The organism is Mesorhizobium sp. LMG 17147, from assembly GCF_024297145.1.
Classification (GTDB): Bacteria; Pseudomonadota; Alphaproteobacteria; order Rhizobiales; family Rhizobiaceae; genus Mesorhizobium.
The window spans coordinates 281,386-337,026 of the sequence record NZ_JANCTC010000006.1; the positions used below are offsets into that span (position 1 = coordinate 281,386).

At 61.7% G+C, this 55,641-nt stretch carries 57 protein-coding genes and 2 tRNA genes (2 of these 59 cut by a window edge); 35 read left to right on the forward strand and 24 right to left on the reverse strand.

All coding sequences use genetic code 11. From position 1 onward, the window contains the following. The 11 genes from NMG46_RS14460 to NMG46_RS14510 all read left to right on the forward strand — a co-directional run. Positions 1–29, forward strand: the final stretch of a protein-coding gene (locus NMG46_RS14460; protein WP_254818317.1) for an SPOR domain-containing protein. The gene continues 3,604 nt to the left of window position 1, outside the view; the window shows 29 of its 3,633 coding nt (coding positions 3,605–3,633); the start codon falls outside the window, past its left edge; the stop codon is at positions 27–29. Between the two features lie 118 nt (positions 30–147). Beyond that, positions 148–1,167: a beta-N-acetylhexosaminidase gene (gene nagZ / locus NMG46_RS14465; protein ID WP_254818318.1), complete on the forward strand. Its 1,020-nt coding sequence runs from the start codon at positions 148–150 to the stop codon at positions 1,165–1,167. A gap of 58 nt (positions 1,168–1,225) precedes the next feature. Then, positions 1,226–2,026, forward strand: coding sequence for a ScpA family protein (locus tag NMG46_RS14470; protein WP_254818393.1), 801 nt, complete (start codon positions 1,226–1,228; stop codon positions 2,024–2,026). Continuing rightward, entirely contained in the window at positions 2,023–2,802 is a 780-nt protein-coding gene (gene scpB, locus NMG46_RS14475) for an SMC-Scp complex subunit ScpB (protein WP_254818319.1), read from the forward strand. Before NMG46_RS14470 ends, scpB begins: the two co-directional genes overlap by 4 nt. A gap of 178 nt (positions 2,803–2,980) precedes the next feature. Beyond that, a complete protein-coding gene (locus NMG46_RS14480; RefSeq protein WP_254818320.1) occupies positions 2,981–3,202 on the forward strand; it encodes a twin-arginine translocase TatA/TatE family subunit in 222 nt (73 codons plus the stop codon). A 28-nt stretch (positions 3,203–3,230) separates the two neighbouring features. Next, positions 3,231–3,917, forward strand: coding sequence for a Sec-independent protein translocase protein TatB (gene tatB, locus NMG46_RS14485; RefSeq protein ID WP_254818321.1), 687 nt, complete (start codon positions 3,231–3,233; stop codon positions 3,915–3,917). Continuing rightward, positions 3,914–4,777, forward strand: coding sequence for a twin-arginine translocase subunit TatC (gene tatC / locus NMG46_RS14490; RefSeq protein WP_254818322.1), 864 nt, complete (start codon positions 3,914–3,916; stop codon positions 4,775–4,777). Before tatB ends, tatC begins: the two co-directional genes overlap by 4 nt. Before the next feature lie 413 nt (positions 4,778–5,190). After that, entirely contained in the window at positions 5,191–6,495 is a 1,305-nt protein-coding gene (serS, locus tag NMG46_RS14495) for a serine--tRNA ligase (protein ID WP_254818323.1), read from the forward strand. After that, positions 6,495–7,253, forward strand: coding sequence for a 5'/3'-nucleotidase SurE (gene surE / locus NMG46_RS14500; RefSeq protein ID WP_254818324.1), 759 nt, complete (start codon positions 6,495–6,497; stop codon positions 7,251–7,253). The genes serS and surE overlap by 1 nt, the downstream gene beginning before the upstream one ends. Then, a complete protein-coding gene (locus NMG46_RS14505; protein ID WP_254818325.1) occupies positions 7,250–7,915 on the forward strand; it encodes a protein-L-isoaspartate(D-aspartate) O-methyltransferase in 666 nt (221 codons plus the stop codon). The genes surE and NMG46_RS14505 overlap by 4 nt, the downstream gene beginning before the upstream one ends. Positions 7,916–8,178: 263 nt before the next feature. Further along, positions 8,179–9,711, forward strand: coding sequence for a peptidoglycan DD-metalloendopeptidase family protein (locus NMG46_RS14510; protein ID WP_254818326.1), 1,533 nt, complete (start codon positions 8,179–8,181; stop codon positions 9,709–9,711). A 97-nt stretch (positions 9,712–9,808) separates the two neighbouring features. Here NMG46_RS14510 and NMG46_RS14515 read toward each other — a convergent pair whose 3' ends face one another. Together NMG46_RS14515 and NMG46_RS14520 are read right to left on the reverse strand one after the other, a co-directional pair. Continuing rightward, complete coding sequence (locus tag NMG46_RS14515; protein WP_254818327.1) at positions 9,809–10,684, reverse strand: ATP-binding protein; 876 nt, start codon at positions 10,682–10,684, stop codon at positions 9,809–9,811. 148 nt (positions 10,685–10,832) lie between these two features. Then, the gene (locus NMG46_RS14520; protein ID WP_254818400.1) at positions 10,833–11,069 is read right to left on the reverse strand and encodes a hypothetical protein; all 237 of its coding nucleotides are present in this window, start codon (positions 11,067–11,069) and stop codon (positions 10,833–10,835) included. On the opposite strand from NMG46_RS14520, the gene yajC reads away from it, so the two are divergent. The 5 genes from yajC (at position 10,975) to NMG46_RS14545 (ending at position 16,338) form a co-directional block, all read left to right on the forward strand. Beyond that, positions 10,975–11,316: a preprotein translocase subunit YajC gene (gene yajC / locus NMG46_RS14525; RefSeq protein WP_254818328.1), complete on the forward strand. Its 342-nt coding sequence runs from the start codon at positions 10,975–10,977 to the stop codon at positions 11,314–11,316. The genes NMG46_RS14520 and yajC overlap by 95 nt on opposite strands. A 76-nt stretch (positions 11,317–11,392) precedes the next feature. After that, complete coding sequence (locus NMG46_RS14530; RefSeq protein ID WP_254818329.1) at positions 11,393–12,439, forward strand: hypothetical protein; 1,047 nt, start codon at positions 11,393–11,395, stop codon at positions 12,437–12,439. Positions 12,440–12,527: 88 nt separating this feature from the next. Then, the gene (gene secDF, locus NMG46_RS14535) at positions 12,528–15,080 is read left to right on the forward strand and encodes a protein translocase subunit SecDF (RefSeq protein ID WP_254818330.1); all 2,553 of its coding nucleotides are present in this window, start codon (positions 12,528–12,530) and stop codon (positions 15,078–15,080) included. A gap of 15 nt (positions 15,081–15,095) precedes the next feature. Continuing rightward, positions 15,096–15,485, forward strand: coding sequence for an Mth938-like domain-containing protein (locus NMG46_RS14540; RefSeq protein WP_254818331.1), 390 nt, complete (start codon positions 15,096–15,098; stop codon positions 15,483–15,485). Position 15,486: 1 nt separating this feature from the next. Next, positions 15,487–16,338 (forward strand): phytoene/squalene synthase family protein, encoded by an 852-nt coding sequence (locus NMG46_RS14545; RefSeq protein WP_254818332.1) that lies wholly within the window; start codon positions 15,487–15,489, stop codon positions 16,336–16,338. A gap of 27 nt (positions 16,339–16,365) precedes the next feature. Here NMG46_RS14545 and trmFO read toward each other — a convergent pair whose 3' ends face one another. The 3 genes from trmFO to NMG46_RS14560 all read right to left on the reverse strand — a co-directional run bounded on the left by trmFO (position 16,366) and on the right by NMG46_RS14560 (position 18,477). Beyond that, complete coding sequence (gene trmFO, locus NMG46_RS14550; RefSeq protein WP_254818333.1) at positions 16,366–17,775, reverse strand: methylenetetrahydrofolate--tRNA-(uracil(54)-C(5))-methyltransferase (FADH(2)-oxidizing) TrmFO; 1,410 nt, start codon at positions 17,773–17,775, stop codon at positions 16,366–16,368. A 372-nt stretch (positions 17,776–18,147) separates the two neighbouring features. After that, on the reverse strand, positions 18,148–18,288 hold the full coding sequence (locus NMG46_RS14555; protein ID WP_254818334.1) for a DUF1127 domain-containing protein: 141 nt from the start codon (positions 18,286–18,288) through the stop codon (positions 18,148–18,150). A 48-nt stretch (positions 18,289–18,336) separates the two neighbouring features. Beyond that, positions 18,337–18,477, reverse strand: a complete 141-nt coding sequence (locus NMG46_RS14560) for a DUF1127 domain-containing protein (RefSeq protein ID WP_254818335.1) — start codon at positions 18,475–18,477, stop codon at positions 18,337–18,339. A 222-nt stretch (positions 18,478–18,699) separates the two neighbouring features. On the opposite strand from NMG46_RS14560, the gene NMG46_RS14565 reads away from it, so the two are divergent. Both NMG46_RS14565 and NMG46_RS14570 read left to right on the forward strand, forming a co-directional pair. Continuing rightward, positions 18,700–19,818, forward strand: coding sequence for a DUF2157 domain-containing protein (locus NMG46_RS14565; protein WP_254818336.1), 1,119 nt, complete (start codon positions 18,700–18,702; stop codon positions 19,816–19,818). Next, on the forward strand, positions 19,815–20,399 hold the full coding sequence (locus tag NMG46_RS14570) for a GDYXXLXY domain-containing protein (protein WP_254818337.1): 585 nt from the start codon (positions 19,815–19,817) through the stop codon (positions 20,397–20,399). The genes NMG46_RS14565 and NMG46_RS14570 overlap by 4 nt, the downstream gene beginning before the upstream one ends. Positions 20,400–20,491: 92 nt before the next feature. Here NMG46_RS14570 and NMG46_RS14575 read toward each other — a convergent pair. Next, positions 20,492–20,576: transfer RNA gene (locus tag NMG46_RS14575), tRNA-Leu, on the reverse strand. Between the two features lie 342 nt (positions 20,577–20,918). Between NMG46_RS14575 and tig the strand changes: the two genes are divergently transcribed. The 5 genes from tig (at position 20,919) to NMG46_RS14600 (ending at position 25,853) form a co-directional block, all read left to right on the forward strand. Then, positions 20,919–22,394, forward strand: coding sequence for a trigger factor (tig, locus tag NMG46_RS14580; RefSeq protein WP_254818394.1), 1,476 nt, complete (start codon positions 20,919–20,921; stop codon positions 22,392–22,394). Between the two features lie 161 nt (positions 22,395–22,555). Continuing rightward, positions 22,556–23,077: a hypothetical protein gene (locus NMG46_RS14585; protein WP_254818338.1), complete on the forward strand. Its 522-nt coding sequence runs from the start codon at positions 22,556–22,558 to the stop codon at positions 23,075–23,077. Positions 23,078–23,262: 185 nt separating this feature from the next. After that, complete coding sequence (locus NMG46_RS14590; protein WP_254818339.1) at positions 23,263–23,643, forward strand: cytochrome c family protein; 381 nt, start codon at positions 23,263–23,265, stop codon at positions 23,641–23,643. A 147-nt stretch (positions 23,644–23,790) separates the two neighbouring features. Next, entirely contained in the window at positions 23,791–24,723 is a 933-nt protein-coding gene (locus NMG46_RS14595) for a heme o synthase (RefSeq protein WP_254818340.1), read from the forward strand. A gap of 317 nt (positions 24,724–25,040) precedes the next feature. Beyond that, complete coding sequence (locus NMG46_RS14600; protein WP_254818341.1) at positions 25,041–25,853, forward strand: DUF2189 domain-containing protein; 813 nt, start codon at positions 25,041–25,043, stop codon at positions 25,851–25,853. A gap of 65 nt (positions 25,854–25,918) precedes the next feature. On the opposite strand, the gene NMG46_RS14605 is transcribed toward NMG46_RS14600, so the two are convergent. From NMG46_RS14605 to NMG46_RS14645, 9 genes are all read right to left on the reverse strand, one after another. Further along, positions 25,919–26,392 (reverse strand): aminoacyl-tRNA deacylase, encoded by a 474-nt coding sequence (locus NMG46_RS14605; protein WP_254818342.1) that lies wholly within the window; start codon positions 26,390–26,392, stop codon positions 25,919–25,921. A gap of 144 nt (positions 26,393–26,536) precedes the next feature. Beyond that, complete coding sequence (locus tag NMG46_RS14610) at positions 26,537–26,941, reverse strand: cytochrome C oxidase subunit IV family protein (RefSeq protein ID WP_254818343.1); 405 nt, start codon at positions 26,939–26,941, stop codon at positions 26,537–26,539. A gap of 10 nt (positions 26,942–26,951) precedes the next feature. Continuing rightward, positions 26,952–27,674 carry a heme-copper oxidase subunit III family protein gene (locus NMG46_RS14615; protein WP_254818344.1) on the reverse strand — a complete coding sequence of 241 codons (723 nt, stop codon included), beginning with the start codon at positions 27,672–27,674 and terminating at the stop codon, positions 26,952–26,954. 13 nt (positions 27,675–27,687) lie between these two features. Beyond that, the gene (locus NMG46_RS14620; RefSeq protein ID WP_254818345.1) at positions 27,688–28,392 is read right to left on the reverse strand and encodes a cytochrome c oxidase subunit 3; all 705 of its coding nucleotides are present in this window, start codon (positions 28,390–28,392) and stop codon (positions 27,688–27,690) included. Next, entirely contained in the window at positions 28,389–30,158 is a 1,770-nt protein-coding gene (gene ctaD / locus NMG46_RS14625) for a cytochrome c oxidase subunit I (protein ID WP_254818346.1), read from the reverse strand. Before ctaD ends, NMG46_RS14620 begins: the two co-directional genes overlap by 4 nt. A 90-nt stretch (positions 30,159–30,248) precedes the next feature. Beyond that, on the reverse strand, positions 30,249–31,064 hold the full coding sequence (gene coxB, locus NMG46_RS14630) for a cytochrome c oxidase subunit II (RefSeq protein WP_254818347.1): 816 nt from the start codon (positions 31,062–31,064) through the stop codon (positions 30,249–30,251). A 340-nt stretch (positions 31,065–31,404) separates the two neighbouring features. Next, positions 31,405–32,751, reverse strand: a complete 1,347-nt coding sequence (locus NMG46_RS14635) for a sorbosone dehydrogenase family protein (protein WP_254818348.1) — start codon at positions 32,749–32,751, stop codon at positions 31,405–31,407. Then, entirely contained in the window at positions 32,751–33,200 is a 450-nt protein-coding gene (locus tag NMG46_RS14640; RefSeq protein ID WP_254818349.1) for a DUF2231 domain-containing protein, read from the reverse strand. Before NMG46_RS14640 ends, NMG46_RS14635 begins: the two co-directional genes overlap by 1 nt. Positions 33,201–33,328: 128 nt before the next feature. Beyond that, positions 33,329–33,685 (reverse strand): SPW repeat protein, encoded by a 357-nt coding sequence (locus NMG46_RS14645; protein ID WP_254818350.1) that lies wholly within the window; start codon positions 33,683–33,685, stop codon positions 33,329–33,331. A 493-nt stretch (positions 33,686–34,178) separates the two neighbouring features. Between NMG46_RS14645 and NMG46_RS14650 the strand changes: the two genes are divergently transcribed. The 3 genes from NMG46_RS14650 to NMG46_RS14660 all read left to right on the forward strand — a co-directional run bounded on the left by NMG46_RS14650 (position 34,179) and on the right by NMG46_RS14660 (position 39,317). Beyond that, positions 34,179–35,273: a glycosyltransferase family 4 protein gene (locus NMG46_RS14650; RefSeq protein ID WP_254818351.1), complete on the forward strand. Its 1,095-nt coding sequence runs from the start codon at positions 34,179–34,181 to the stop codon at positions 35,271–35,273. Positions 35,274–35,511: 238 nt separating this feature from the next. Then, positions 35,512–36,378, forward strand: coding sequence for a bifunctional 2-polyprenyl-6-hydroxyphenol methylase/3-demethylubiquinol 3-O-methyltransferase UbiG (locus NMG46_RS14655; RefSeq protein WP_254818352.1), 867 nt, complete (start codon positions 35,512–35,514; stop codon positions 36,376–36,378). A 359-nt stretch (positions 36,379–36,737) separates the two neighbouring features. Beyond that, positions 36,738–39,317, forward strand: a complete 2,580-nt coding sequence (locus tag NMG46_RS14660; RefSeq protein ID WP_254818395.1) for an EAL domain-containing protein — start codon at positions 36,738–36,740, stop codon at positions 39,315–39,317. An 88-nt stretch (positions 39,318–39,405) separates the two neighbouring features. Here the strand turns inward: NMG46_RS14660 and radC are convergent, their stop codons facing one another. Next, positions 39,406–40,152, reverse strand: coding sequence for a DNA repair protein RadC (gene radC / locus NMG46_RS14665; protein ID WP_254818353.1), 747 nt, complete (start codon positions 40,150–40,152; stop codon positions 39,406–39,408). Positions 40,153–40,203: 51 nt separating this feature from the next. Further along, entirely contained in the window at positions 40,204–41,031 is an 828-nt protein-coding gene (map, locus tag NMG46_RS14670; RefSeq protein ID WP_254818354.1) for a type I methionyl aminopeptidase, read from the reverse strand. A 302-nt stretch (positions 41,032–41,333) separates the two neighbouring features. Here map and NMG46_RS14675 point away from each other — a divergent pair, with 302 nt between their 5' ends. Further along, positions 41,334–41,633 (forward strand): DUF982 domain-containing protein, encoded by a 300-nt coding sequence (locus tag NMG46_RS14675; RefSeq protein ID WP_254818355.1) that lies wholly within the window; start codon positions 41,334–41,336, stop codon positions 41,631–41,633. 123 nt (positions 41,634–41,756) lie between these two features. Here the strand turns inward: NMG46_RS14675 and NMG46_RS14680 are convergent. The 3 genes from NMG46_RS14680 to phaC all read right to left on the reverse strand — a co-directional run bounded on the left by NMG46_RS14680 (position 41,757) and on the right by phaC (position 45,280). Next, positions 41,757–41,831 (reverse strand) — tRNA-Glu (locus NMG46_RS14680). Positions 41,832–42,004: 173 nt separating this feature from the next. After that, positions 42,005–43,117, reverse strand: coding sequence for a YcbK family protein (locus NMG46_RS14685; protein WP_254818396.1), 1,113 nt, complete (start codon positions 43,115–43,117; stop codon positions 42,005–42,007). A 327-nt stretch (positions 43,118–43,444) separates the two neighbouring features. Then, complete coding sequence (phaC, locus tag NMG46_RS14690) at positions 43,445–45,280, reverse strand: class I poly(R)-hydroxyalkanoic acid synthase (protein WP_254818356.1); 1,836 nt, start codon at positions 45,278–45,280, stop codon at positions 43,445–43,447. 97 nt (positions 45,281–45,377) lie between these two features. On the opposite strand from phaC, the gene NMG46_RS14695 reads away from it, so the two are divergent. The 5 genes from NMG46_RS14695 to recJ all read left to right on the forward strand — a co-directional run bounded on the left by NMG46_RS14695 (position 45,378) and on the right by recJ (position 51,407). After that, a complete protein-coding gene (locus NMG46_RS14695) occupies positions 45,378–45,764 on the forward strand; it encodes a hypothetical protein (RefSeq protein WP_254818357.1) in 387 nt (128 codons plus the stop codon). A gap of 40 nt (positions 45,765–45,804) precedes the next feature. After that, complete coding sequence (locus tag NMG46_RS14700; protein WP_254818358.1) at positions 45,805–47,022, forward strand: LL-diaminopimelate aminotransferase; 1,218 nt, start codon at positions 45,805–45,807, stop codon at positions 47,020–47,022. Between the two features lie 42 nt (positions 47,023–47,064). Further along, entirely contained in the window at positions 47,065–48,378 is a 1,314-nt protein-coding gene (locus NMG46_RS14705) for a homoserine dehydrogenase (protein WP_254818359.1), read from the forward strand. Positions 48,379–48,578: 200 nt separating this feature from the next. Further along, a complete protein-coding gene (gene glpX, locus NMG46_RS14710) occupies positions 48,579–49,562 on the forward strand; it encodes a class II fructose-bisphosphatase (protein ID WP_254818360.1) in 984 nt (327 codons plus the stop codon). Between the two features lie 60 nt (positions 49,563–49,622). Further along, a complete protein-coding gene (gene recJ, locus NMG46_RS14715; protein WP_254818361.1) occupies positions 49,623–51,407 on the forward strand; it encodes a single-stranded-DNA-specific exonuclease RecJ in 1,785 nt (594 codons plus the stop codon). A 20-nt stretch (positions 51,408–51,427) separates the two neighbouring features. Here the strand turns inward: recJ and NMG46_RS14720 are convergent, their stop codons facing one another. The 3 genes from NMG46_RS14720 to folE all read right to left on the reverse strand — a co-directional run bounded on the left by NMG46_RS14720 (position 51,428) and on the right by folE (position 53,627). Next, the gene (locus NMG46_RS14720) at positions 51,428–52,399 is read right to left on the reverse strand and encodes a patatin family protein (protein WP_254818362.1); all 972 of its coding nucleotides are present in this window, start codon (positions 52,397–52,399) and stop codon (positions 51,428–51,430) included. Between the two features lie 84 nt (positions 52,400–52,483). Continuing rightward, a complete protein-coding gene (gene hisI, locus NMG46_RS14725; RefSeq protein WP_254818363.1) occupies positions 52,484–52,954 on the reverse strand; it encodes a phosphoribosyl-AMP cyclohydrolase in 471 nt (156 codons plus the stop codon). A gap of 10 nt (positions 52,955–52,964) precedes the next feature. After that, positions 52,965–53,627: a GTP cyclohydrolase I FolE gene (folE, locus tag NMG46_RS14730; RefSeq protein ID WP_254818364.1), complete on the reverse strand. Its 663-nt coding sequence runs from the start codon at positions 53,625–53,627 to the stop codon at positions 52,965–52,967. 240 nt (positions 53,628–53,867) lie between these two features. Between folE and NMG46_RS14735 the strand changes: the two genes are divergently transcribed. Next, entirely contained in the window at positions 53,868–54,314 is a 447-nt protein-coding gene (locus tag NMG46_RS14735; RefSeq protein WP_254818365.1) for an iron-sulfur cluster assembly scaffold protein, read from the forward strand. Here NMG46_RS14735 and NMG46_RS14740 read toward each other — a convergent pair. Then, positions 54,311–55,231 carry a LysR substrate-binding domain-containing protein gene (locus NMG46_RS14740; RefSeq protein WP_254818366.1) on the reverse strand — a complete coding sequence of 307 codons (921 nt, stop codon included), beginning with the start codon at positions 55,229–55,231 and terminating at the stop codon, positions 54,311–54,313. The two genes, NMG46_RS14735 and NMG46_RS14740, sit on opposite strands and share 4 nt — an antisense overlap. Before the next feature lie 84 nt (positions 55,232–55,315). Here NMG46_RS14740 and NMG46_RS14745 point away from each other — a divergent pair, with 84 nt between their 5' ends. Together NMG46_RS14745 and yidD are read left to right on the forward strand one after the other, a co-directional pair. Beyond that, complete coding sequence (locus tag NMG46_RS14745) at positions 55,316–55,483, forward strand: hypothetical protein (protein WP_254818367.1); 168 nt, start codon at positions 55,316–55,318, stop codon at positions 55,481–55,483. A gap of 79 nt (positions 55,484–55,562) precedes the next feature. Further along, positions 55,563–55,641, forward strand: partial view of a membrane protein insertion efficiency factor YidD gene (gene yidD, locus NMG46_RS14750; protein WP_254818397.1) — the 5' end (the start) only. Its footprint extends 296 nt past the window's final position; only the first 79 of its 375 coding nucleotides appear in the window; the start codon lies at positions 55,563–55,565; its stop codon lies off the right edge, out of view.

Here is a 55,641-nt window from a genome sequence, read left to right on the forward strand (position 1 = left end):
CCGGCGGCAATTGCTTCGTGTCCCACTAGCGGCACCGAAGCCCCTCGAAAAGCCGGCGCCCGCGCCGGCTTTTTTGCGTGAACGGAAACTTTTGGAGGCAATTGCGGGCGATTCCCTTTGTCGTCGCGAAGCTCTAAACTGTTCCGCATGACCGAATCAAAATCCATGATCCTCGGCTGCGCCGGGAAATCACTGACCCGCGACGAGATCCGTTTCTACCGCAACGAATGCCCGTGGGGCTTCATCCTGTTTGCGCGCAATATCGGCGAGACCGAGCAGATCCGCGATCTGGTCGCCGCCATGCGCGACTGCGTCGGGCGTGCGGACGCGCCGGTATTCATCGACCAGGAGGGCGGCCGCGTGCAGCGCCTGCGGCCGCCGCTTGCGCCGAACTATCCGGCTGCCGGTGCACTCGGCGCCTTGTGGCGCGACGACCATGACGCCGGCACCCGTGCCGCATGGTTGATGGCGCGGCTGCATGCCTTCGACCTGCTGCGCTACGGCATCACGGCGGATTGCCTGCCGGTGCTCGACGTGCCGATCGAGGGCGCCAGCGACGTCATCGGTGCGCGCGCCTATGGCAAGGAGCCGCGCGCCGTCATCGAATTGGGTCGCGCCGCGGCGGAAGGCCTGATGGCGGGCGGCGTGCTGCCCGTGATGAAGCATATTCCCGGTCATGGAAGGGCCTTCGCCGATACGCATTTCGAACTGCCGACCGTCGACGCCTCGATCGGCGACCTGCAGCGGCATGATTTTGCGCCATTCAGGGAGCTCAACCATTTACCGATGGCGATGACGGCGCATGTCGTCTATAGCGCGATCGACCCGAAGAACCCGGCCACCACATCCGGCAAGGTCATCGAAAAGATCATCCGCGGCGAAATCGGCTTCGACGGTCTGTTGATGAGCGACGACACTTCGATGAAGGCACTTTCTGGGGATTTCCCGTCAAAGGCGGCCGCTATCCTTGCGGCGGGCTGCGATCTGGTCCTTCACTGCAACGGCGTGTTCGAGGAGATGGCCGGCATTGCATCGCGAACGACCGGGCTTGAAGGCAAGTCGTTTGAGCGCGCGGAGCGGGCGCTGACCTATATCAGGAACCGTGACGTTGCGGACGAGACCGAGATTCGGGCCGAATTTGCGAGTTATTTCGACGCGGTAGCCTAGCATCAAAGGAAGCGAAGTGGCGGAAGCATTGGACCTGAAGGCCGGCAAGGCCGCACCGATGGACCGCTTGTGGGCCGAGAATGACGATTCCCGGCTGACCGGCGATCCGGCGTTGGTCGTCGATGTGGCCGGTTTCGAAGGTCCGCTCGATCTTCTGCTGCATCTTGCCCGCAATCAGAAGGTCGACCTGTCGCGCATCTCGATCCTGGCGCTGGCCGAACAGTATCTGGCGTTCGTCGAGAAGGTGAGGGCGCTGAGGCTGGAGCTTGCCGCCGACTATCTGGTGATGGCAGCGTGGTTGGCGTTTCTCAAGTCGAAGCTCCTGATCCCCAAGCAGCCCGGCGACGAAGGCGAAAGCGGCGAGGAACTGGCGGCGGTGCTGCAGTTCCGGCTGAAGCGGCTGGAGGCCATGCGCGACGCGGCGGCACGGCTGGTCAACCGCAACCGGCTCGGACGCGACGTCTTTGCACGCGGCATGCCGGAGATGGTGATCGTCGAGAAGCGCAATGCCTATTCGGCCTCGCTCTATGACCTGTTGACCGCCTATGCCCAGCAACGCCAGAAGCAGGCGATCACCAATGTGACGATTGCCAGGCGCGGCGTGTGGTCGCTCAAGGATGCGCGCGACGTGCTGACCAGGCTGATCGGGTCGCTGCGCGACTGGACGGCGCTCGACAGTTTCCTGGTCGAATATCTGGCCGGCCCGGAAGAGCGGCGCACCGCGGTTGCCAGCTCGTTTGCGGCGACGCTGGAACTGGTGCGCGAAGGCAAGATGGAAATGCGGCAGGACCAGGTTTTCGCGCCGCTTTATCTGCGCGGCCGCGCCCAGGCCATCAAGATAGTCGAGGGGACATCATGAGCGAACGCGCCAACGCTTCGGTCATTCCGTTCAAGGTCGAGGACGACGCCGAGCAAGGCGCGGTCGCCGAGAACCCGGCACAAAATCAGGGGCAGAATTTGTCGCGGAATCCTGGCGAGCGGCTGCATATGGCGGAGGCCGTACGGATGGCCGAGGCGATCGTATTCGCCAGCGCCGAGCCGGTCAGCGAAAAACAGCTCACTTCGCGGCTGCCCGACGGCATCAACATTGCCGCGGCAATGGCCGAACTGCAGCAGATCTATGCGCGGCGCGGCGTCAATCTGGTGCGCGTCGGCGATGCCTGGGCGTTTCGCACCGCCGGCGACCTAGCCTTCCTGATGAGCCGTGACACGGTGCAGCAGCGCAAACTGTCCCGCGCTGCCCTCGAAGTGCTGGCGATCATCGCCTACCACCAGCCGGTAACGCGCGCCGAGATCGAGGACATCCGCGGCGTCGAAACGTCAAAGGGGACGCTCGACACGCTGATGGAGACCGAATGGGTGAGGATGCGCGGCCGGCGCCGCACGCCCGGCCGTCCCGTCACCTATGGCACGACCGATATTTTCCTCGACCATTTCGCACTGGAGGAGATACGCGATCTCCCCGGGATGGAGGAATTGAAGGGTGCGGGGCTGCTGTCCGGCCGTATGCCGTCGAATTTCTCGGTGCCGCTGCCGCCGGCCGACCCCGATGCGCTCACCGATGACGAGGATCCGCTGACCGATATCGACCTCGAGGAACTCGGTCTTTTGACGCCGCGCGTCACGGAAGATTGAGCCGAGCGCCATCTTAAAGCCACAGGCAGGATGGAACTGCGCCGATTGGTAGCGGGCCGCCGTGCCGAAAGTGCGTGACTTCGGCGACTCATTCATGAACTCTGTCGCAGTTCTGTTTGAATCCGAACCCGAAAGCGCATAGATCAGCGTCTGGGAAACCGTTCGAGAGAGATTTGCTATGGGTTCATTTTCGATTTGGCACTGGATGATCGTTCTGGTGATCGTGCTGCTGGTCTTCGGCCGCGGCAAGATCCCCGAGCTGATGGGCGACATGGCCAAAGGCATCAAGAGCTTCAAAAAGGGCATGGCGGACGACGAGACTGCTGAGGACAAGCGCACCGTCGAACACCGTGCCGACGAAACCGTTTCGGTACCGAAGGAAAAGGCCAGCAAAGGCTGAGCCCAAACTTTAGTCGGAACGTATAGCCATGTTCGAAGTCGGCTGGACCGAGATGCTGGTGATCGCGATCGTCATGATCGTGGTCGTCGGGCCCAAGGATTTGCCCAACATGCTGCGCACCTTCGGTCGCACGACGGCGAAGCTGCGCGCCATGGCTTCCGATTTCCAGCGGCAGTTCAACGACGCGTTGAAGGAAGCCGAACTCGACGACGTCAAGAAGTCGGTCGATTCGCTGAGAAGTCTCAATCCGGCAGCCGAGATCAGGAAGCAGCTCAATCCATTCGAACAGGCCGCCGCCGACGTCCGTTCCGGCGTCGATGCCGTGATGAAACCCAAGCCGGCCGTCGATGCCGCCGCTTCGACGGAGCAGGCAGCCGAGCCGCTGAACAACGGCGCAACGACGATGCCGGGCGTCAGCCCGCCGGAGCCGACGCCGGCCACGCCGATCTTTCCGGCGATGACGGACGAGTCCGTCGTGGCGCCGGCCGTGCAGGCGCAAACGGCTGCGGCGGCAGTGCCGCAAAAAGCATCTGCGGCAAGGAAGAAGCCGGCGCCCGCGAAAGCCGCGACCGCCGCGCCGGCCAAGCCGGCAAAGACCGCTGCGCCAAAGGCCGCCGCAAAAGCTGAGCCGAAACCGCAGTCGTCAGCAGCGAAGAAGCCGGCGTCAGCAGCGAAGAAGCCGGCCGCCAGGAAAACGGCGGGAGCCGCCAAGTGAGCGTTTCGGACAAGGAAAAGGACGAGATCGAAAAATCGTCGGCTCCGCTGATGGAGCACCTGATCGAGCTGCGCCGGCGGTTGATCTGGTCGATCGGCGGTTTTTTCGTCGCCTTCCTGGTCTGCTTCTTTTTCGCCAAGCGGCTGTTCAACCTTCTGGTCATTCCGTTCAAATGGGCCACGCAATGGGCCGGGCTCGACCCGCACAAGGTCGAGCTGATCTATACGGCGCCACAGGAATTCTTCTTTACCCAGGTCAAGCTCGCCATGTTCGGCGGCATGGTCATAGCCTTTCCGCTGATCGCCACGCAGATCTACAAATTCATCGCGCCCGGCCTCTACAAGAACGAACGCAATGCCTTCCTGCCGTTCCTGATCGCCTCGCCGATCCTGTTCCTGATGGGCGCGTCGCTGGTCTATTTCTTCTTCACGCCGATGGTGATGTGGTTCTTCCTCGCCATGCAGCAGACCGGCACCAATGACCAGGTGCAGATTTCGCTGCTGCCGAAAGTGTCCGAATATCTCAGTCTGATCATGACGCTGATCTTCTCCTTCGGCCTGGTGTTCCAGCTGCCGGTAGTGACAAGCCTGATGACACGGGTCGGCATGCTGTCGTCCACGGCCCTTGCCGAGAAGCGCAAATGGGCCATCGTCATCGCCTTCGTCGTGGCGGCGGTGCTGACGCCGCCCGACCCGATGAGCCAGATCGGCCTCGCTATTCCGACGATCCTGCTCTACGAGGTCTCGATCTGGTCGGCCCGGCTGATCGAGCGCAGCAAGGAGCGCGACCGTGTGGCTCGCGAAAAACAGGACGCCACGGAAGAGGTGGCCGACAAGCCGGCGGACGCGTCATCGACGTAGGTTCGGTTGAAGCGGACAGCATCTTTCTTCCGGCCGCTGCAACTTTGTTCTTGCTTTGTGCCGGCAGCTATGCTACTAATTTGGCTATGGTGCCAATTGGCTCCAAAAACCCGCCCACTCAGGGCGGGTTTTTTTGTTTCTTCCTTTTGAAGTTCCGGTGTTGCCGCCTGAGGTCGGCGGGACAGCGCCCCCCTCTGTCCTGCCGGACATCTCCCCCACTTGGGGGAGATTGGCAACTTCGCCGATGGCTTGCTTTTTCAGCGCCGGAGATTGGCGAAAGCCGCAGTGATGGCCGATCTCCCCACCCGTGGGCAAATGTCCGGCAGGACAGAGGGGGGCGCGAAGGAACTCTGCCTTGACGCCTTGCATCAATGCGGTTTACCCCCTCTGGCCTACTCAAGGACGAACAGACCATGCTTGACATCAAATGGATTCGCGACAACCCGAAGGCCCTTGTCGAAGCGCTCCAGAAGCGCTCGTGGTCGGCTGAGGATGCGCGGTCCACGATCGACGACCTGATCGCGGCGGATGAGGCGCGGCGCGAGCATCTGACCGAGCTGCAGGCCAGACAAGAACGCCGCAACGCCGCCTCGAAGGAGATCGGCAATGCCATGCGCTCGGGCGACGCCGCTCTTGCCGAAAGGCTGAAGGCCGAGGTCGGCGAGATCAAGGCCTTCATCCAGAATGGCGAGGCGCGCGAGCGCGAGCTCGACAAGGCGCTGAACGATGTGTTGGCAGTGCTGCCAAACGTGCCGTTCGACGACGTGCCGGTCGGCAAGGACGAGCACGACAACGTCGTCAAGCGCGTCGTTGGCGAGGTGCTGACGCGGCCGAACTGGGTGAAGGAGCATTTCGAGATCGGCGAAGCGCTCGGCATGATGGATTTCGAGCGGGCAGCACGGCTTTCCGGCTCGCGCTTTACCGTGCTCAAAAGCGGCCTGGCGCGGATGGAACGCGCGCTCGGCCAGTTCATGCTGGATCTGCACACCACCGAGCACGGCTATGTAGAGATCCAGCCGCCGTTGATGGTGCGCGACGAGGTGCTTTTCGGGACCGGGCAACTGCCGAAATTCGAGGCGGATTTATTCTTCGTTCGGCACGGGGACGGCAGGCTTGGCCTGATCCCAACCGCCGAAGTGCCGCTCACCAATCTCGTTCGCGACGAGATCACGCCGCACGAAAAACTGCCGCTGCGCTATACGGCGCTGACGCCGTGCTTCCGCTCCGAGGCGGGCTCGGCCGGGCGCGACACGCGCGGCATGCTGCGCCAGCACCAGTTCTACAAGGTCGAACTGGTGTCGATCACCGACCAGGAGACTTCGGTTGCCGAGCATGAGCGCATGACCGAATGCGCCGAGGAGGTGCTGAAGCGGCTCGGCCTGCCGTTCCGCACCGTGACGCTGTGCACCGGAGACATGGGCTTTGGCGCGCGCAAGACCTACGACATCGAGGTCTGGCTGCCCGGCCAGAATGCCTATCGCGAGATATCGTCGTGCTCGGTATGCGGCGATTTCCAGGCGCGGCGCATGGACGCCCGCTACAAAGACAAGGACGGCAAGGGCAACCGCTTCGTCCACACGCTGAACGGTTCTGGCACCGCCGTCGGCCGCGCTCTCATTGCCGTCATCGAGAATTACCAGAACGAGGACGGCAGCGTAACCATTCCTGAAGCGCTTCGGCCTTACATGGGCGGTCTGGAAAAGATCGAATCGAGATAATGCGCATCCTTCTGACCAACGACGACGGCATCCATGCCGAGGGCCTTGCATCACTCGAACGCATCGCGCGCACGCTGTCGGACGACGTCTGGGTGGTGGCACCGGAACAGGATCAGTCCGGCTATGCGCATTCGCTGTCGATCTCGGAGCCGCTGCGGCTCAGGAAAATCGGCGAAAAGCACTTTGCGGTGCGCGGCACGCCGACCGACTGCGTCATCATGGGCGTGAAGAAGATCCTGCCCGAAGCACCTGACCTGATCCTGTCCGGCGTCAATTCCGGCGCCAACATCGCCGACGACGTCACCTATTCGGGCACGGTCGCCGGCGCCATGGAAGGCGCGCTGCTCGGCGTGCGCTCGATCGCCATCAGCCAGGCCTATTCCTATGTTGGCGAGGACCGCGTCGTTCCCTACGAGACCGCCGAAGCGCTGGCGCCGGCGCTGCTCGAAAAGCTCGTCGCCATGCCGTTGCCGGACGGCGTGCTGCTCAACGTCAATTTTCCGAACTGTGCGCTGGAAGAGATCGCCGGAACTGTAGTCACTTCGCAGGGCAAGCTGGTCCACAGCCTGTGGGTCGACGAGCGGCGCGACGGGCGCGGCCTGCCATACTATTGGCTGCGCTTCGGCCGCGAGCCCGTCGAAGGCAAGCAAGGCACCGACCTCCATGCCTTGCGCAATCGATTGGTGTCGGTGACGCCGCTGCAGCTCGATCTCACCGCGCATGAAATCCGCGATCAACTGGCCAAGGCGCTCGCATGAACTCGAACCACGCTGCAACGGTCGACGAGCGCGAAGGTTTCGCTGCCTTCCTGCTTCGCCTGCGCGGCAGGGGCACGGTGCCGAAGGCGCTGATCGCCGCCTTTGAGGCGACGCCGCGCCGCGGCTTTCTGTCTCCGCATTTTCACGCCATAGCCTGGTCGGACCGCATGCTGCCGATCGAATGCGGCGAGGCCATCGAAGGCGCCGACCTGCAGGCGGCGGTGATCGCGGCACTTGCCATCGAGCCGGGCAACCGGGTGCTCGAGATCGGCACCGGGTCGGGCTACACGGCGGCGGTGATGTCGCGGCTTGCCGCGCGGATCGTCACCATCGACCGTTACAAGACGCTGGCCGAACAGGCCCGGCAGCGCCTTGAGGCACTCGCCATCGGCAATGTCATCGTGCGTCAGGCGGACGGTTCCAACGGGCTGGCCAACGAAGCGCCGTTCGACCGCATCGTTGCCTGGGCGGCCTTCGACAGCCTGCCGCGCTTTCTCCTCGATCAATTGTCGAGCGGCGGCATCGTCATCGCGCCGATCGGATCCGACGAGGGCGAGCAGGTGCTGGCCAAGCTTACCAAGGTCGGCAGCCGCTTCGAACGTGAGGATATCGGCCTGGTGCGCCTGCAGCCGATCCTGCACGGTGTTGCCGCCGTCATCTAGGCTGTGTCGATATTCAGGTGAGGTCGGCCTGCAAATGGCGGCTTCCTCCGCTTCCGGTGCTCACGTACCCAAAAGTACGCTCCGCTCCGGTTCTCGGAACCCAACATTTTCGGCTCGGCCTGACCTGAATCTCGGCACACCTGGCGCCCGGATCCTGGAATATTTTAAGAAAATTTGCGCCTGATTCTACAGGTTTAACCGACCGGTAACATTAACGCGCTTTAATCACACTCAGTTGTACCGGGTCTGTGCGGGTTAGTGCGATGCAATTCAGTGTTTTGAAGGCAAACGGACGCAATCTGGCGCGTGGCTGCGCCGTCCTCATGATCGCAGGCGCTGCGACGGGGTGTAGTTCCCAGGTGGCGCGGTTCAACAGCGTCGACGACGTGTTCACCGCCTCGACCAACAACCAGCGCGCCATCATCGACAAGCAGGATGCTGCCCAGCCCTATCCGGGCGATGTTGCGGCCGCGCCGATCGACGGCAGCCACACCCAGTCGGTCAGCCGCTCAAGCCTCGAACCGGTCACGGCACAGCAGTTGCCACCGCCGGCTCCCGCCCTGGCACCTGCCGCCCGGCCGGTGCGTACCGCTGCCGCGCCGGCCCTGGCGCCTGCCGCTCCTCGTGTCGACAGGACGGCAACCGGCACCGTCGCTCCGGCGGCAAGGCCGTTCAAGAACGCCGAGCCCGACGCGCCGCGCATGGCGACGGCCGCCGGCGCGCCGCATGCAACCGAGATCGTCGTCAAGGACGGCGAGACCATTTCCGGCCTGTCACGGCGCTACGGCGTGCCGGCCGATGCCATCATGAAAGTCAACGGGCTGAGCGCGACCAAGGGGCTGAAGACCGGCCAGAAGCTCGTCATCCCGGCCTATGCGTATTCGAGCAACGGCGCCGCGCCGAAAGTCGCCGACGCCAAGCCCGCGAACGGCACCAGGCACGACCAGCCGGCCGAAGCGCCGGCGAAGGTGGCCGTGCTGCCGCAGCAACCGAAGCTCAGGGAAGGCAAGTCTGCCGCGCAGGTGGACGCCTCGGCTGCCGCGAGCCAGCCGAAGGATGGAAAGACTGCGGCGAAGGTGGCTTCGGCGACGGCCAAGCCGGCCGGTGCCGGCGGCACTTACACGGTTCAGCAAGGCGATACGCTGTCCGCCATTGCCAGAAAGACCGGCGTCGGCGTCGTTGCGCTGAAGCAGGCGAACGGCATGCAGGATGGACTGCTCAAGATCGGCCAGACCCTGAAAGTTCCGGCAGGCGGAACCGCTGTCGTCGCCGGCGTGAAACCGGCAAAGGTCGATCCGGTGACGACGGCCACCACCCAGCCGCCGGCCAAGACCACGCCGACGCAGACGCTCGCCTCCTACACGCCGCCGAAGAAGGATGCGAAAGTCATCCAGCAGGCCGAGGACGACGATGCGGTGGCGCCGGACGCGACCGGCATCGGCAAGATGCGCTGGCCGGTGCGCGGCCGCGTGATCTCAAGCTTCGGCGGCGGCAAGGACGGCGTCGACATTGCCGTGCCCGAGGGGACGCCGGTCAAGGCGGCTGAAAACGGTGTCGTCATCTATGCCGGTGACGGCCTCAAGGAATTCGGCAACACGGTGCTGGTGCGGCATGAAAACGGTCTGGTCACTGTCTACGGCCACGCCAGCTCGATCGAGGTGCAGCGCGGCCAGAAGGTCAAGCGCGGCCAGGAAATCGCCCTGTCCGGCATGAGCGGCACCACCGACTCGCCGAAACTGCATTTCGAAGTGCGCAAGAACTCGGCGCCGGTCGATCCTTCGACCTATCTCGAATAGACGACGAAAAGCGATTTGCGGGCCACCTGACCTTCAGCCCGCCGAGGAAGTCCGCTCCGCAAGGTGCGGGCTTCTTCTGCTGTTAGCCCTTGAGCAGCTAATCCTTCAGCGGCTTGCCGAGCCTGCCAGCCAGGTCCTGGGTGAACTGCCAGGCGACGCGGCCCGAACGGCTGCCGCGCGTCGTCGCCCATTCCAGCGCCTCGGCGCGCAGCGTCTCGGGATCGATGGCGAGATCGTGATGGCGGACATAGCCGTCGATCATGTCGAGATATTCGTCCTGCGAACATTTGTGGAAGCCAAGCCACAGGCCGAAGCGGTCCGACAGCGAAACCTTCTCCTCGACCGCTTCGGACGGATTGATCGCCGTCGAGCGCTCATTGTCGATCATGTCGCGCGGCAACAAATGCCGCCGGTTCGAGGTGGCGTAGAAGATGACGTTGGCCGGGCGGCCCTCGACGCCGCCTTCAAGTGCTGCCTTCAGCGATTTATAGGACGTGTCGTCATGGTCGAATGACAGGTCGTCGCAAAACAGGATGAAGCGGAAGGGCGCTGCCTTCAGCAGGCTCATCAGCTTCGGAAGCGTGTCGATGTCTTCGCGATGGATCTCGATGAGCTTGAGCGGCAGGTCGAGCTTGGTCGAAGCGTTGACCGCGGCGTGCACGGCCTTGACCAGCGACGATTTGCCCATGCCGCGCGCGCCCCACAACAGCACGTTGTTGGCGGCATAGCCGGAGGCGAAGCGCTCGGTGTTGTCGACCAATATGTCGCGGACGCGGTCGACCCCGCGGATCAGGCCGATGTCGACGCGGTTGACCTTGAGCACCGGCTCCAGATAGCCGGGGTCGGCCTGCCAGACGAAGCAATCGGCGTCGCCGAGGTCGGTTTGCGGCACCGGCGGCGGCGCGAGGCGGGCGATCGCCTCGATCAGACGGTCGAGCTTCTGGCTCAGGATATCGATGGTGCTGTCGGTCATCTCTCGTCTTTTTGTTTCGCATTCGGGACGGTGCGGCAGGCCAACCTACCTGATTTCAGCGGTTTCGAAACTCGTCCCAAGCATTTGTTCGGGCATCATCTTTTGCGAAAACCGAGCGTCGCTTTTCGGGATCACCCTCTAACACGGCTCACCAGGCCGGAAAAGCAGCCGATTTGCCCGGCCGCGCAGTTGCATTGGCAACGTTACCGACTATATTCCGGCCAAATTTGGCGGGGCCGTCAAATTCCCAGAACGGTTTGCGGCTGTTTTTAAAATTCAGGAGTACCTCGATGTTCGTGACACCGGCATACGCCCAAGGCATCGGCGGGGACTCGTCCGCAATGTTTATCCAGATCGTGCCGTTTGCTCTGATTTTCGTGATCATGTATTTTCTGATCATCCGGCCGCAGCGTACGCAGCTGAAGAAGCGCGGCGAGATGCTGGCGGCGGTTCGCCGTGGCGACACGGTCGTCACCGGCGGCGGCTTTGTCGGCAAGGTGACCAAGGTGATCGACGACAACGAGCTCGAGATCGATCTCGGCGGTGGCACCAAGGTGACGGCGCTGCGATCGACAATCGCCGACGTGCGCGTCAAGGGCGAGCCGGTGGCGAACCAGAACGCCAAGAAATAACCGAATTGTCGGCGGAACGATCCGCGGGCAGGGCTCTGACGAACGACGGCATATGTTCCACCTTTGGCGCCTGAAGATGATCCTGAAGTGGCTTGCCTTGGCCGGCACGGTTGTCTTCCACGCGACTAATATCTTCGCCGCCGGTTTGCATACCACGCGACCCGAATGGCTTGCCGAAAGCCAGTCAATAGTTGAAGCAAGCCAGCAAGATGGTCCACACATCCTGCTCAGGTTGGATGTGACCGACGTGATCGAGGGCCGGCTGAAAGCGACACGCGACGAGGTCCGGTCGCTGCTACGCGAAGCAAGGATCGGCTATACCGGCCTTGCCAGTTCGGCTCGGACCGTTCAGGTGCACATAACAGATCCGGCTCAGCTTGACCTCGCCAAGGCGGCAATCAAAACGGTGACCGATCCTGTCGCGGACAGCGGCGTCCAGGAAATGACCCTGGACGACAGTGAGCCCGGCCTGCTCAAATTCACCGTAACGGATGCAGGTTTGAAGTATCGAACTTCGGCCGCGCTTGCACAGTCGGTCGAAGTCATCAAAGATCGTATCCGCGACCTGGGCGCCACCCACCCGGTGGTTCGGTCAACGAATGAAGACGGCATATTGGTCCGCACGTCGGGCGTTGCCGATCCGCAAAGGCTAGGACAAATTCTCACCCGGCCCGGTCACCTGAGCTTCCAACTCGTTGATCTGTCGATGCCAGTCGACGAGGCAATCAGCGGCCGCCCGCCCGTCGGCTCGGCGGTTTTTTATTCGATGGACGATCCTCCGGTTCCCTACTTGATCGAAAATCGGGTTATCCTTTCAGGTAAAAATGTGCTGGATGCGCAAGCAACCCGCAATTTGGCGACCGATGAACGCGTCGTCTCATTCCGGCTTGATTCCCGGGGTACGGCGCGTTTCAAATGGGCTACGACGCAATATATCGGCAAGCCATTTGCGGTTATATTAGACGATAAGGTTATTTCGGCGCCTGTTATCCGAGAGCCCATTGAAGGCGGCACCGGTCAGATATCGGGAAATTTCACCGCTGAAAGCGCCAATGACCTCGCCCTGCTGCTGCGCACCGGCCCCTTGCCAGCAAGATTGACAATCGCCGAGGAAGCACGATAGGGCCGGCCGTGGTCAGAATTAGAAATATGCCCGCAAACCGACCGATGGCGGAATGCTGCCGCTTGTACGCCTGAACGGATAAGAACTGATGCTTTATTTTTCGCGCTTCAAGATGATCCTGATCTGGCTGGCCGTGGCCGCCACAGTGGTCCTCGCTGCGCCCAACCTTTTTTCCGCCAGCACGCTGGCCAAGTTGCCCGACTGGGTGCCGAAGCGGCAGATGACGCTCGGCCTCGACTTGCAGGGCGGCTCGCACATCCTGCTCAGGATGGATCCGAACGATCTGATCAAGGATCGGCTGGAGACGACGCGCGACGAAATCAGGACGCTGCTGCGCGATGCCAAGATCGGCTATACCGGCCTTTCCGGAACGGGCCGCACGGTGCAGGTCCGCATCACCGATCCCGCACAGATCGACGCTGCCAAGACAGCCTTGAAACCATTGACCAATCCGGTGGCCGCAGGCCTGTTCAGCGGCGGCTCCATCCAGGAGATGACGCTGGATGATTCCGAGCCCGGCCTGCTCAAATTCTCCGTCACCGATGCGGGGATCAAATATCGCACCTCGACGGCGCTGACGCAGGCGATCCAGGTTGTCGAGCGTCGTGTCAACGAACTCGGCACCACCGAGCCGATCGTGCAGCGCCAAGGCGACGACCGTATCCTGGTGCAGGTGCCTGGTCTGCAGGATCCGCAACGGCTGAAGGAAATTCTTGGCCAGACTGCCAAGCTGACCTTCCAGATGGTCGACCAATCGATGCCGGTGCAGGACGCTCTGAACGGCCGTCCGCCGCCGGGATCCTCGGTGCTGTATTCGCAGGACGACCCGCCGGTTCCGTACCTGATCGAGAACCGCGTCATCGTTTCCGGCGAAAACCTCGTCGATGCCCAGGCGACCTTCAACTCCCAGACCAACGAGCCGGTTGTTTCGTTCCGGTTCGATTCGAAAGGGGCGCAGCGGTTCGGCCAGGCGACCGCACAGAACGTCGGCAAGCTGTTTGCCATCATCCTCGATAATCAGGTGATTTCGGCGCCGCAGATCCGGGAACCGATCCCGGGCGGCACCGGACAGATATCGGGGAATTTCACCGCCGAGAGCGCCAACGACCTCGCCGTGCTGCTGCGCGCCGGCGCCTTGCCAGCGACGCTGACGGTGATCGAAGAGCGGACGGTGGGGCCGGGACTTGGCCAGGATTCCATCCATGCCGGCAAGGTCGCCGGCATCATTGGGTCGATCCTGGTGGTGGCATTCATGTTCGTCGCCTACGGCTTCCTCGGCTTCCTCGCCAACATCGCGCTGGCGGTGCATGTGGCGATGATCGTCGGGCTGCTGTCGCTGCTTGGAGCGACACTGACCCTCCCCGGTATCGCCGGTATCGTGCTGACCATCGGCATGGCGGTCGATTCGAACGTTCTCATCTATGAACGCATCCGCGAGGAGCGACGTGCCGGCCGCTCGGTCATTCAGGCAATCGATACCGGTTTCAGCAAGGCGCTGGCGACCATCGTCGATTCCAACGTGACCTCACTGATCGCGACCGTGGTGCTGTTCTGGCTCGGAACCGGGCCGGTGAAGGGCTTTGCCGTCACCTATGCCATCGGCATCCTGACCACGGTCTTCACCGCCTTCACCTTCACACGCCTGCTCGTGTCGATCTGGCTTCGCCGCGCCCGTCCGAAGGAGTTGCCGCGGGCGCCTGTGACGTTCATTCCACCAGGCACGAAAATTCCGTTCATGGGTATCCGCCGCTGGACGTTCACACTGTCCAGCGTGCTTTCGGTGCTGTCGGTCATCGGCTTCATGACCATCGACATAAATTACGGCATCGATTTCAAGGGCGGCTCACTGATCGAGGTGCAGTCCAAGGCCGGCAATGCCGATCTGGCCGACATCCGCGGCAGGCTGACGGAACTTAATATCGGCGAGGTGCAGGTTCAGCAGTTCGGCGAACCGAACGACGTGCTGATCCGCGTCGGCACGCAGGCGGGCGGCGAGAACGCTGAGCAGACCGTCATCGACAAGGTGCGCGGCGAGCTGCAGGATCAGTATGATTTCCGCCGCGTCGAAGTGGTGGGGCCGACGGTCTCGGGTGAGCTTGCCAAGCAAGGCACCATCGCCATGCTTATCGCGCTGCTCGGCATCCTGATCTATGTCTGGTTCCGTTTCGAATGGCAGTTCGCGGTCGGCGCCATCGTTGCGACCGTGCACGACGTGGTCATGACGATCGGCTTCTTCGTTATCACCGGCCTGGAATTCAACCAGTCGTCGCTGGCGGCGATCCTCACCATCATCGGTTATTCGCTCAACGACACCATCGTCGTCTATGACCGCGTTCGCGAGGATCTGCGAAAATACAAGCGAATGCCGCTGCCGCAACTGCTGAACAACGCCATCAACGAGACGCTGTCGAGGACGACGCTGACCTCGGTGACGACGATCCTGGCGTTGCTGGCGCTGGTGCTGTTCGGCGGCGAGGTGATCCGCTCGTTCACCATGGCGATGCTGTTCGGCGTCGTGTTCGGCACTTATTCGTCGATCTTTATCGCCGCGCCACTGCTTATCCTGTTCAAGCTGCGGCCGCAGGCCACAGCGTCCGATGAGGAAAAGCCGGTGGGCGGCGGCAAAGCCATAGCTACCTGACGGCTTGCCTCAAAAGTGGCCAAGGGCATCGTCATACGCGAGGCGCATTTCCCAGGCCGCGCACCGATCGAGGCTTACGGCAATGGCGGTTTCCGCTTTGCCGACATGTCGCATCGCGGCTCGCTGCTGTGCCTGCCTTCTGGCATCTATGGCTGGGAGCCGGCCGATCCGTTGGCGCTGACGGCAGCGGATTTCGTCAAGCTGTTCAACGAGGCCGCCAAGGTTGAGATCCTGCTGGTCGGCAGCGGCAAGGATCTGAGGCCATTGCCTGCAGCGCTGCTGGCCGCGCTGAAAGAAGCGGGCATTTCCGCCGATCCGATGTCGACGGGAGCGGCGGTGCGGACCTATAATGTGCTGCTGGCGGAAGACCGCGCCGTGGCCGCAGCACTCATCGCCGTCGACTGACGTGGCCGAAAACACCAAAGTCGTCATGGAGACGGTGCGTGCCGCCGACCATCACCGCTATCTCAGCGTGCTCTATGCGCCCGAGAACAAGCGCGACGCGCTGTTTTCGCTCTATGCCTTCAACGCCGAAATCGCCGGCATTCGCGATCGCATCCACGAGGCGCTGCCGGGCGAGGTGCGGCTGCAATGGTGGCGAGACGTCATCGCCGCCGAAGAGCATCGGGCAAAGGTCGGCCATCCCGTGGCGGACGCGCTGAGGGCGACCATTTCCGCTCACCGCCTGCCTAAGGCCGCCTTCGAGAACATGCTCGAAGCGCGCATCTTCGATCTCTATGACGATCCGATGCCGTCGCGCACCGATCTCGAAGGCTATTGCGGCGAGACTGCCGCAGCACTCATCCAGCTTGCGGCGATGGTGCTCGATTCGGTCCAAGCACCACGCTTTGCCGAACTTGCCGGCAGGGCAGGTTGTGCGCAAGCGATGACCGGTCTCCTGCTTCTGTTGCCGCTGCATCGCAAGCGGGGACAGTGCTTTGTCCCGGCCGATATTTTGGCGGCGGCGGGATCGTCGCCGCAAGAATTCGTTGCGGGCGACGGCGGGCCGGGCGCGGAACGCGCGGTCGCCGCGATGATCGCGCTGGCACGCGAGCATCTTTCCGCTTTCGAGCAGGGGGCGTTCGCTCTGCCGGTTTCACTGCGCCCGGCCTTTCTGCCGCTGGCTCTGACGCGCGCCTATCTCGACAAGATGGACGGCTCCCGCCATTCACCGCTTGATAGCGCGGTGCGGCTTTCGGCCTTGCGCCGGCATTGGCTCTTGTTCCGGCGCGCGACACGGGGCTGGCCGGTCGCATAGTTGGCTGCCGCGTAGCCAACCCGACCGTTATTCCGCAGCTTGCGCTGTTGCAGGCAGCCCCAGCCATTCGCGGCAGTCGGCCAGCGCGCGCGATGTCACCGCGTGCCGCTTGGCGACCGTCTTGTCCTTGCCGCGCAGCCGCTTGCCTTCGATCTTTGGCGCCTCTACAGGCGGGAACAGGCCGAAATTGACGTTCATCGGCTGGAAGGATCGCTTTCCCGGCTCGTCGTCGGAGACAATATGGCCGCCGGTGATGTGGTTGAGCAGCGCGCCGAAAGCGGTGGTCAAGGGCGGCAGGGACGGCGCATGGCCAAGCCTTTCGGCGGCGGCGAAACGCCCGGCGAGCAGGCCGATGGCGGCACTCTCGACATAGCCCTCGCAGCCGGTGATCTGGCCGGCAAAACGCAAGCCGGGCCGCGACTTCAACTGCAGCGAAGCGTCGAGCAGCGTCGGCGAATTGATGTAGGTGTTGCGGTGCAGGCCACCGAGGCGGGCGAATTCGGCGTGTTCCAGCCCGGGAATGGTGCGGAATATGCGCACCTGCTCGGCGTGCTTCAGCTTGGTCTGGAAGCCGACCATGTTATAGAGCGTGCCCAGCGCATTGTCCTGGCGAAGCTGAACGACGGCATACGCCTTTACAGACGGATTATGCGCATTGGTCAGTCCCATCGGCTTCATCGGCCCGTAGCGCAATGTCTCGACGCCGCGCTCGGCCATCACCTCGATCGGCAGGCAGCCGTCGAAATAGGGCGTGCCTTCCCATTGCTTGAATTCGGTTTTCTGGCCGTGGACCAGCGCCTGCACGAAGGCAAGGTACTGTTCCTTATCCATCGGGCAGTTGATGTAATCCTTGCCGGTGCCGCCGGGGCCGACCTTGTCGTAGCGCGACTGGAACCAGCAGATGTCCATGTCGATTGTGTCGAAATGGACGATCGGCGCGATGGCGTCGAAGAAGGCGAGCGCGTCGGCGCCGGTTGCTTCCGCGATCGACTGGGCGAGCGAAGGCGCGGTCAGCGGGCCGGTGGCAACGATCGCCTGGTCCCAATCCGCCGGCGGCAGGCCGGGCACTTCCTCACGCTGGATGGTGATGAGCGGGTGGGCTTCGAGCGTTCTGGTCACCGCGTCGGAAAACCCGTCGCGGTCAACGGCAAGCGCACCGCCGGCCGGCACCTGGTGAGCATCGCCGGCGCTCATGATCAGTGAACCGGCCAGCCGCATTTCGGCGTGCAGCAGGCCGACGGCATTGGTTTGCGCATCGTCGGAGCGGAAGGAATTGGAACAGACGAGCTCGGCCAGCCCGTCGGTCTTGTGCGCGTCGGTGCCGCGGACGGGACGCATTTCATGCAGGACAACGGGAACGCCGGCTTCGGCCGCCTGCCAGGCGGCTTCGGAGCCGGCAAGTCCACCGCCGATAACGTGAATGGGGTTCTTGTCCATGAGCGCCGAAATAGTCGCTTGGCGCAAGGATTGCAATTGCCACGCGGGAGAATGGCTGACGGGGGAAGCCGCCTCAAAACAACAACACCCGCCGGGGGAGGAGGTCCGGCGGGTGTCGTTTTGTTGGTCGATCCTCGGGAGGAGGTGAAGATCGACCGTATTCGTCATTGCCGGGGAGGAGGTCGGCTTTGACGAAATTCTTTTCGCCATTTGAAGGGCGCGAAACCCTTTTAGAAATAACCTGGAAACAACGCCCGCCGGGGGAGGAGGTCCGGCGGGCGCCGTTTTTGTGGTCAACCCTCGGGAGGAGGTGAAGGCTGACCGTATCCGTCAGGGTCGGGGAGGAGGTCGACCCTGGCGAAATTCTTGTGGTTAGATCGCCTTGCGAGCGATCATCTTGATTTCGTCGCGGACGATGCCGAGATCGTTGAGCTGGCGGTTCGACAGGCGACCCAGCTCGGTAACCGTCTCGCGGTAGACGCGCCAGTTACGATAGTTGCGGATCAGGTTCATTGTCGTTCTCTTTTCAAAACTGGTTCGGACCATTTGCGGCCCGAAGGATTAGACCGACTTGCGGGCGACGTAGTGAATGTCGCTGCGGCTGATGCCGAGATCGGTCAGTTCACGGGTGCTCAGGCGGCTCAGCTCGGACACGGTGTCCCTATAGCGGCGCCAGTTGCGATAGTTGCGGATCAGGTTCATGGTAGTCTCGTTTCGTCTTTCTTTCGGATCATTCCGTCTTTGTGTGCACCGTGAAAATAGGTGGGGTCATATCGATTTAAAAGCGCTATTGGTGCATGGCAGCAATGCAAATTGTGCAATGCAACATTAACGCGCGTGCGGTTTTCCGCCCAGATCGGAAAATGCCGTTAGGTCAAACGCTTGGCCGGACAAGCTGAAAGGACCAAGCAGAGGGGGAGGGGCATGGCGAGCTATTCGTCACGGGTCAGGTCGGATATCGCACGATGGCAACAGGCCGGCCTGATCGACGCGCCGACAGCCGTTGCGCTGACGCGCGACGTCGAGGCAAACGAACGCAAATCGCTGAGTTTCGGCTCGATCCTGGCGATGATGGCGGCGCTGCTGTTCGGCGCCGCTATCCTGATCTTCATCGCCGCCAACTGGGAAGTCATCCCGCGGTTGGTGCGGGTCGCGGCACTTTTTGCCGTTATCCTTGCCGGCTATGTCGGCGGGGCGGTGCTGAAGATGCGCGACCATGCGGCGATCGGCGAGGCGCTGTGGATCGTCGCGGCAGCAGCGTTCGGCGGATCGATCGCGCTGATCGGCCAGATGTATCATTTGTCGGGCGACGAGGCCTCGGCCTTGATCACCTGGGGCGCCGGCACGGCGCTCGCGGCGGTGGCGCTGCGCTCAAACCCGCTGACCGTCGCTGCCGTCGGCATCGCCGATGCCTGGCTGTTCCTGAGAGGGTTCGACTACTTCCGGCGCACGGAATTTCCGCATCTCTTCGTGGTCATGGCAGTAATTCTGTTCGCCGTTTCGTTCTGGACGCGCAGCCAGGCGGCGCGCCACCTGATCATCCTGTCGGTCCTTTTCTACCTCGTGCTGTTGGCCATGGAATACGACACGCTGCAAGTCGCCATCCCGCTCGTTGCCGCGTCGGTGCTGCTTTTTACCGCTGCGATCTTTGCTGCCGGGCCGGTCGAGAGGGTTTTGCAACTCGGCGGCAGGTTATCCTTGCACGCGCTGATCGGCTTTCTCACCGGCCTGGCGATGATCCAATTCGAACTGGCGGATGAAAGCAGCTACAATAGCGGCTTCGCCATTGCCTCGGCTGTTGCGCTGGCCGGCATCGTCGCGGCGATCGTGCTGGGCGGCCGCGAGAGCCGCGGACTGCGCTGGGTTGCCTATGCGGGCTTCGCCTTCGAACTCGCCATCATTTATGTGGTGATGCTGCAATCAATGCTCGACACGGCAGGCTTCTTGCTTGCGGCGGCGGTGCTTCTCGCCGTTCTTGCTTTCATTATCATCCGCGTAGAAAAGCGTATGAACGCCTCGAACATGACAGGAGCGGCGGCATGATGACCGGCAAAAGACTGATCGTCTCGGCGCTGGTCCTGGCGCTCGTCCAGATCGGCTTTCTGAGCTGGATCATCGCCGGACGCGCGGCGATCCTGCGCGATGGCAAGCAGGTCCTGCTCAGGGTCGAGCCGATCGATCCGCGCGATCTCTTGCGCGGTGACTACATTCTGCTCGGCTACGATATTTCGCGCATACCGGTGAAACTGATCGGCAATATTCCGGCCGGCAAGCTTTCCAGCGAGGAAACGTCGATCGTGGTCAGGCTGAAGCAGGGCGGTGATGGCTATTGGGGGCCGACCGCGGCTTGGTTCGGGCAAGCGCCGGCGCCGGCAGCATCCGGCGAAGCCGATATCGTCGGACACGTCTCCGAGGGCTGGGATATCAGCCAGGGAGCAACGACGATCGCGCCGGAGTACGGCATCGAGCGCTTCTATCTGCCGGAAGGCGAGGCGATAGCGATCCAGAACGACATGCGGGTGCGGCCGTTCGGCATCCGCGTGGCGATCGCGGCCAACGGCACGGCGCAGATCAAGGCGCTGGTGGACGGCGACAAGACACTGTTCGAGGAGCCGCTTTATTAGATCGCGCTACTGCCTTGCCAATGACCCTCCTTCGCCAGGGCTTCAGAGGAGCTTCGAGTGGCCTGCCACCCGAAGCTCGAAGAGCGAAGGGATGGTGCGGATGAAGGGACTCGAACCCCCACGCCTTTCGGCACTGGAACCTAAATCCAGGGCGTCTACCAATTCCGCCACATCCGCATTGCCCGGCCAATCCCATGTAGCCATCATTCTGTCAATGTCAGAGCTCACATCGGCATCATTGGCCGGAATGCAAAGATGGTTGAAAATCAGCGTCGCCTGTGACAAAAGGCGTGTCGAATGTGACGGGACGCGACGATCCGCTTCTGCAGAATGTGATAAGAAGTAGGAAAAACAAAGACTTATTCACATTTTGGAGCGTATTTCTGGAGGATTTGTGCCGCGTTGAGCGGACAGATCGCCAAGTCCGCACCAAAAGCCATTCCCGGCAAGATCATACCGGCAGGCTGTAAGCGGCAGGGGCCGTTTGACTGCCTCATTGGTGGAAACAAAGGTTTTATGATGCAGGTCACCGAAACGCTCAACTCCGGTCTCAAGCGCGAGATCAAGATCACCGTGCCGGCTGGTGACATGGAAGCCAAGCTGATGGCGCGGCTCTCCGATGCCAGAAACAAGGTCCGCATCAACGGCTTTCGCCCCGGCAAGGTGCCGGTGCAGCATCTGCGCAAAGTCTACGGCAAATCGTTCATGGCCGAAGTGGTCAACGAGATCCTCAACGATTCGACCCGTTCGATCATCACCGGGCGCGGCGAAAAGGCTGCCATGCAGCCCGAAGTGATCATGACCGAGGACGAGAAGGAGGCCGAGAAGATCCTGGCAGGAGGCGCCGATTTCGAGTTCCGCCTGAACTATGAGGTCATACCGCCGATCGAGATCAAGGATTTCTCCGACATCAAGGTGACGCGCCAGGTGTTCGACGTGCCGGATGAAGAGATCGATGAGCAGGTCAAGCGTGTCGCTGAATCCGCCCGCACTTACGAGCCGAAGACGGGCAAGGCCGCCGAGGGCGACCGCGTGACGATCGATTACGTCGGCAAGATCGACGGCGAAGCCTTCGGCGGCGGCGCCGGCACCGATCAGCCGTTGGTGCTCGGCTCGAAGGAATTCATCCCCGGCTTCGAGGACCAGCTGGTTGGCAGCAAGGCCGGCGACGAGAAGCAGGTCACGGTTACCTTCCCGGAAAACTACCAGGCGGCGCATCTGGCCGGCAAGGAAGCCACTTTTGACGTGACGGTCAAGGAAGTGTCGAAGCCCGGCGCACTTGAGATCAATGACGAGATGGCCAAAAATCTCGGCCTGGAATCGCTGGAGCGCCTGCGCGAGGTGGTGCGCGGTCAGATCGAGAACCAGTTCGGCTCGATAACGCGCCAGAAAGTCAAGCGGCAGTTGCTCGACCAGCTCGACGCTGCCTACTCGTTCGAGGCGCCGTCCAAGCTCGTCGAGGCCGAGTTCAACAACATCTGGAACCAGGTCAATCGCGATCTCGAAGCTGCCGGGCGCACCTTTGCCGACGAAGAGACGACGGAAGAAGAAGCGCGTGCTGAATATATGCGGCTTGCCGAGCGCCGCGTGCGTCTCGGCCTGGTTCTCGCCGAAATCGGCGAGAAGGCCGGCGTCACCGTGACGGACGAGGAACTGCAGCGCGGCCTGTTCGAGCAGGTACGCCGCTATCCGGCCAACCAGCAGCAGGAAGCCTTCGAATTCTATCGCAACAATCCCGAAGCGCTGAACACGTTGCGCGCGCCGATGTTCGAAGAGAAGGTGGTCGACCATCTGCTCGGCCAGATTTCGGTCACCGATGTCAAGGTCAGCAAGGAAGAGCTGCTGGCCGACGACGAGGATACGGAGACAACCAAGGCCAAGCCGGCGAAGAAGGCGGCTGCGAAAAAAGCGGACGCAAAGAAGGCCGACGACGACGCCGAAGAGCCGAAGAAAAAGGCCGCGCCGAAGAAGAAGGCCGCCAAGGACGCTGAATAACGTTCCTGCTGAATTCCGAAAGGCCGCCTTCTCGAGGCGGCCTTTTTCGTTGTGGCGCAGACGCAACGGATTTCACGTATCTGGCGGTCGAGGTAGCGATACGAAGCTTTGATGATTATCTGCGCTGGGTTGCGAAATCGCAGCGGTTGTTGGAGGCATCGTTGAGACAGTTCTTCGGTATCGGAAGCGTGGCGGCGGCGTTCCTGCTTGCGTCGGTCTTCGGCATTGCCCAGGCTGATACGGTTCTCGCCAACTGGCGGTTCGACAAGAGCAGCGATGGCCTTGTCACCGCCTCGCTTTACGCGACCAACAAGCTCATCACCGGCGGCGGCGCATTGAGCTACAGCCCGGTGTTGACGATCGCCTGCCGGACAGCCGGCGAACCGCGTTGGAGCGAATGGCTGCAACTGAGCGACACCGTTTCCGCCAGCAGAACCATCGCCATGTCGGTGACTGTCGACCAATCCGCCAAGCTCAACGAAAGCTGGTCGGTCGGGCCGCACAGCAGGATGCTGGTCCGCGACGGTGCCGACGGCATCAGGCGACTGATTTCCGCGGACCGGCTGCTGCTGTCCTGGCGGTTCGGGCTGCTGTCGGGGCGCGGCAAAGCCGAGTTTGACCTCGCCGGAGTTGAAGAGGCGGTCGGCCGGATCGCCACCACCTGCAACACCAAATTGCCTTGAGCGGATTGTCCGCATTAATCCATTGCATGATCGAACTCTACCTGCCGGCCGGGTTCCGTGGTATGTAGGTGCCGCAACTCCAGGCAGTGGATATCCGTTCTGCCATTCAAGAGCGCATGCCAGCGGACTAAATGTCGGCCTGCGCAGGTCAGCCAGGGCAAATTGGCGATCAGGGAGGAAATGCCATGCGTGCCATTGTGTTTTTTATCGTCATGTCCGTCGCGACCGTCCTTACCGGCCCCTCGCGGGCACAGGATGCGGCGGCGGGTGAGAAGGTCTTCGCCAAATGCAAGGTCTGCCACGTCGCAGACAAGGACCAGAACAAGGTCGGTCCGTCGTTGAACGGCGTCATCGGCCGAACGGCCGGCACGCATCCGGGGTTCAGCTATTCCAAGGCCATGACCGAGGCCGGCAAGTCGGGCGTTAAATGGGACGAAGCCACGCTGACGACCTATCTTCGCGATCCCAAGGCGATGGTCAAAGGAACGAAGATGGCGTTCGCCGGCCTCAAGAAAGACGAGGACATCGCCAATGTCATCGCCTACCTGAAGCAATTCTCCAAGTAGCGCGGCTCTTCCGCCGGATCTTGGTATCGCAAACAGATCGAGGCATAGCCTCGGCCGCAATCTGCCGGCAGTGTCGGTGGGGAGGGCGGCTCGTTGCAAAAAAGATATTGGCCGGCTAGGCTGCCGTTCCCATCGGTGGTCGTCTGAATGTCGACTGAAGAAAGCCGTCCCAAGGATACCGGCATCCGCCTCTCGGAGGCGACGGCGGGTGATTTTATTGCGCTCTTGAAACCACGGGTCATGGCGCTTGCAGTGTTTACTGCCTTCGTCGGCCTGATGATGGCGCCCGGCGTGATGAATCCAGTTATCGCCGTAATCGCCATCGGCGCAATCGCGGTTGGAGCGGGAGCCGCCGGCGCGCTCAATATGTGGTACGACGCAGACATAGACGCCTTGATGTCTCGCACGTTCAAGCGACCAATTCCGTCCGGTCGCGTCACGCCTGGCGAAGCTCTCGGCTTCGGTCTGGTGCTTTCCGCACTGTCGGTCATGACGCTCGGCGTGCTGGTGGGGTGGCTTGCCGCATCGTTGTTGGCGTTCACCATCTTTTTCTATGTCGTTATCTACACAATGTGGCTGAAGCGCTCGACGCCACAGAATATCGTCATAGGCGGCGCGGCAGGCGCCCTTCCTCCGGTAATCGGGTGGGCGGCCGCAACAGGCGCAATCGGCATTGAAAGTCTCATTCTGTTTCTGATTATTTTCCTCTGGACGCCGCCTCATTTCTGGGCGCTGGCCCTTTTCAAGGTCGGCGACTATGCCGCGGCTGGCATCCCGATGATGCCGAATGTGGCCGGCCAGCACTCGACCAGAAAACAAATCTTCGCCTATTCGCTGCTTTTGGCGCCAATCGGCGTGCTCCCTTGGGGATTCGGCTTCGCGAGCGGATATTACGGCACTGCTTCAGCCGCGTTGGGTGCAGGTTTCATTTGGCAGGCCTGGAAGGTTCTCGTCGCCGACAAGGAGATGAAGCCGGCAAAGGCGCTGTTTGCGTATTCGATTGTCTATCTTTTCGCAATATTTGCGGCGTTGCTTGCCGACACCATTGTAATGCGAGTGATCGCTTCAGCCGGCTATTGAGCCCGGCTCAAAACATCACGTTGGCAGAGCACAAAATCCCAGCAACAGCAGAATAACGACGCCAAGGCCGAGTATGAGAACTGTCCTTCCGTCCATGACCTTCACCTTCGACTAGAAGAGCATATCGAAGAACCACGTCCGTAGCTAGTCGGGCTACCCGGGACCTCCTACTCCCGGGGCCTTCCTACAAAGCGCGACAAGTCCCCCGCATGAGAGTATATTGATCATGGTGCAGGTCGCGGTTTGCGTGGGCCAAGCATGCAGAACGGCAGCACCGTAAAACGCGACCTTACCGGACCTGGTCTGGAGGAATGGTCATGGCAAGCTTTCACGTGATAGCAGGCGCCAGCGAGACGCTGGAACACACCAGAATTCGAAAAATCGGTGTCTCCGATCTTTTTGATGCGCTCAGGCGTGGCGTCGATGATTTCATGGTCAAGCCGTCGCACATCGTATTTCTCTGCCTGATCTATCCGATTGCCGGAGTCGTGCTTGCTGTCTGGACATCAGGCAACAACACACTGCCGTTGCTGTTTCCGCTTGTGTCCGGCTTTGCGCTGATTGGTCCGTTCGCGGCGATCGGCCTGTATGAGATCAGCCGGCGGCGGGAAGCCGGGCTCGACGCCTCGTGGAGACACGCCTTTGAGGTCAGGAGTTCTCCAGCGCTGCCGGCTATTGCAGCGGTCGGCGTCATGCTGCTTGCGATCTTCATCGCCTGGCTTTTGACGGCCCAGATATTTTACCAGACCCTGTTCGGCCCGGCGCCGCCGCAATCGCTGTCCAGCTTCATCAGTGAAATATTCGCCACGGGACGCGGCTGGACGCTCATCATCCTGGGTCACGCCATCGGCTTCGTGTTCGCCGCGGTTGTGTTGTGCACCACGGTCGTCGCATTCCCGTTGTTGCTCGACCGCGATGTCGGCGCCTACGAAGCCATCCACACCTCGGTGCGCGTTGTGCTGGCCAACCCGATCGTGATGGCGGTGTGGGGCCTTATTGTCGCCGTCGCCCTGATCATCGGATCGCTGCCAGTGTTCGCCGGGTTGGCAGTCGTGCTGCCGATCCTTGGCCATGCCACCTGGCATGTTTACCGGAAAGTTGTGGAATCGCCGCCGGCGACCAGACCATGAGCTGAAAAAATGCACTCTGCCCGCACCGGCGAAAGTGCCGGTGCGGGCAGGGTGAGGCAGAGCTTTCAATAGGCGGGGTGGCTGAAACGGGCTTGGCGCGCGTCCTTTGTCAGGTCGCGGAAATCTTTGCCGCTCACATGCACAAGCGTCTTGTGGTCGCCGCCCTCGAAATAGATTTCGGGAGCGTCGCCGAGGCTTTCATCGAGAACCACTGGCACATCATAGGCAGCGCCGATCGGCGGCACAGCGCCGACGTCGCAATCGCCGAACAACGAGACCACCTCGTCTTCGGAGGCAAGTCCAAGAGGCTTCTCCATGACATCCTGCAATGTCGCGAGTTCTATCCTGTGCGTGCTTGGAACCACGGCGAGCGCGTAGCCACGGTCGTGGTGAACGACCACCGATTTGGCCATTATGCTGCCGGGCACATGTGCCGCAATGGCGGATTGTCTGCTTGTCGCGGTGCGGTGATGCTCGACGGTATCGTAGGAAATTCCTTTCCTATCGATGAAGTCCTTCAATCTGTTTGCGATGGTCATCTTGGGCGCCCCTTGCTGGTGTTCGCGACGCATGTGGAAACGCCGGCATCGCCTGTCGTTTCCTATACCAACAGAAATGGACCAGCCTTGGATTGTTTCAAGGCTAAGCCTCCAGGACCGGACCGCCTGGAGCCGGATTGCATGTCAGGGCCCGGCCCCGAAAAACGCCATTCGGGTAAGAAGCGTGTAGTCCGCTTCGAAGACCATCATCGTCACGAACACCAGCACCAGCACCGGCGGCAGGATGATCGCATATGTCAGCGCCAGCCGTTCCCAGGCCATGTGCATGAAGATGGCGACGATCAGTCCGGCCTTGAGCATCATGAAGATTAGGATCAGCGACCATCTGAGATAGCCATGGAGACCGAAATAGTCGACCAGATAGGAGCAGGTGCTGAGGATGAACAGCCACGCCCACACCACCAGATAGAGCTTGATCGGGTGCTCCTGATGAACCTCCGCCGGGGTAACGCCGGTCGTCGTCGCATCATGCCTATGGGCGCTGTCCAATGCGTGTTGTCCCAGGCCTTTTGCGGTTGCTTCACCCATGTCCTGCCTCTCACCAAAGATAGAAAAATGCGAAAATGAACACCCAGACCAGGTCAACGAAATGCCAGTAGAGCCCCATGATTTCGACGTTCTCGTAGCGCCCCCTCCGGCTGGTGAAGAAGCCGGGCCGTCCGACGTCGAAATCCCCGCGCCAGACCTTTCGCGCCACGATGATCAGGAAGATCACCCCGATCGTCACATGCGTGCCGTGGAAGCCGGTAATCATGAAAAAGGATGCGCCGAACTGTGCAGCGCCCCAGGGATTACCCCAAGGCCGCACGCCCTCGGTGATCAGCTTGGTCCATTCGAAGGCCTGCATGCCGACGAAGGTCGCGCCGAGTGCTGCGGTCAAGAGCATCAGGACTGCCGTCTTGCGGCGGTCGCGGCGGTAGCCGAAATTGACCGCCATGGCCATCGTTCCACTGCTCGAGATCAGCACGAAGGTCATGATGGCGATAAGGATCAGTGGAATGTCGGAGCCGCCGATGCGCAGGGCGAAAACCTCGCTCGGATTGGGCCACGGCACGCGTGTTGAGATACGCGCGGTCATGTAAGAGAGCAGGAAGCAGCCGAAGATGAACGTGTCGCTGAGCAGGAAGATCCACATCATGGCCTTGCCCCAGGACACGTTTTTGAACGCCCGCTGATCCGAGGACCAGTCGGCGGCGATGCCTTGCCAGCCTGCGGGCCGCGGCTCTGTTCGGCCGATGTGGGCCAGTGTCGTCTCTGCCATCCGCCCGTTCCTCCTAGGTCAGCAACCCACGGCAAATGTCGATTAAAGTCGAAGCCCAGCCGGCCAGAAGCGCAAAGATGGCGAGCCAGACGAAAAGCAGGAAATGCCAGTACATGGTGCACAGCTCGACACTGAGGCGAAGCCGCTGCGGCTGCGCTCCGTTCCAGGCGCCGACGCTCGTTCTGCCCAGCCCGACCAGTCCTCCCAGTATATGCAGGCCATGCATTCCCGTTAGCAGGTAGAAGAAGCTGTTGGCCGGATTGGATGCCAGAAAATAGCCGTCCGCACTCAGTTCCCGCCATGCCACAAGCTGTCCAATCAGGAAGACGAGCGCCGTGAGTCCAGCTGTGGCGAGGCCGAGCCTGACCATGTCCACTTGACCCTTGCGCGCCGCGAGCGAAGCGCACTGTATCGCAATGCTGCTCAAGACCAGTACGCCGGTGTTAAGCCATAGCAGGGGCGGGATGGGCAGCGGCCGCCAATCCGACAGCGCCATGCGCATGAAGTAAGCACTGGTGAACAGCGCGAACAGGCAGCCGACGACGGCAAGGAAGACGCCGAGACCGATCTTTGCGGTGGGCAGCGCCGATCGGTCCAGAGCGACAAAATCCCCGGCCATACCTTGCTCGAGCCACGGCTTCGTCATTAGCCGCTGATGGGAAAGCCACCACCCAGCAATACCGGCGATCACGAGCAGGAAGACCAGGATTACGCTCATGCCGGCTCCCTGGAGGGCGCGAAGGAGCCCGGAACGTTTTGTGGTATGAAGTCCTCTTTGGCTCCCGGTACGCTGTAGTCATAGGCCCAGCGATAGACGATCGGCAGATCCTTGCCGAAATTGCCGTGGGCGGGCGGTGTTTGCGGCGTCTGCCACTCGAGCGTCGTTGCCCGCCACGGATTGCCGCCAGCCTCGCGGCCATGGCGGATGCTCCAGATGAGATTGAACAGAAACACAATCTGGGCAAAACCGACCATAAAAGCCATGATGCTGATAAACGAGTTCAGGTGGTGGGCCGATTCCGTCATGATCGTCATGTCGGTCAATTCGTTGTAGCGCCGCGGCACGCCCATCAAGCCGAGATAGTGCATGGGAAAGAAAATCAGATAGGCGCCGAGGAAGGTGATCCAGAAGTGGAACCGGCCCAGTGTCTCGTTCAGCATCCGGCCGGTGACCTTTGGGTACCAGTGGTAGATCGCCCCGAAAATCACGAGGATCGGCGCGACCCCCATGACCATATGGAAATGGGCGACGACGAACATCGTGTCCGACAGCGGAACGTCGACGACGACATTGCCGAGAAACAAGCCGGTCAGCCCGCCATTGACGAAGGTAACAATGAAGGCGAGGGCGAAAAGCATTGGAATGGTGAGGTGGATATCGCCGCGCCACAGCGTCAGCACCCAATTGTAGACCTTGATGGCGGTCGGAACGGCGATGATCAGTGTCGTGGTGGCGAAGAAGAAGCCGAAATAGGGATGCATGCCGCTGACATACATATGGTGCGCCCAGACTACGAAGCTCAACGCGCCGATGCCGACGATGGCCCAGACCATCATGCGGTAGCCGAAGATGTTCTTGCGCGCATGGGTGCTGATCAGGTCGGACACGATGCCGAAGGCCGGAAGCGCAACGATGTAGACCTCCGGGTGGCCGAAGAACCAGAACAGATGCTGGAACAGGATCGGGCTGCCGCCGCCGTGCTGCAACTGTTCGCCCATCTCAACGATCGCCGGCATGAAGAAGCTGGTGCCGAGCGCCCGGTCGAGAAGCATCATCACGCAGGCGACGAACAGCGCCGGGAAGGCGAGTAGCGCCATGACGGTGGCGGTGAAAATACCCCAGACAGTGAGCGGAAGGCGCATCAGCGTCATGCCGCGAGTGCGGCCCTGCAGCACCGTCACGACATAGTTCAGGCCGCCCATAGTAAAGCCGATGATGAACAGGATCAGCGAGACGAGCATCAGGATGATGCCCCAGTCCTGGCCGCCGGGCGTACCGGTCATGATCGCCTGCGGCGGATAGAGCGTCCAGCCGGCACCCGTCGGTCCGCCGGGCGCGAAAAAGCTCGACACCAGAACCAGCACGGCCAGCAGATAGATCCAGTAGCTCAGCATGTTGACATAGGGAAAGACCATGTCGCGAGCGCCAACCATCAGCGGGATCAGATAGTTGCCGAAGCCGCCCAGGAAGAGTGCGGTGAGCAGGTAGATCACCATGATCATGCCGTGCATGGTGATGAACTGGTAGTAGGCTTCCGGGGTGATGAAATCGAATGTGCCGGGGAAACCGAGTTGCAGCCGCATCAGCCAGGATAGCACCAGCGCGACCATGCCGATCGCCGTCGCCGTCGCCGAATACTGGATGGCGATGACCTTGGCGTCCTGCGAGAAAACGTATTTCGTCCACCAGCTGTGCGGATGGTAGAGTTCCATTTCCGCGACTTCGGCCGGCGGTACCGCATCTGCAGGTGTGATATCGACCATAGGAACACCTCCGTGCCCTTTCGGCCAGCCCGACAGTTCGGGCTTGCCGCACTATTTTCAATCCCGACGGCGCACCGTCGTTCCGGTTTCCTACTCTGCCGAGCCCATCTGTTGGGGCGCGGACAGCTGCGCAAAAGTCTGCTGCTGGCCAAGCCACGCCAGATAGTCTTCCTGCGTATCGACCATGACCACGCCATGCATCATCGGATGTCCCTGGCCGCAGAGTTCGGCACACAGGACCTGGAAGGTTCCGGTCTTGGTCGGAGTGAACCAGAAATAGGTGACCGAGCCCGGGATCATGTCCATCTTGGCGCGGAATTCCGGCACGTAGAAATCGTGCAGCACATCGATCGAGCGGAGCAGCATCTTGACCGGTTTGCCAACCGGGAGGTGCAGGTCGGCCGCTTCCACTACGACATCGTCCTGGCCGTTGGCATCGGTGGCGATGACGCCGAGTGGATTTTCAGCGTTGACGTCGCGAGTGTCGGATGTGCCGAGCTTGCCGTCCTTGCCGGGCAGGCGGAAACTCCATTGCCACTGCTGGCCGACGACTTCGACCTCGGTTGCGTCGCTTGGAACGTTAACGAACCGGCTCCAGACGAACAGGCCAGGAACGAGCAAAGCCGTGACGCCAACCGCGGTGACGACCGTCAGCCAGGATTCGAGCCGCCTGTTCTCAGGTTCATATGCCGCCTGATTGCCTTCCCGATGACGGAAGCGGAAGACGCAATAGGCCATGAAAAGAACCACGGCGGCGAAGACGACGCCGGTGATCCAGAAAGTTATGATGATGGTGTTGTCGATATAGTCCCAGTTCGAGGCAATCGGCGTCCACCACCATGGGCTCAGGAAGTGGAACAACACCGAGCCCACGACTATCAGAACGAGTACAAGCGCAACGGCCATGTCCCGGTTCCTCCCGGTATTCCAAGCGGCGCAAGCCGTCCCGGGAAATACCAAGTGCATCATAACTTGATTTGCGATGAAAATTCTAGAGCCGGCTGTGGGAAGGGCAAAAATACCATTTTGCGGCGCTGGCGGTCCTTCGGTTCGGCGGTGACAGCGGCACGTTCTCATCCATTTCCAGCTCACCCGCCCGATGCGACCACGCGGCAAACCTCGTCAGCGTGGAGTAGCCGGCAATGGCGAGCACACCGAATGCGCCTGGCAGAACCACCGGAACGGCGATCGTCGGGGATCCCTTCCACCTGCTCGACCGACAGCTCGACGAAGGGAGTGGGCCACTTTATTGGCCGGCAGATGTCATCCGCCAAACTGTGTTGCCGACATCGTCGGCTATGAGCAGGGCCCCGGTTTTGTCGACAGCCAGGCCGACAGGCCGGCCGCGCGCCTTGTTGTCCTTGTCCAGGAAGTCGGTCACCACGTCGGTAGCGACGCCGCTAGGATGGCCGCCGCTGAATGGTACGAACACCACCTTGTAGCCATTGAAGCGCGTGCGGTTCCAGCTGCCGTGTTCGCCGACGAAAGCGCCGCCGCGATATGTCTCGGGGAGGCTGTTTGTCGTATAGAAGGCCAGTCCCAGAGGGGCGACGTGGGAACTCAGCGCATAGTCCGGAACGATCGCTTTCGCGACCAGGTCCGGACGCTGGGGCATGACGCGGGGATCGAGATGCTGGCCATAATAGCTGTACGGCCATCCGTAGAAGCCGCCATCCTTTACCGAGGTCAGATAATCCGGCACGAGATTGGGGCCGAGCTCGTCGCGCTCATTGATCACGGCCCAGAGCGCCCCGGTCTGCGGCTCCCAGCTCAGGCCGTTTGGATTGCGCAAACCGCTCGCGAAAATGCGCGACCGGCCGGTGGCCCTGTCCACCTGCCAGATGGCGGCGCGGTTCTTCTCGGCCTCGATGCCGTTTTCGGCGACGTTGCTGTTCGAGCCGATGCCGACATAGAGCAGCGAGCCGTCGGGGCTTGCCACCAGGCTCTTCGTCCAATGGTGGTCGATCGGGCCGCCGGGCAGGGCGGTGAGCGGCGTTCCGGGCGCGGTGATCTTTGTGTCACCAGTGTTGTAGGGATAGCGGACGATGGAATCGGTATTGGCGACGTAGAGATCGCTTCCCACCAGCGCCACGCCGAAGGGCGAGTTGAGGTGGTCGAGGAAGACGCTGGTCAGCTCCGGCTTGCCATCGCCGTCGGCGTCGCGCAGCAGCGTAATGCGGTTGCTCGGGCCGCTGTCGCCGCCCGAGGTGACCCAGGACTCGATCCAGCCCATCACCAAATCCTTGGGCCGTTTGATCGGTTCGCCGCCAGGCGCCTTGGACTCGACCACCAGGACATCGCCGTTGGGCAGCACATAAAGCGACCGCGGATGCTGCAAGCCGTTGGCAAAGGCCTGGATCTGCAGCCCCTGCGCGACGGCCGGCTTTTCGCCGTTCTTCCACCCGACCACGGAAGCGAGATGCATGGGCGGGAAGAAATAGTGGATCGGCTCGGGCAGGTTTGGATTCGGCCCTATCTGACTGCCGGGATCCGGGTCGTTGCCACTGCACGCTGCAAGAGTGATCGCCGCAGTGCAAGTAAAGATGGACGTCGCGATGCGCCCGGCTTGTCGGATGGAGCTTGCTATGCGCATCAATCCGCCACTCCGACGTGATGCCGGTACACCATGGACCAGCCCAGCCAACCGGTGAAAATGAGGATGAGCACAACAACCGCCGAGAGGATCAAGCCGGTGGGAACGATGGAGGTCCATGCATCGCGGGTGTGCACGAGCATGTTGATGATGGACAACGCCAGCGCCAGCAGATTGCCGAGCACGTGCGGCCAAGCGGGGGGCTGTGCCCTTACCAGCGGATTGGCCAGGAAATCGATCAGCCCCGCGATCGCTGCAAGGCAGCCCATGATCACGCCGACGGTAACCAGCCAAGCGGAGAAGTCAGCCCACATCATCTCCGCTGTTCGCCAGTAGGCCAGATCCGTCAGCAGGGTGCCGACGAAGCAGGCGATCGGAAACGGCACCAGCATCGGATGAATAGGATGTCCTGCAATCCTGGCCGTCGAACGCGGATTGTCACCGACCATGATGCGCCATCCTTCTTGGTTCTCGTCCAGACAACCGCCTACCCGGCCTCCGGCAGCTGTTGCCGAGAGGCCGGCAGACGACCGATCGATCTGTCAGGCCCAAAAAGGGCGCTGGCTGGCTGCGCCTGCTAGGCGGCCGACTGGGTCGGCGGGTTCTGATACATCATCCAGAGCTCGATCGCCGCCAGCACGGCGACCAGAATGCCGATCACGACATGCACGGTCATCGCCGTGGTCGCTTGGAATCCAAGCACCCAGGGCGATACGAGAACCCACAGTCCGACAACCAGGTTCACCCATTCTTCCCACACGGCAAATGCTGCGAGGGCGGCAACCGAAAGCACGACGATCAAGATTCCGCTGCCGAGGGCGTTCTGCGTCTGCGGGCCTGCCGCAAACGTGAAGATCCAGGGAGAGAAGAACAGAATTGCCCCAAGGATCAGGTTGGCTACGTCACAAAGCCTGGCATTTGTCCACTGGTTCATGGCATCCTCCATAAGGAGCGTTTATGGCTCCCGAGTTCGGCAAGGTGGTGCCTGAGTTCGGCGAGAGGCGCCCGAAGCCGCTCACTCCGTGTCACGGTAGTGCCCTGCCCGGCTGGAATTCCGCATCTGGCGGTACTCCAGCCAAATCCGGCTATCTAACTGAATTCCGGGCTTTATGTTCCATTCGGCACCGGCACGCCTGGATCACTTGGTGGTGATCGAGCGATCCAAAACTGCCTGTCAGGGGCGGCGGGGCGGGGGCGCGTAGCTCATTCTATCTTTTTATCGAGCCGGTGAAACATTTCTCATGGATCGCAGTTCTTGGATCCAGAGGAGTTGAATAAGGGCAACCTGATTGCACGGGAGGAGCACGGACGGCACAACTATAAATATACTCTGCATAGAATACTTCGCAACGAGAAGCTCCCGCTTGTCTTGGTTGCCGCCGAAGCTTGTTTGAAAGGCGGCGGTTGCCGCCGAAAGATTTTTCTAAATGAAAATAGCCCAGATCGCGCCGCTAACCGAATCCGTGCCGCCCCGAACCTACGGTGGAACCGAGCGAATTGTTTCGTATCTGACCGAAGAACTTGTCCGACAGGGCCACGAGGTGACGCTGTTCGCCAGCGCCGATTCTCGTACCTCAGCCGAGCTGGTACCGTGTTGCGACGTCGCGCTGCGCCTGAACCCCAGGGTCCAGGACGGTGGTCCGCACCACGTTATGATGCTTGAACGGGTGCGCCGGCGAGCCGATGAGTTCGATGTTTTGCATTTCCACGTCGATGTTCTGCACTTCCCCATCATTCGGGATTTTGCCAGACGAACGGTTACCACGCTTCACGGCAGGCTCGACCTGCCCGATCTGGCGCAGCTTTATGCTATGTTCGACGACGTTCCCCTGGTCTCGATCTCCTTCGACCAGCGCCGGCCCGTGCCGCCCGTCAATTGGATTGGAATGGTGCATCATGGCCTGCCACGCGATCTTCTGCCATTCCACCCGAACACCTCTGGCTATCTTGCGTTTCTCGGTCGCATCTCGCCGGAAAAGGGGCCGGAAGCGGCCATAGAAATAGCAGCGCGGGCCGGGTTTCCCCTGAAGATCGCCGCAAAGATTGACAAGGTGGACCAGTCGTTCTGGAAGGAAAGGGTCGAGCCGCAAGTGCTGCGGCATTCGAACGTGGAGTTCATTGGCGAAATCGATGAGCGGCAAAAGGCGGATTTTCTGGGCAATGCGAAAGCGCTTTTGTTCCCGATCGACTGGCCGGAACCCTTCGGGCTCGTGACGATCGAAGCAATGGCCTGCGGTACGCCGGTGATTGCGTTCCGCCGTGGCGCCGTCCCGGAGATCATCGATGACGGTGTGTCCGGATGGATCGTGGATACGGTGGAGGAAGCTGTGGGCGCGCTCCGGCGCATAGACAGCCTCGATCGCGCACGAGTGCGGCAGACGTTCGAGAAGCGGTTCACGGTCGAGCGCATGTGCAGCGATTATGTGGCACTCTACCGAGCACTCACGAGCGGCATGGCAGACGCAGTTGACCCCACAAACGAGCTCTCCAGAAACATCGCGATGGTGGCCGTGGGGGGCTGAGGAACCGACTAAACCACATGCAGACCACGACGGTGACGTCAGGGGGGCACCTGCGGGGTCTTGTCGCCGGGCACGGCGACTGCGCCAGAAGCTTTGATCAGCAGCAAGCTTTCCCGGGGCTATGGCTTTCGCGAGCGGTGGCACACTGCCGCCGCCCAGTCCGGATTGACGCGCGATACTTTCGCTGCAAAGGTACTTAACGACTTGTTTACCATACGTCAGTCAGGGGTGGGGGAATTTGGAACGGTTTTTGGGTGCGAACCGCCTTAATTGGGATGATCGGGCCGAACTGCACTCGACCGACACAACGGGCAGCTACCACATCGAGAATGTGCTGGCCGGCGGATCCAATCTCTACGAGCTGGAAACGCGCGAGGTCGGCGATATTGCCGGCAAGGATATCGTCCACCTGCAGTGTCACATCGGGCTCGACACGATCAGCCTGAAGAATCTCGGCGCAGGCAGTGTGACGGGGCTCGACTTTTCACCGGCGGCTATCGCGGCGGCGCGGGATTTTGCTGCGAAGGCAGGCACCGACGTGCGCTTCGTGGAAGCGCCACTGTTCGAAGCGGTGGAAGCGCTCGGTCGGACCTTTGACATCGCTTACGTTACATGGGGCTCGGTAAACTGGCTGGACGACGTTTTCCGTTGGGCGCGGGTGGTTGCCGACCTCCTGAGACCCGGCGGCCGTCTCTACATGGCCGAGGGCCATCCATTGATGTTTCAGTGCGATCGAAAGGCCGCGGCCCTGGAATTGAAGCACGACTGGCGAACGCCGATAGCTCGACCGCTCGCCTGGAACGAGGAACTGACCTACACCGGCGATGACCGCATCCTGAAGCATCCTCGCTATTATGAATGGATCCACCCGATCAGTGACGTGGTGAATGCGTTGATTTCAGCTGGGCTGACGCTCGATTTTCTCAATGAGCATGACACTGTTTCGTGGCAGCACTTTTCATTTGCCGTGCGGGCCGGCAAGGATATGTACGGCTTGCCAGAGAACTCTCCCAAGATACCGATGGCCTATTCCATTGGCGCGACGAAGCGTAGCATCGGCAAGATACCATACCTTGTGTCTCCCAAGGCGATCGAGGGGCACTAGTCCAGGTCGACGCTCCTGAGTACTCGGGTCGGAGCGTCGAAGTTTGCAATCGCTCGCGCTCCTCGATCTCCCGAAGGATCGCCGGCGCCAGCGCATCTCAACTCAATCAGTGGGACGATGTCAGTGGAAATCGGCAGCCGGCTCCAGCCGCTCGGGCCTGCAACATCAGCAACGGGTCGGAAAGCGCAAAAGCTCTAAGGAGCGTGAAGGTCAAATTAAACATTGAAAGCTAATGTTCCTCATCGGGTCGACCCGGGAACCTGAAATGGCACTTGAGGAATCGCCTATTGGCTTTTTTCCGCGCTAAGTTCGGCGGCATCAAGGAGGTCGTCTTTTCGTCGGCAAATATTCCGGCGGCGATCGCGCTTGTCGTCATACTTATTAGCGCCGCGTTCGCGGAGCACCAGAACAAAGTCGTCTCGGACCAGGCCGTCCGTGCGGACGTGTTGACCAAGGTCAATCTCATCCGCGCCAAGCTCGAAGGCAATATCAACGGAAACCTTCAACTCGTGCGTGGATTGGTCGCCGCCGTCGTGACCGAGCCTTATATGGGACAGCAACGCTTCGCCTCGCTGGCGAGCAATCTGTTTGGCGCCGACTCGCAATTGAACAATATTGCCGGCGCGCCCGATCTGGTCGTTTCCCTGATGTATCCGATGGAGGGTAATGAGCAGGCGATGGGCCTGGACTACCGCAAGAATGAGCGGCAGCGTGCGGCTGCGCTAAGGGCGCGAGATGAACGCAAGCTGGTGCTTGCCGGTCCCGTCGAGCTGAAGCAGGGGGGACAAGGCTTCATCGGCCGCTTTCCGGTTTTCGTGCCGAGCGCGGGCAACACGGAAAGGTTCTGGGGCATTATTTCCGCCGTTGTCGACGTGCAGCGCCTTTACAAAGCGAGCGGCATGCTTGACGACGATCTCGGGATTGACGTAGCGCTGATCGGCAGGGACGCCCTCGGTCACCGAGGTGGTCAATTCTACGGCAATGAGGAGATCAGCAAAAGCGATCCGGTGACGGCTGACGTTTTGCTTCCTTCCGGCTCGTGGCAGCTCGCTGCCATTCCCAAGAACGGCTGGCCTTCGACGCCAAGTAACGCATGGTTGTTGCGCGCGATCATGGCGACGGCCGGGGCCTTGGTTGTGTTCCCCTTCCTGGTCACTGGTCGTCTGATAGGCGAAAGACAGCGCAATTATGCGGAATTGCGCCGATTGTCACGACGCCTTGAACTCGCTCTGGAAGCTTCGGCTATCGGGGTTTGGGAACACGATCTCGCGACCAACGAGCTTACATGGGATGATCGCGTCAATGAAATATATGGCAAACCAGCGGGGGAGCACCGGGGCTACACAGACTGGGCGGGAGCGATCCATCCAGATGATCTGGCTGGCGCCAACGCAGATTTTGATACGGCGGTGGCCAGCGGACGACCATATTTGTCGGAGTACCGGATTGTGCGCCCGAATGGCGAGGTCCGTCATGTCCGGTCCAAGGCGATCCTTTACCGGGCCACAAACGACACCCCAAAAATGATCGGCGCGGAATGGGACGTGACTGCCGACGTCCTGCTGAACAAGGATCTGGTTCGCGCAAAACAGCTGTCGGAGTCGAAAAATGCAGAACTCGAGTCGGCCAAGGCGCGCATAGAGCACATTGCGCTTCATGACTCGCTGACCGGCTTGCCTAACCGGCGTTACCTCGACCAGGTACTGGAAGACTACGCGGCAAACGCCAGGCGCTCAGGCGGGCGTGCGGCACTGCTTCACATCGATCTGGATCGGTTCAAGCACATCAACGATACGCTGGGCCACGCCGCCGGTGATGCGATGCTGGTTCACGCGTCGACAGTCCTCAGATCGAAGGTCGGCGACGAAGGATTCGTCGCCCGCATCGGAGGAGACGAATTCATCGTTCTGTGCGTGGTACGCGACGATACCAAGCAACTGGCGCTGCTTGCCGATCGGGTCATCAGCCAGATGCGCGAGCCCGTCTATTATCAGGGCCATCGGTGCCGTTTTGGCGTCAGCGTGGGTATAGCTGTCGACAACGGAAAAGATGTCGAAGCCAAACACCTGCTGGTGAACGCAGATATCGCGCTTTACCGAGCAAAGAGCCGTGGGCGCAATCGATACGAATTTTTCACTGACGCGATGCAAAGCGAAATCGTCGATACAAAACGGATTGCCGACGAAATTCTCGGCGGCCTCGAGCGCAACGAGTTCATCCCGTTCTACCAGCCTCAATTTGACGCAAAGACGCTCGAAATCGTTGGGGTTGAGGCGCTGGCGAGGTGGCAACATCCAGTAAAGGGTATTTTGGCGCCCGACATCTTCCTGAGGATTGCGGAAGAACTGAACGTCGTCTCGATCATCGACCAAGCCATATTGAAGCAATCGCTTTCGGATTTCGAAGGGTGGTCCGCTGCAAAACTTAACATTCCACGGGTGTCTGTCAATGTCTCGGCGAGGCGCCTTCAAGACGAGGAGCTTATCAAGAGCCTGCGAGAACAAGATATCAAGAAAGGAACAGTTTCGTTCGAGCTTGTTGAGTCGATTTTCCTGGACGAGAACGACGATCTCGTCACGTGGAACATCGAGCAAATAAAAGAACTGGGGATTGACATCGAAATAGACGATTTTGGTACCGGTTACGCTTCGATGGTCAGTTTGCTGAAGTTGCAGCCGCGCCGGCTGAAGATAGATCGGCAGCTGGTCACCCCAATCGTCAAATCGCCGCAGAGAAGGCAGGTTGTCTCGTCGATCATCGAAATCGGCAAATCGCTGGGTATCGAGGTCGTGGCGGAAGGCGTCGAGACGATGCAGCACGCACGGCTACTCAAGGGCCTGGGCTGCGACATATTGCAGGGTTATGCCTTCGGCCACCCGTTCGACTCCGAGGGACTTAAGACATTTGTCCGATCGCGGCGCCTGCGCACGGCCAGCTGAGCCTCGGCGCCAGAATTTATCGAGCCGACCGCCTTGACGTTGCGGTACATAGGCGCACAGCGGACAAAGCTGAAAACAACGCCAAACCTCAGATCAGCAGCAGGCCCTTCATGCTGGAGTGGCCTTTCCTGCCGATGATGATGTGGTCGTGAACGGCAATGCCAAGCGGTTTGGCCGTCTCTATGATCAGCTTGGTCATCTCGATGTCGGCGCGCGACGGCGTCGGGTCTCCCGACGGATGGTTATGTGCCAGAATGATCGCCGTGGCAGAGAGCTCCAAGGCGCGCCTGACCACCTCGCGCGGATAGACCGGTGTGTGGTCGACGGTGCCGACCTGCTGCACTTCGTCGGCGATCAGCGCGTTTTTCTTGTCGAGGAACAGGATGCGGAACTGCTCGCGCTCCTCGAAGGCCATCACCGACCGGCAGTATTCGAGAACCTGCGTCCAGGTCGACAACAGCTCGCGGCCGGCGATCTCGCCGCGCGCCATGCGTTGCGCCGTTGCCGCAACCACCTTGAGGTCGAGCGCCACCATCGGGCCGATGCCCTTCACTTCCTGCAGGCGCTCGACGGGCGCGCCGAGGACCTCGGCCAATGTACCGAAGCGTGCCAGCAAGGCCTTGGCGACCGGCTTGGTGTCGGCGCGCGGGATCAGCCGGAACAATAGAAGCTCGAGCAGTTCGTAGTCGGGGAGGGTGTTAGGACTGGCGGCGAAGCGCTCGCGCAAGCGGTCGCGATGGCCGAGATAATGCGGCTTGTCGGCGGCCACCGCCTTCGCAGGCGATCGCACCGGCCTTTCGGGAAAGAAGGCCCGCTCGTCGTCGTCACCGTTCATGGCTGCCCACCCAGCATTTGCCGGGCAAGGTAACGCCCGATCTGCCAGACACTAGGCCCGCAGGCCGGGGCGGTCGAGGTTTTTTGGCGACAGCGTGAAGATCTCGCAGCCGGTTTCGGTGACGCCGATCGTGTGTTCGTACTGCGCCGAAAGCGAACGGTCACGCGTCACCGCGGTCCAGCCGTCCGACAGCACTTTCACATGCGGCCGGCCGAGATTGATCATCGGCTCGACGGTGAAGATCATGCCCGGTCGCATCTCGACGCCTTCGCTGGCGCTGCCGTAATGCAGGATGTTCGGCGCGTCGTGAAACAGCCGGCCGACGCCGTGGCCGCAGAAATCGCGCACCACCGAGCAACGCTCGGCTTCGGCGTAGGTCTGGATGGCGGCGCCGATGGCGCCGGTGCGGGCGCCCGGCTTGATTGCCGCGATGCCGCGCATCAGGCACTCATACGTGACTTCGAGCAGCCGCTCCGCGGCACGCTTGATCGTGCCCACCGGATACATGCGCGAGGAGTCGCCGTGCCAGCCGTCGAGTATATAGGTGACGTCGATATTGACGATATCGCCATCCTTCAACGGCTTGCTGTCGGGTATGCCGTGACAGACGACGTGGTTGATCGAGGTGCAGGATGATTTCGTGTAGCCGCGGTAGTTGAGTGTCGCCGGAAGCGCGCCATGGTCCATGCCGAACTCGAAGACGAAGCGATCGATCGCTTCGGTGGTGACGCCGGGCGCCACCATCGATACCAGTTCGTCGAGGCAGCGCGCGGTGAGATCGCAAGCCTTGCGCATGCCGATAAAGCCTTCCTCGTCGTAAAGACGGATCTGGCCGGTGTTTCTGAGCGGTGCCGTGGCGGCGTCGAGATAGGTGACCATTTTTGTCCGTCTTGCAGGGATGCGAGGGCTGGATGAGCCCCCGCCAGAGAAATCTCCCCAGATTTGGCACTGGAAGGCCCAAGGTTCAAGAACGAACTGCCGGCGACGACCGAAGACCGGCGATATTCAGGTCTTTGGGGCACTCTCCTTGCCTGTAGCTGCCCAGGCTCCCGACCGGTTCATTTGGCTACCGCAGTGACGACACATTTCTAGGCGAGAAGTCGGCCCAAGCATGAAGCCGCCACGGCAACTTTTTATGCCGAACGATGTTGCTGCGGGGGTGTCGGTTCGGGAGAGGTCGAATGGACAGACTGCAATTTGCGGTGCCGGTGCGTATCGCGCCTGTGCCCAGCCAGCCGGTCGAGGAAATCTACAGTGTCGAGCAGGCGCTCGATTTCCTGCAAACGTGGCCGGTTCGCCGGAAGGGGCCAACCTACCAGGCCGCGTTCAATGCCTGTTTTGGCGCCACGGTGGACATCGTCGAGACCGAAGACGCATGGCGGGCCTTCATGGCCTTTTGCCGGGTGAGCGGCCTGCTTGCCAGGGACATGATGGTTCCTCCGCGCAAGCGCGGCGGCGAGGCGAGGGGACTGCGGGCGTAGGGAGCCCTCGGCACAATCCGCAGTTTGTCTTCGCCCCTTGCTGACACCCCCATCAGAGTGGGTGGGGTCCGGCCAAGTCTGCCAGCATCACGCTGGTGTAGACATATGCCGAGTTGAAATTGCTGGTACGCCCAAGGGGAATCGAACCCCTGTTACCGCCGTGAAAGGGCGGTGTCCTGACCGCTAGACGATGGGCGCGCTCAGATGTGAGCGCTTATAGTTGCGTCGCGGCAAACCGGCAACCCGTCTGCCGCCGGCTGCGACAACTTTTTTCCTTTGGCTCCAAACCGCGTCTTTCCGACAGCCAAGCTGGTTTTGCAGCATGCTGCAACGTCGCCGAAGGGACTTCGCTGTGGCCGAAGAACCTCTCCCTAACCGCGCCTGCGGCAACGCCAGTTCCAGTCGCGCTCGGGGCCGACATCGACATGGACGGATTCGGTGTGGCAGTAGGTGCCGACGCCGCCGCGGCCCGGCATGGTGCGGATGTAGCTCGCCAGTTCCCACTTCGAGACGCCGGGAACCTGAATGTCGGCGGCGGCGCAGTACATGTGCAGCGAATTCTTGGCGCCGTTGGCGCGGCGGTTGCGGGCCGGATCGCGATAGCCGGAGGTGACCGTCATCTTGCGGCCGTAATGGCCTTCGATCGTCTTCAGCACGCGAACCAGCGACGGCTTCAAGCAGGCGACATCGACGCTTTCGTTCTGTTTCAGGAGGCCGTTGGGCGCCAGCCGCGCGAGGCCGGCGGCAGAGGCGACCTGGTAGGCGCCACCCGAACCTTCGTCTTCGTTGAGATCGACGTCGCTCTCATCGTCGAGGCCGGATTTGCGCTTGATCTCGAACAGCGCCGTCTGGCGCACGCCCGGCAGCGCATCGGCCGTGAAATGGCTGGTATCGCCGGTCGACACCAGCTGCACCGGCTTTTCTGCCGGATTGGCCGAGGCCAGGGTAACGGTAGGTTTTGCCGCGGGCGTCGCCTTGGCCTGCACGACCGTTGGCTGTCCGCCCGATCTGCTGTTGGCCGGCGATGCTGCCGAAGCGGGGGTGGCGCTGAACAGCGAGGCCAGGAAGTTTTTCTTCGGTGCGTAGGCCTGTGGCTGCGGCATCTCGCCGGCGGTTACATAGACCGGGTTGTTCATCGCCGGCGCGGCGGCCTTGGCGTCGGGCTTCGATGCATCAGCACTGTTCTGTGCCACGGCCTGTTCGGCCCTCTGGGCGTTTGGTTGCAGCGGCTGCGGCGTGTGTCCCGCGATCGTCTCGGCTGCCGTTGGAACGGCGATCGGGAAGCCGGCATCGAGCTTGGCCCCTGGCTTGGCTATTGGCACATAGGCGACCTGCTCGGGAAGGTTGGCGTCACCGTCGGCATTCATCGTCATTTGTGCGGTTGTCATCTGCGACGATGATGCGGCCGTGCTGGCCTGGGGCGCACCGGCGGCCGTGCTGATTTCGGTAGCCGAGGTATTGTAGCCTGGCATGCCGACCGACATAGTCGGGTCGCCGGCCGAGGTGCAGGACGCCAGAAGCACCGAGAAAAGCGCCGCCACAATGGCGCGGCTTTCTCCCTTCGCGAGGCGCGATCCTGCTGATCTCAAAACAAAATTCCCCCTCGATATCCGACCGGTTCGTCATTGGCGCGGCGCCGAAACGTCTCGTCGAAATGACCCTTGTTCCCCGAACCGGAAACGAGACCTGTGTCAAATCTGCAAGCCTCAAAGTAATTTGGCGGCTAGAGGATGAATCAAGGCTGCTCAGGGTTGACGGCACCATTTCGCCCGCTTTTGGCGGCGCGTCAACTCACCACACATTACAGATGGTTACACGCGCACCTTGACATAGGTGCCGGGGGCTTCGCCTAGAACTTGCATATGCTCGCCCGGTTTGCGGGCCGGTACGCGGGTATTGTCCTTGGCTTCGATCCAGCGTTGCCAGTGCGGCCACCAGGAACCGGGGTGGGCTGTGGCCCCGGCGAGCCATTGGTCGAAGTCGCCGGCCGGCTTGCCGCCGGTCCAGTATTGATATTTTTGCGCCGCCGGCGGATTGACGACCCCGGCGATGTGACCGGAGCCGGCCATGACGTAGTCGACCTCGCCGCCGAAATATTTCGAGCCGAGGAATACCGATAGCGCCGGCGCGATGTGGTCCTCCTTAGAGGCGAGGTTGTAGACCGGAATGGTAACGTCCTTCAGCGAAACCGTGCGCCCCGCCAGTTCCATCATGCCTTGCGAGAGCCTGTTCTCGAGATAGCAATTGCGCAAATAGAAGGAATGGTTGGCAGCGCCCATGCGGGTCGAATCGGCATTCCAGTAGAGCAGGTCGAAGGGCAGGGGATCCTTGCCGCGCATGTAGTTGTTGACGACATAGGGCCAGATCAGGTCGCCCGAGCGCAGCATGTTGAAGGCGGTCGCCATCTTGGTGCCGTCGAGATAGCCTTTCTCGTTCATCGCCTTTTCGACGGCCGCGACCTGCTCCTCGTCGACGAACACTTTTAGATCGCCGGCATAGGTGAAATCGACCTGGGTGGTGAAGAAGGTGGCGGATTTGATGCGGTGGTCGCCTTCCTGCGCCATCAGCGCCAGGGCCGCCGCCAGAAGCGTGCCGCCGACGCAATAGCCGATGGCGTTGACTTGCCTTTCGCCGGTCGCCTTCTCGATCGTGTCGAGGCCGTATTGCAGGCCCTCCCTGATATAGGCCTCCCAACTCTTGGCGCCGTGCCGCTCGTCCGGGTTGATCCAGGAGATTACGAACACGGTGTGGCCTTGCTCGACGGCCCAGCGAATGAAGGATTTTTGCGGGTTGAGGTCGAGGATGTAGTACTTGTTGATCCATGGCGGGCAGATCAGCAGCGGCCGTTTGAGCACGGTGTCGGTAGTCGGCTCGTATTGCAGGATTTCGGCGACGTCGCTGCGGCCGACCACCTTACCCGGCGTGGCGGCGAGATTCTTGCCGATCTCGAAGGGCGAATAATCTGCCTGCCGCAGCTTCAGGTCACCCTTGCCCGCGGCGATGTCCTCCGCAAGCATCTTCATGCCGCGCACCAGGTTTTCGCCGTTCGAGGCGACAGTCTCGCGAAACAATTCCGGATTGGTCAGGATGAAATTCGACGGCGAGATGGCATTGGACACCTGCTTGACATAAAAGCCGGCCTTGTGGCGGGTATGCTCGTCCAGGCCGTCGGCGTGCTCGACCAGTTCGGCCGCCCAGCGCGAGGTGACCAGATACGCCTGTTTGAGGAAATCGAAGAAGGCGTTGCGGCCCCATTCCGGGTCTTGGAAACGCTTGTCGCCGCGCTCGGGCTTGACCGCATCCTCGGCGTCCTCGGCGCCCGCGCCGACGCGCTGGACGGCATTGGCCCAGACGGTCATGTAGCCGGAAAACAGCCGCGTTTGCGCCTCCAGCGCGCGCTGCGGGTCGGAGAGCCAGTACTCGGTGAGCTTAGAGAACGTCTTCACCATGTCGACGACCGGTTCGGCGACGTGATCGCGTACCTCGCCCTTTTCCCGCGGCTCGGCCCATGCCGAGGCGGCTTTGCCGGCCTGCTCGATCATGCGGGCCATGTTCAGAGCGAAGCGTTCCGGGTCCTTCACCAGATATTGCTCGACGGTCGAAGGTTGGTCATCTTCCGCTTTGCCCGAATCGGGTGTTTTGGCCATGGTTCGCGGGGTTCCTCCCGAAGCGTTTTGTTGACATATTACCATGGGATATCGAACAGGGTCCAATGTGCTCTAACCCGGCCGCCAGGAAAACAATATGACGATTAATATTGGCAAGAACGTTTTTTCCGGCACTGGTCGTTTTTGCCGCATGGCGCTCGTCATGTTGACGATGGCCGGTTGCACGAGCAGCAACATGGAAGGTGCGGCGCCCGCCACCGGCCTTGTCGGCGCGAAGGACACCGGTTCCTATCCGAACCTGAACATCCGGCCGCAGGTGGCGGCCGAGCAATTCACCGACGAGGAAAAGAACGCCAAGCTCGCCCAACTGAAGGCCGAGAAGCAGAGCCAGGCCGCCAAGGGCGGCGGCGTCAAGGTTGCGGACCAGGCAGCGCTGGACCAGCTGGCAAAAAAACACGGCGCCGAGGCGCTGAAGCAGATCGAAGGCAAATGCGACCCCGCTCTCGACCCTAGTTGCAAATAAGCTTATACGCGCGACCGCAACCTCACTGTCTGGAACTGCCATGGAAGAATTTCACAAGGTCCGCCGGCTTCCGCCCTATGTCTTCGAACAGGTCAACCGGCTGAAGGCCAGCGCCCGTTCGCGCGGCGCCGACATCATCGATCTTGGCATGGGCAATCCGGACCTGCCGACGCCCAAGGCCATCGTCGACAAATTATGCGAGGTGGTGCGCGATCCGCGCACGCACCGATATTCGTCGTCGCGCGGCATTCCGGGTCTGCGCCGTGCACAGGCCAACTACTATGCCCGCCGCTTCGGCGTGAAGCTCGACCCGGACAGCCAGGTGGTGGCGACGCTCGGCTCGAAGGAGGGCTTCGCCAATATGGCGCAGGCGATCACCGCCCCCGGCGACGTGATCCTGTGCCCCAATCCGACCTATCCGATCCACGCCTTCGGCTTCATTATGTCGGGCGGCGTCATCCGCTCGCTGCAGGTCGAGCCGGACGACGGCTTTATCCCGGCCCTGGAGCGCGGCATCCGCCATTCGATCCCGAAGCCGCTGGCACTAATCCTCAATTATCCGTCCAACCCGACGGCACTGGTCGCTTCGCTCGATTTCTACAAGGAGGTGGTGGCCTTCGCCAGGAAGAACGACATCATCATCCTGTCGGACCTTGCCTATTCGGAAATCTATTTCGACGGCAATCCGCCGCCTTCGGTGCTGCAGGTGCCGGGCGCCATAGACGTCGCCGTCGAGTTCACCTCGATGTCGAAGACCTTTTCGATGCCGGGCTGGCGCATGGGTTTTGCGGTCGGCAATGAACGGCTGATCTCGGCGCTGACGCGGGTGAAATCCTATCTCGACTACGGCGCCTTCACGCCGATCCAGGTGGCGGCGGCGCATGCGCTTAACGGCGACGGCGCCGACATCGCCGAAGTGCGCGACGTCTACCGCAAACGCCGCGATGTCATGGTCGACTCCTTCAGCCGTGCCGGCTGGACCATTCCCGCACCGGCGGCATCGATGTTCGCCTGGGCGCCGATCCCGGAGCCGTTCAAGCACCTTGGCTCGCTTGAGTTCTCCAAGCTCCTGATCGAGCACGCCGACGTCGCGGTGGCGCCGGGCGTCGGCTTCGGCGAGCATGGCGACGATCACGTGCGCATCGCGCTGGTCGAAAACGAGCATCGGATCCGGCAAGCGGCGCGCAACATTAAGCGCTTCCTCGCATCCAGCGCCAAGCAGCCGAATAATGTCGTACCGCTCGCCGCGCATCGCTGATCTTATACACATCGACCGAATTGTTGAGGGGCGTCGCCGGACATGGCTGAAGCGTTGCGTGTTGGAATTGCCGGCCTCGGCACCGTCGGTGCGTCTGTGGCCCGTGTGCTGCGCGACAAGGCGGCCGAACTGACGCGGCAGTGCGGACGCGACATCGTCGTGTCAGCCGTTTCGGCGCGCGATCCCAAGCGCGACCGCGGCGTTGATCTTGGCACAGCACGGTGGTTCGACGACGCCGTCAAGATGGCGCAGACCGCCGAAATAGATGTCTTCGTCGAGCTGATCGGCGGCGACGAAGGAGCGGCACGATCATCAGTGAAAGCCGCGCTCGAGGCCGGCCGTCACGTCGTCACCGCCAACAAGGCACTGCTTGCCAAGCACGGCGTCTTACTGGCCGAGATCGCAGAAAAGAGGGGTGTGCTGCTCAACTACGAAGCGGCGGTGGCAGGCGGCATTCCGGTCATCAAGACGATGCGCGAGGCGATGGCCGGCAATTCGGTGACCCGCGTTTTCGGCATCCTCAACGGTACCTGCAATTATATTTTGACGCGCATGGAAGCCGAGGGTCTGTCCTTTGATGCCTGCCTGAAGGATGCGCAACGGCTGGGCTATGCCGAAGCCGACCCGACCTTCGACATCGAGGGCCACGACACCGCACACAAGCTATCGATCCTGACCAGCCTTGCCTTCGGCACGAAGATCGCCGCCAACGATATCTACATGGAGGGCATCTCCAACATCAGCCAGGCCGATATCCGTGCGGCCGGCGATCTCGGCTACCGGATCAAGCTGCTTGGCGTCGCCCAACGCACCGAAAGCGGCATCGAGCAGCGCGTGCACCCGACCATGGTGCCGACGGCCTCGGTCATCGCGCAGGTGCACGGCGTCACCAATGCGGTCGCGATAGAAACCGACATCCTCGGCGAATTGCTGCTCTCCGGCCCTGGCGCCGGCGGCAACGCCACCGCGTCGGCGGTGATCGGCGACATTGCCGACATCGCCAAGAGCCGGCCTGGCTTCCAGCATGGTCCGGTCTTCGGTCGGCCGGCGAAGGAATTGAAGCCTTACAAGAAGGCGCAGATGCGCAGCCATGCCGGCGGTTATTTCATCCGGCTGACCGTGCACGACCGCCTCGGCGTCTTCGCGGCAATAGCCAAGCGCATGGCCGACAACGACATTTCGCTGGAATCGATCGTCCAGCATGCCGCCGGGCCGGAAACCGAGGCACAGAAGACGGTCATCCTGGTGACCCACGAGACGACCGAGGCGGCGGTGCGCAAGGCCGTTGACGGCATCACCAGGGACAGCCTTCTGACCGACAAGCCGCAAGTCATCCGCATCGAGCGGGCCGGATAGAAGTCTCCTTATTTGCCTTCAATCGATTGATATTGCTGCGCTTTCAAAAAGGCCCGGCGCAGGTCTTGCTGTTGTCACGGGGCTTTGACACAAGGAGCGCGTCTCTGGCGGGAGGCTAATGCATGTCGCCCAAACGTGTGCGGCGGTTTTTGGGACGACGACATGCATGAAAACAAAGTGCCAACGAGGATTGTCCATCGATGAATGTGGCCCAGAACATTGTCGCCGGCCTCGACCGGATACTGACCATGGAATTGGTGCGCATCACCGAACGCGCCGCGGTCGCGGCCGCCAGATTGCGCGGACGCGGCGACGAGAAAGCCGCCGACCAGGTCGCGGTCGATGCCATGCGGCAGGAACTCAACCGTCTTGCCATCAACGGCACGGTGGTGATCGGCGAAGGCGAGCGCGACGAGGCGCCGATGCTTTATATCGGCGAGGAAGTCGGTACCGGCAAAGGCCCGGCTGTCGACATCGCACTCGATCCGCTCGAAGGCACGACGATCTGCGCCAAGAACCTGCCCAACGCATTGGCCGTTATCGCCATTGCCGAAAAAGGCAGCCTTTTGTTCGCGCCGGACGTCTATATGGACAAGATCGCCATCGGCCCGGGCTATGCCGACGGCATCATCGACATCGATGCCTCGCCGGCCGAAAACATCGCCAGTCTGGCCAGGGCCAAGCGCGTGCCGGTGGCGGAGATCACCGCCTGTATTCTCGACCGGCCACGCCATGGCGCGTTGATCGAAGCCGTGCGGGCGACCGGCGCCGCGATCCGTCTGATCGGCGACGGTGATGTCGCCGGGGTCATCCATACCACCGACCCTGACGAGACCGGCATCGACATCTATCTCGGCACCGGAGGCGCGCCCGAAGGCGTGCTCGCAGCTGCCGCCTTGCGCTGCACTGGCGGCCAGATGCAGGGCAGGTTGATCCTCGATACGCCGGAAAAGCTGGCGCGCGCCGCCAAGATGGGCATCTCCGACCCTAAACGGATCTACCACACGCAAGACATGGCACGCGGCGACGTGCTGTTTGCCGCGACCGGCGTCACCGACGGCAATATGCTGGCCGGCGTCAAGTTCGGCCGCAATTTCATCACCACGCACACGATCGTGCTGCGCTCGTCATCGCGGACCGTGCGCGAAATCAAGGCCAGGCATCAGGATCTGGAAAAGTTTTGATTTCGACTCAGTTAGCCGTTGCATATTGTGCGCAATGACAAATTGCAGACGGCGCACCACGTGACGGGGGAAAGACGCTTTTTCCTCGATGTAAGGCAATCGGCCACCGGCGTTTCCTGGGAACACCGGCTGACCGAGCGCCAGGACATGGCCGCGCTCGCCATCGCGCAAGGTTATGGCGTGCCCGACATCGTGGCGCGCGTGCTGGCCGGGCGCGGCGTCACCGCCGAGCAGACCGAGCGGTTTCTCGATCCGACCATCCGCAACCTGCTGCCCGACCCGGCATCGCTGACCGACATGGACAAGGCCGCCTCTCGTATCGCCCAGGCGGTGACGGCCAGGGAAAAGGTAGCGATCTTTGGCGATTACGATGTCGACGGCGCCGCCTCGTCGGCGCTGCTCAAGCGCTTTCTCGCGCATTTCTCGGTGGCGTCGGAGATCTACATACCGGACCGCATCTTCGAGGGTTACGGCCCCAATCCGGAAGCGATGCGCGAACTCGTCTCGCGCGGCGCGACGCTGATCGTCACAGTCGATTGCGGCACCAACAGCGCTGCTTCCATCGACGCCGCAAAGGCCGCCGGCGCCGACGTCGTGGTGCTCGATCACCATCAGGTCGGCGGGCCGTTGCCGGCGGCGGCTGCGGTCGTCAACCCAAATCGCGAGGACGACCTTTCCGGCCAAGGTCATCTCTGTGCCGCCGGCGTCGTCTTCCTTTGCCTGGTGCAGACCGCGAAGATCCTGCGCGGCCGCTTGCCGGATGCCGCACCGCCGGACCTGCTTGCCCTGCTCGACCTGGTGGCGCTGGGCACAGTCTGCGACGTGGTGCCGCTCACCGGCGTCAACCGCGCCTTCGTGGTCAAGGGGCTGCAGGTGGCGCGGCAGCAGAGAAACGACGGGCTGGCGGCGTTGGCGCGGGTCTCGCGTATAGGCGAGCCGATCAGCACGTTCCATCTGGCCTTTCTGATCGGTCCGCGCATCAACGCCGGCGGGCGCATCGGCGACGCAGCACTTGGCAGCCGCCTGCTTGCAACCGACGACCCGGTCGAAGCCCGCACCATTGCCGAGACGCTGGATCGGCTCAACCAGGAGCGGCAGTCGATGGAGCAGGAGATGCTGGCCGCGGCGCGCTCAGAGGCCGACGCCGAGCTTGCCGGCGGCATTGGTCCGGCCATCGTGGTCACAGCCAGCAGCAACTGGCACCCGGGCATTGTCGGCCTGCTTGCCTCGCGGCTCAAGGACCATGCGCGCCGGCCCGCATTTGCCATCGCCTTCAACGCCAACGGTGTCGGTACCGGTTCAGGCCGTTCAGTGTCTGGCTTCGACCTCGGCCGGCTGGTGCGCGAGGCTGCCGATGCCGGGCTGATCCTCAAGGGTGGCGGCCACGGAATGGCGGCAGGCATCACTGTCGAGCGGGCGAAGCTCGGCGAACTCAGGGCTTTCTTCGAAGAGCGCGCGGCGGTGGACGTGTTCCGCCTGCAAGGGCAGGAGAGCCTGGCGATCGACGGTGCGCTTGCCGCCGAGGGCGCGACGCTCGCGCTGCTCGATGCACTTGAGAGGGCAGGGCCGTTCGGCGCAGGGCATGTCGCGCCGGTGTTCGCGCTGCCGCGCCACCGGCTTGTCGATGCGCGGGCGGTCGGCACCAACCATATCCGCGCCGACCTGCAGTCGGAAAGCGGCGGCCGCATCCAGGCGATCGCCTTTCGCGCCGTCGATACTGCGCTTGGCGAATTCCTGTTCAAGAACAGGGGCAAACCGGTGCACGTCGCCGGCTCATTGTCGGGCAATCACTGGAACGGCAACCGCACGGTGCAATTTCGTATCGTCGACGCGGCGCTTGCCTGAGAGCTCGCTGACCGCTCGGCCTAAGCGAGGACGGTCTGCAGCCGGGTCAGATCGCCGATCTGCGCCATCGTTGCCTGGTAGCCGATACGGATTGCTTCGTCGGCGCGGTGGAATTCGGTCAGGCCGATATGGCTGAGCTTCGGCTGCAGCGATATGTCCGGCGGGTCGCCGGCCAGCCTGGCGCGCGAAATGCGGTCCTGGATGATGTTGAAGGCCTCTACCATGACGCCGGTGATGCCGAGCCGCGTCTCGCGCGACTGGCGTTCGGGATCGGCGTGGCCGGCCCGCGGCGCGTCTTTCTCGATGACCAGCTCGCCGGCGCTGTGCTTGATCACCGCGGCGCGGCCGAACAGATCGTAGTGAAGGTTCACCGCGACCACGAGCGGCTGCTCGTAGGCACGGCAGACCGAGACCGGCACCGGATTGACCAGGGCGCCGTCAACCAGCACACGCCCATTGCAGGCGACCGGCTCGAACACGCCGGGCAGCGCGTAGGAGGCGCGCATGGCGGTGCTCAACGAGCCGCTCGACAGCCAGATCTCATGGCCGGTGCGGATTTCCGAAGCGACGCAGACGAATGGTTTTGGCAGGTCCTCGAAGCGGATGCCGGCTATGTGCTCGCGCAGCCGCGCATCGAGCTTCATGCCACCGAACAGGCCGCTGCCGCGTAGATTGAGGTCGAGAAGGCCAAAAATGCGCCGCCTGGTCAGGCTGCGGGCGAATTCTTCCAACTCGTCGAGCTTGCCGGCAACATAGCAGCCGCCGACCAGCGCGCCGATCGAGGTGCCGGCGATCATCGACACTTCGATGCCGGCTTCGTCAAGCGCGCGCAGCACGCCGATATGCGCCCAGCCGCGCGCACAGCCGCCGCCCAATGCCAGCGAAATCGCTGTTTTGCCCGGAGATTTGGTTTCGGATGCGCCCGCGGCCGAGGAGAGGCCATTCGCCTCCCGAACGTCAGGTCTGTTGCGCAATGACGCCCACTCGAGCATCACAATCTCCCTTGTCCCACGGTCATCCTACAGGCGGGCCGTATCGAAATCATGAATACACGTGGCTGAAGTGCTGCGAATGGTTCATATTGATGGTGTATTGGGCTTTCGATAGGTTTTTTCCGCATCGAACAGCGGCTTGCTGCCGTCGCTGGCAAGCGTCCCTTTGCCATCGCTCAGCCCCACCGTCCGATAAAAGCATGAACGTCGGCCGGTGTGACAAGTTGCTTCATGACCCAGCACTTTGACGCGCAACCATATCGCGTCCTGGTCACAATCCGTGAGCATCTCGACGACCTGCTGGACATTGCCCGAGGTTTCGCCCTTCTTCCACAGCGCGTTGCGCGAACGCGACCAGTAGTGCGCGATGCCGGTCTTGAGCGTCAGCGCCAGCGCCTCGGCATTCATATGCGCGACCATCAGCAGCATGCCGTCTTCGGCATCGGTGACGACGGCGGTGACGAGGCCGCCGGCATCGAAGCGCGGCGAAAGGACCGTGCCTTCCTCAAGCGCCTTCTTGTCTGAGGGAGCTTTCGGGAATTCCAATGCCGACATTCGCCGGTCCTTATTTAACGAAGGTGGGGCGGGTCTGATCAGTTCCGCCGCCGCGCACCATGGTGACGAAGCGGACCTGCTCTTCGGGTGTATCCTTGAAGGCGCCGGTGAAGGTCGAGGTCAGCGTGGTGGAGCCCTGTTTGCGGATACCGCGCATGGCCATGCACATATGCTCGGCCTCGAGCATGACGGCGACGCCGCGCGGATTGAGGACGTCCTGGATGACGCCGGCAATCTGCGCCGTCATCGCTTCCTGGGTCTGCAGGCGATGGGCGAAGATGTCGACGACGCGGGCGATCTTGGACAGGCCGACAACCTTGCCGTCAGGCAGATAGCCGACATGCGCCTTGCCGATGATCGGCACCATGTGATGCTCGCAATGCGAGTGGAAGGATATGTCCTTGACGAGGACGAGGTCGTCATAGCCGGCGACTTCCTCGAAGGTGCGGCCAAGTTCCTCGGCTGGGCACATATCATAACCGTTGAACATTTCGCGGAATGCCTTGGTGACGCGCTTCGGCGTGTCGATCAGGCCCTCCCGGTCAGGGTTGTCGCCGGTCCAGCGCAGCAAGATGCGCACAGCGGCTTCGACTTCGGCCTCGCTCGGCCGGTCGGTGACCGGCTTTTCCATATAGGCAGACCGCGGCATAAGTTTCTTGATAACGGCGTCCATAAAGGCGTCTCCCGTAGTTCCTCTCTCAGGAGGAACAAGTTGAACGGACCACGACCTTTCGGGTGTCAGAAACTCGCCCGGTTTCCAGCCCGTAAGTGGCGTGAACAGAATTGGGCACGACGAGGTTTGTGGTCACCTTGTCGATACCCGACTACCGCCATTATATATGTTCGTGCCGAGCGAAAGGAAGACGCCAGAGCGGCAATGACTGTTCGCTGGGCGGCGACGGATTGGAAAAATATGATCGACGATGTCTACAATGCGAAAATTCTGGGTTTTGCTGGAAATATCGCACGGATCGGCCGGCTCGACCGCCCCGACGCAACCGCACGAGCACATTCCAAGCTGTGCGGCTCGACGGTGACCGTCGATCTGAAAATGGATCAGGGCGTCGTCACCGATTTCGCGCATGACGTGAAGGCCTGTGCGCTTGGCCAGGCGTCCTCTTCGATCATGGCGCAGCATGTCGTCGGCGCCAGCGCCGAAGAATTGCGCAGCGTGCGCGAGACGATGCTGAAGATGCTGAAGGAAAATGGCCCGCCGCCCGAAGGCCGCTTCGCCGACCTGAAATACCTGGAACCGGTGCGCGACTATAAGGCGCGCCACGCCTCGACCATGCTGACGTTCGACGCAGTGGTCGACGCCATTGGCCAGATCGAAAAGAAGCGGGCGGAACAGGCGGCTTAAGCCTTGGCAAGGAAACGCCGGCTTTCGGCGAATTCCGCCCGGACCCAGTCGGCAAAAGCTCTGGCCGGCTCTGAAAGGTCATTCAGCCTTCTGGCCACCAGCCAATAGGCGCCGGACGCGACGTCGATGTCGAAAGGCTTGATCAGCGCGCCGGACGCAAGTTCTTCGCCGATCTGCAGAAGATCGCCCAGCGCGACACCATGTCCAAGCAAGGCTGCCTGCTTCGAAAGCGAAGCATCCGCCAGCATCGGGCCGCGCGCAGGCACGGCCTCAGCCGTCACGCCGGCCGCTTCGAACCAGCGCGCCCAAGCCTGACGGTTTTCTTCGTGCAGCAATGTGTAGCGACCAAGGTCGATCGGCTTTTCCAGAGCTGGCCCGGATACAAGCAGCGCCGGCGATAGAACTGGTGAATCGACGACCGCGGCAAGCTGTTCGGCTTCGCTGCGTGGCCATGAGGTGGCGTGCGCACTGAAGCGTAGAGCAAGTTCGCGCTGATCGCTGCGGAACTCTATCAACCTCAGGTCGACCTCAAGGGAGACGTCGATATCGGGTCGCAACTCGCGAAATCGGTTGAGCCGCGGCACCAGCCATACGGATGCAAGCGACGGCTCGACGCTGACACGGACCACTGACTGCGTCGGGGCGGCCGTCAATTCCGAAAGCAGCCTGTCGATGCCCTCGAAACTCCTGACCAACTGGTCGAGCAGCCGCCGGCCGGTATCGGTCAACTCGACGCGGCGATGATGGCGGAAGAACAAAGGTTGGCGCAGGAAGGTTTCGAGCTCGCGGATCTGGCGGCTGATCGCTGCCTGTGAAACGTAAAGCTCCTCGGCCGCACGGCTGAAGCTCAGGTGACGACCGGCTGCTTCGAAGCTTCTGAGCGCCGTCAGGGGGAGGTGTCCGCGCTTCCTTCGCATAACTGAGAGTTATCTGACGTGGACGTTATACCGTTTGAAGGGCAAGGCCAGCGGCGCTCTAATCGGTGCTCAAGGAGTGCCGCCATGATCCAGTTTCTCAACATTCTGGGCGATGTCGTGCGGATCGCGACGTTTCAATGGTACGACGAGAAACCGCATAGGGATTGGTGCGAGGAGAGGCCGCCGACCAGCTTCGCCGTATGCCGGAAGCCGACGCCCGACCGCTACCCGGTTCGCCGTACCAGGCCATGACGGGATTGCCGGAACGGCATTGCGTTCCTGGCCCGATGCGCACATCTATCGTGTAGGGAAACGCGATGTGGAGACTGCGGTGGTCGGCCAACATCGGCATGCGCACGGCGCCAGGCCGATTCGACAAGGACGCAACTGGCCCGGCCCGTGGCGCAAGA

What these genes read in the sequence shown, in the direction of transcription:
- nagZ (WP_254818318.1), top strand. Translation starts at nt 148, where the DNA reads ATGACCGAATCAAAATCCATGATCCTCGGCTGCGCCGGGAAATCACTG.
- NMG46_RS14470 (WP_254818393.1), top strand. Translation starts at nt 1,226, where the DNA reads ATGGACCGCTTGTGGGCCGAGAATGACGATTCCCGGCTGACCGGCGAT.
- scpB (WP_254818319.1), top strand. Translation starts at nt 2,023, where the DNA reads ATGAGCGAACGCGCCAACGCTTCGGTCATTCCGTTCAAGGTCGAGGAC.
- NMG46_RS14480 (WP_254818320.1), top strand. Translation starts at nt 2,981, where the DNA reads ATGGGTTCATTTTCGATTTGGCACTGGATGATCGTTCTGGTGATCGTG.
- tatB (WP_254818321.1), top strand. Translation starts at nt 3,231, where the DNA reads ATGTTCGAAGTCGGCTGGACCGAGATGCTGGTGATCGCGATCGTCATG.
- serS (WP_254818323.1), top strand. Translation starts at nt 5,191, where the DNA reads ATGCTTGACATCAAATGGATTCGCGACAACCCGAAGGCCCTTGTCGAA.
- surE (WP_254818324.1), top strand. Translation starts at nt 6,495, where the DNA reads ATGCGCATCCTTCTGACCAACGACGACGGCATCCATGCCGAGGGCCTT.
- NMG46_RS14505 (WP_254818325.1), top strand. Translation starts at nt 7,250, where the DNA reads ATGAACTCGAACCACGCTGCAACGGTCGACGAGCGCGAAGGTTTCGCT.
- NMG46_RS14510 (WP_254818326.1), top strand. Translation starts at nt 8,179, where the DNA reads ATGCAATTCAGTGTTTTGAAGGCAAACGGACGCAATCTGGCGCGTGGC.
- NMG46_RS14515 (WP_254818327.1), bottom strand. Translation starts at nt 10,684, where the DNA reads ATGACCGACAGCACCATCGATATCCTGAGCCAGAAGCTCGACCGTCTG.
- yajC (WP_254818328.1), top strand. Translation starts at nt 10,975, where the DNA reads ATGTTCGTGACACCGGCATACGCCCAAGGCATCGGCGGGGACTCGTCC.
- NMG46_RS14520 (WP_254818400.1), bottom strand. Translation starts at nt 11,069, where the DNA reads ATGATCACGAAAATCAGAGCAAACGGCACGATCTGGATAAACATTGCG.
- NMG46_RS14530 (WP_254818329.1), top strand. Translation starts at nt 11,393, where the DNA reads ATGATCCTGAAGTGGCTTGCCTTGGCCGGCACGGTTGTCTTCCACGCG.
- secDF (WP_254818330.1), top strand. Translation starts at nt 12,528, where the DNA reads ATGCTTTATTTTTCGCGCTTCAAGATGATCCTGATCTGGCTGGCCGTG.
- trmFO (WP_254818333.1), bottom strand. Translation starts at nt 17,775, where the DNA reads ATGGACAAGAACCCCATTCACGTTATCGGCGGTGGACTTGCCGGCTCC.
- NMG46_RS14555 (WP_254818334.1), bottom strand. Translation starts at nt 18,288, where the DNA reads ATGAACCTGATCCGCAACTATCGTAACTGGCGCGTCTACCGCGAGACG.
- NMG46_RS14560 (WP_254818335.1), bottom strand. Translation starts at nt 18,477, where the DNA reads ATGAACCTGATCCGCAACTATCGCAACTGGCGCCGCTATAGGGACACC.
- NMG46_RS14565 (WP_254818336.1), top strand. Translation starts at nt 18,700, where the DNA reads ATGGCGAGCTATTCGTCACGGGTCAGGTCGGATATCGCACGATGGCAA.
- NMG46_RS14570 (WP_254818337.1), top strand. Translation starts at nt 19,815, where the DNA reads ATGATGACCGGCAAAAGACTGATCGTCTCGGCGCTGGTCCTGGCGCTC.
- tig (WP_254818394.1), top strand. Translation starts at nt 20,919, where the DNA reads ATGCAGGTCACCGAAACGCTCAACTCCGGTCTCAAGCGCGAGATCAAG.
- NMG46_RS14590 (WP_254818339.1), top strand. Translation starts at nt 23,263, where the DNA reads ATGCGTGCCATTGTGTTTTTTATCGTCATGTCCGTCGCGACCGTCCTT.
- NMG46_RS14595 (WP_254818340.1), top strand. Translation starts at nt 23,791, where the DNA reads ATGTCGACTGAAGAAAGCCGTCCCAAGGATACCGGCATCCGCCTCTCG.
- NMG46_RS14600 (WP_254818341.1), top strand. Translation starts at nt 25,041, where the DNA reads ATGGCAAGCTTTCACGTGATAGCAGGCGCCAGCGAGACGCTGGAACAC.
- NMG46_RS14605 (WP_254818342.1), bottom strand. Translation starts at nt 26,392, where the DNA reads ATGACCATCGCAAACAGATTGAAGGACTTCATCGATAGGAAAGGAATT.
- NMG46_RS14610 (WP_254818343.1), bottom strand. Translation starts at nt 26,941, where the DNA reads ATGGGTGAAGCAACCGCAAAAGGCCTGGGACAACACGCATTGGACAGC.
- NMG46_RS14615 (WP_254818344.1), bottom strand. Translation starts at nt 27,674, where the DNA reads ATGGCAGAGACGACACTGGCCCACATCGGCCGAACAGAGCCGCGGCCC.
- NMG46_RS14620 (WP_254818345.1), bottom strand. Translation starts at nt 28,392, where the DNA reads ATGAGCGTAATCCTGGTCTTCCTGCTCGTGATCGCCGGTATTGCTGGG.
- ctaD (WP_254818346.1), bottom strand. Translation starts at nt 30,158, where the DNA reads ATGGTCGATATCACACCTGCAGATGCGGTACCGCCGGCCGAAGTCGCG.
- coxB (WP_254818347.1), bottom strand. Translation starts at nt 31,064, where the DNA reads ATGGCCGTTGCGCTTGTACTCGTTCTGATAGTCGTGGGCTCGGTGTTG.
- NMG46_RS14635 (WP_254818348.1), bottom strand. Translation starts at nt 32,751, where the DNA reads ATGCGCATAGCAAGCTCCATCCGACAAGCCGGGCGCATCGCGACGTCC.
- NMG46_RS14640 (WP_254818349.1), bottom strand. Translation starts at nt 33,200, where the DNA reads ATGGTCGGTGACAATCCGCGTTCGACGGCCAGGATTGCAGGACATCCT.
- NMG46_RS14645 (WP_254818350.1), bottom strand. Translation starts at nt 33,685, where the DNA reads ATGAACCAGTGGACAAATGCCAGGCTTTGTGACGTAGCCAACCTGATC.
- NMG46_RS14650 (WP_254818351.1), top strand. Translation starts at nt 34,179, where the DNA reads ATGAAAATAGCCCAGATCGCGCCGCTAACCGAATCCGTGCCGCCCCGA.
- radC (WP_254818353.1), bottom strand. Translation starts at nt 40,152, where the DNA reads ATGAACGGTGACGACGACGAGCGGGCCTTCTTTCCCGAAAGGCCGGTG.
- map (WP_254818354.1), bottom strand. Translation starts at nt 41,031, where the DNA reads ATGGTCACCTATCTCGACGCCGCCACGGCACCGCTCAGAAACACCGGC.
- NMG46_RS14675 (WP_254818355.1), top strand. Translation starts at nt 41,334, where the DNA reads ATGGACAGACTGCAATTTGCGGTGCCGGTGCGTATCGCGCCTGTGCCC.
- NMG46_RS14685 (WP_254818396.1), bottom strand. Translation starts at nt 43,117, where the DNA reads ATGTCGGTCGGCATGCCAGGCTACAATACCTCGGCTACCGAAATCAGC.
- phaC (WP_254818356.1), bottom strand. Translation starts at nt 45,280, where the DNA reads ATGGCCAAAACACCCGATTCGGGCAAAGCGGAAGATGACCAACCTTCG.
- NMG46_RS14695 (WP_254818357.1), top strand. Translation starts at nt 45,378, where the DNA reads ATGACGATTAATATTGGCAAGAACGTTTTTTCCGGCACTGGTCGTTTT.
- NMG46_RS14700 (WP_254818358.1), top strand. Translation starts at nt 45,805, where the DNA reads ATGGAAGAATTTCACAAGGTCCGCCGGCTTCCGCCCTATGTCTTCGAA.
- NMG46_RS14705 (WP_254818359.1), top strand. Translation starts at nt 47,065, where the DNA reads ATGGCTGAAGCGTTGCGTGTTGGAATTGCCGGCCTCGGCACCGTCGGT.
- glpX (WP_254818360.1), top strand. Translation starts at nt 48,579, where the DNA reads ATGAATGTGGCCCAGAACATTGTCGCCGGCCTCGACCGGATACTGACC.
- NMG46_RS14720 (WP_254818362.1), bottom strand. Translation starts at nt 52,399, where the DNA reads ATGCTCGAGTGGGCGTCATTGCGCAACAGACCTGACGTTCGGGAGGCG.
- hisI (WP_254818363.1), bottom strand. Translation starts at nt 52,954, where the DNA reads ATGTCGGCATTGGAATTCCCGAAAGCTCCCTCAGACAAGAAGGCGCTT.
- folE (WP_254818364.1), bottom strand. Translation starts at nt 53,627, where the DNA reads ATGGACGCCGTTATCAAGAAACTTATGCCGCGGTCTGCCTATATGGAA.
- NMG46_RS14735 (WP_254818365.1), top strand. Translation starts at nt 53,868, where the DNA reads ATGATCGACGATGTCTACAATGCGAAAATTCTGGGTTTTGCTGGAAAT.
- NMG46_RS14740 (WP_254818366.1), bottom strand. Translation starts at nt 55,231, where the DNA reads ATGCGAAGGAAGCGCGGACACCTCCCCCTGACGGCGCTCAGAAGCTTC.
- NMG46_RS14745 (WP_254818367.1), top strand. Translation starts at nt 55,316, where the DNA reads ATGATCCAGTTTCTCAACATTCTGGGCGATGTCGTGCGGATCGCGACG.